The organism is Streptomyces sp. SD15, from assembly GCF_054462255.1.
This window is the reverse complement of the sequence record NZ_JBTLMO010000002.1, coordinates 284,592-341,718: the sequence shown is the minus strand read 5'-3', so window position 1 is coordinate 341,718 and position 57,127 is coordinate 284,592. Positions and strand designations below refer to the sequence as shown.

At 71.1% G+C, this 57,127-nt stretch carries 50 protein-coding genes and 1 tRNA gene (1 of these 51 running past the window's edge); 21 read left to right on the top strand and 30 right to left on the bottom strand.

The window, feature by feature from the left end:
* Nucleotides 1–70 precede the first annotated feature (70 nt).
* Nucleotides 71–1,138, bottom strand: a complete 1,068-nt coding sequence (locus tag ACX28W_RS03505; RefSeq protein ID WP_458997256.1) for an RNA ligase (ATP) — start codon at nt 1,136–1,138, stop codon at nt 71–73.
* A gap of 149 nt (nt 1,139–1,287) precedes the next feature.
* On the opposite strand from ACX28W_RS03505, the gene ACX28W_RS03500 reads away from it, so the two are divergent.
* On the top strand, nt 1,288–2,037 hold the full coding sequence (locus ACX28W_RS03500) for a hypothetical protein (RefSeq protein ID WP_458997255.1): 750 nt from the start codon (nt 1,288–1,290) through the stop codon (nt 2,035–2,037).
* Here ACX28W_RS03500 and ACX28W_RS03495 read toward each other — a convergent pair.
* Both ACX28W_RS03495 and ACX28W_RS03490 read right to left on the bottom strand, forming a co-directional pair.
* Nucleotides 2,034–2,768 carry a 3-keto-5-aminohexanoate cleavage protein gene (locus tag ACX28W_RS03495; protein WP_458997254.1) on the bottom strand — a complete coding sequence of 245 codons (735 nt, stop codon included), beginning with the start codon at nt 2,766–2,768 and terminating at the stop codon, nt 2,034–2,036. The two genes, ACX28W_RS03500 and ACX28W_RS03495, sit on opposite strands and share 4 nt — an antisense overlap.
* Before the next feature lie 148 nt (nt 2,769–2,916).
* On the bottom strand, nt 2,917–3,519 hold the full coding sequence (locus tag ACX28W_RS03490; RefSeq protein ID WP_458997253.1) for a hypothetical protein: 603 nt from the start codon (nt 3,517–3,519) through the stop codon (nt 2,917–2,919).
* A 350-nt stretch (nt 3,520–3,869) separates the two neighbouring features.
* On the opposite strand from ACX28W_RS03490, the gene ACX28W_RS03485 reads away from it, so the two are divergent.
* On the top strand, nt 3,870–6,671 hold the full coding sequence (locus ACX28W_RS03485; protein ID WP_458997252.1) for a penicillin acylase family protein: 2,802 nt from the start codon (nt 3,870–3,872) through the stop codon (nt 6,669–6,671).
* A 121-nt stretch (nt 6,672–6,792) separates the two neighbouring features.
* On the opposite strand, the gene ACX28W_RS03480 is transcribed toward ACX28W_RS03485, so the two are convergent.
* Nucleotides 6,793–8,058 carry an exo-beta-N-acetylmuramidase NamZ family protein gene (locus tag ACX28W_RS03480; RefSeq protein WP_458997251.1) on the bottom strand — a complete coding sequence of 422 codons (1,266 nt, stop codon included), beginning with the start codon at nt 8,056–8,058 and terminating at the stop codon, nt 6,793–6,795.
* A 460-nt stretch (nt 8,059–8,518) separates the two neighbouring features.
* Here ACX28W_RS03480 and ACX28W_RS03475 point away from each other — a divergent pair, with 460 nt between their 5' ends.
* From ACX28W_RS03475 to ACX28W_RS03465, 3 genes are read left to right on the top strand one after another with little or no spacing between them, the layout of a single operon-like run.
* Nucleotides 8,519–9,283, top strand: coding sequence for an SDR family oxidoreductase (locus tag ACX28W_RS03475; RefSeq protein WP_458997250.1), 765 nt, complete (start codon nt 8,519–8,521; stop codon nt 9,281–9,283).
* Entirely contained in the window at nt 9,280–10,941 is a 1,662-nt protein-coding gene (locus ACX28W_RS03470; RefSeq protein WP_458997249.1) for a class I adenylate-forming enzyme family protein, read from the top strand. Before ACX28W_RS03475 ends, ACX28W_RS03470 begins: the two co-directional genes overlap by 4 nt.
* Before the next feature lie 52 nt (nt 10,942–10,993).
* A complete protein-coding gene (locus ACX28W_RS03465; RefSeq protein ID WP_458997248.1) occupies nt 10,994–11,587 on the top strand; it encodes a TetR/AcrR family transcriptional regulator in 594 nt (197 codons plus the stop codon).
* Between the two features lie 240 nt (nt 11,588–11,827).
* Here ACX28W_RS03465 and ACX28W_RS03460 read toward each other — a convergent pair whose 3' ends face one another.
* The 7 genes from ACX28W_RS03460 to ACX28W_RS03430 form a co-directional block, all read right to left on the bottom strand.
* Nucleotides 11,828–13,078 (bottom strand): acyl-CoA dehydrogenase family protein, encoded by a 1,251-nt coding sequence (locus tag ACX28W_RS03460; RefSeq protein ID WP_458997247.1) that lies wholly within the window; start codon nt 13,076–13,078, stop codon nt 11,828–11,830.
* Between the two features lie 6 nt (nt 13,079–13,084).
* Nucleotides 13,085–14,119 carry a phosphotransferase family protein gene (locus tag ACX28W_RS03455; protein ID WP_458997246.1) on the bottom strand — a complete coding sequence of 345 codons (1,035 nt, stop codon included), beginning with the start codon at nt 14,117–14,119 and terminating at the stop codon, nt 13,085–13,087.
* Nucleotides 14,120–14,477: 358 nt separating this feature from the next.
* A complete protein-coding gene (locus ACX28W_RS03450) occupies nt 14,478–14,774 on the bottom strand; it encodes a hypothetical protein (RefSeq protein WP_458997245.1) in 297 nt (98 codons plus the stop codon).
* A 97-nt stretch (nt 14,775–14,871) separates the two neighbouring features.
* Nucleotides 14,872–15,198 carry a DUF202 domain-containing protein gene (locus tag ACX28W_RS03445; protein WP_458997244.1) on the bottom strand — a complete coding sequence of 109 codons (327 nt, stop codon included), beginning with the start codon at nt 15,196–15,198 and terminating at the stop codon, nt 14,872–14,874.
* Nucleotides 15,195–15,587: a YidH family protein gene (locus ACX28W_RS03440; protein WP_458997243.1), complete on the bottom strand. Its 393-nt coding sequence runs from the start codon at nt 15,585–15,587 to the stop codon at nt 15,195–15,197. Before ACX28W_RS03440 ends, ACX28W_RS03445 begins: the two co-directional genes overlap by 4 nt.
* A 155-nt stretch (nt 15,588–15,742) precedes the next feature.
* Complete coding sequence (locus ACX28W_RS03435) at nt 15,743–16,267, bottom strand: NUDIX hydrolase (RefSeq protein WP_458997242.1); 525 nt, start codon at nt 16,265–16,267, stop codon at nt 15,743–15,745.
* Nucleotides 16,268–16,333: 66 nt separating this feature from the next.
* A complete protein-coding gene (locus ACX28W_RS03430; protein WP_458997241.1) occupies nt 16,334–17,230 on the bottom strand; it encodes a DMT family transporter in 897 nt (298 codons plus the stop codon).
* A gap of 288 nt (nt 17,231–17,518) precedes the next feature.
* Here ACX28W_RS03430 and ACX28W_RS03425 point away from each other — a divergent pair, with 288 nt between their 5' ends.
* From ACX28W_RS03425 to ACX28W_RS03405, 5 genes are all read left to right on the top strand, one after another.
* Nucleotides 17,519–19,174, top strand: coding sequence for an FAD-binding dehydrogenase (locus ACX28W_RS03425; protein ID WP_458997240.1), 1,656 nt, complete (start codon nt 17,519–17,521; stop codon nt 19,172–19,174).
* Nucleotides 19,175–19,424: 250 nt separating this feature from the next.
* Nucleotides 19,425–20,375 (top strand): hypothetical protein, encoded by a 951-nt coding sequence (locus ACX28W_RS03420; protein ID WP_458997239.1) that lies wholly within the window; start codon nt 19,425–19,427, stop codon nt 20,373–20,375.
* A gap of 62 nt (nt 20,376–20,437) precedes the next feature.
* A complete protein-coding gene (locus ACX28W_RS03415; RefSeq protein WP_458997238.1) occupies nt 20,438–22,015 on the top strand; it encodes an APC family permease in 1,578 nt (525 codons plus the stop codon).
* Between the two features lie 339 nt (nt 22,016–22,354).
* Nucleotides 22,355–23,122 (top strand): molybdopterin-dependent oxidoreductase, encoded by a 768-nt coding sequence (locus ACX28W_RS03410; protein WP_458997237.1) that lies wholly within the window; start codon nt 22,355–22,357, stop codon nt 23,120–23,122.
* The gene (locus ACX28W_RS03405) at nt 23,106–23,768 is read left to right on the top strand and encodes a cytochrome b/b6 domain-containing protein (protein WP_458997236.1); all 663 of its coding nucleotides are present in this window, start codon (nt 23,106–23,108) and stop codon (nt 23,766–23,768) included. Before ACX28W_RS03410 ends, ACX28W_RS03405 begins: the two co-directional genes overlap by 17 nt.
* 104 nt (nt 23,769–23,872) lie before the next feature.
* Here ACX28W_RS03405 and ACX28W_RS03400 read toward each other — a convergent pair whose 3' ends face one another.
* The 4 genes from ACX28W_RS03400 to ACX28W_RS03385 are packed head-to-tail and all read right to left on the bottom strand — an operon-like array spanning nt 23,873 to nt 27,669.
* Complete coding sequence (locus ACX28W_RS03400) at nt 23,873–24,898, bottom strand: L-idonate 5-dehydrogenase (RefSeq protein ID WP_458997235.1); 1,026 nt, start codon at nt 24,896–24,898, stop codon at nt 23,873–23,875.
* Nucleotides 24,899–24,922: 24 nt separating this feature from the next.
* Nucleotides 24,923–25,681, bottom strand: a complete 759-nt coding sequence (locus tag ACX28W_RS03395; RefSeq protein ID WP_458997234.1) for an SDR family oxidoreductase — start codon at nt 25,679–25,681, stop codon at nt 24,923–24,925.
* Nucleotides 25,682–25,706: 25 nt separating this feature from the next.
* Nucleotides 25,707–27,104, bottom strand: a complete 1,398-nt coding sequence (locus ACX28W_RS03390; protein WP_458997233.1) for a GntT/GntP/DsdX family permease — start codon at nt 27,102–27,104, stop codon at nt 25,707–25,709.
* A 46-nt stretch (nt 27,105–27,150) separates the two neighbouring features.
* Nucleotides 27,151–27,669: a gluconokinase gene (locus ACX28W_RS03385; RefSeq protein ID WP_458997232.1), complete on the bottom strand. Its 519-nt coding sequence runs from the start codon at nt 27,667–27,669 to the stop codon at nt 27,151–27,153.
* Between the two features lie 130 nt (nt 27,670–27,799).
* Between ACX28W_RS03385 and ACX28W_RS03380 the strand changes: the two genes are divergently transcribed.
* On the top strand, nt 27,800–28,501 hold the full coding sequence (locus ACX28W_RS03380) for a FadR/GntR family transcriptional regulator (protein ID WP_458997231.1): 702 nt from the start codon (nt 27,800–27,802) through the stop codon (nt 28,499–28,501).
* A 253-nt stretch (nt 28,502–28,754) separates the two neighbouring features.
* Here ACX28W_RS03380 and ACX28W_RS03375 read toward each other — a convergent pair whose 3' ends face one another.
* The 4 genes from ACX28W_RS03375 to ACX28W_RS03360 form a co-directional block, all read right to left on the bottom strand.
* Nucleotides 28,755–29,129 carry a YchJ family protein gene (locus ACX28W_RS03375; RefSeq protein ID WP_458997230.1) on the bottom strand — a complete coding sequence of 125 codons (375 nt, stop codon included), beginning with the start codon at nt 29,127–29,129 and terminating at the stop codon, nt 28,755–28,757.
* Nucleotides 29,130–29,154: 25 nt separating this feature from the next.
* Nucleotides 29,155–30,534 (bottom strand): M1 family metallopeptidase, encoded by a 1,380-nt coding sequence (locus tag ACX28W_RS03370; protein ID WP_458997229.1) that lies wholly within the window; start codon nt 30,532–30,534, stop codon nt 29,155–29,157.
* A gap of 74 nt (nt 30,535–30,608) precedes the next feature.
* A complete protein-coding gene (locus ACX28W_RS03365) occupies nt 30,609–34,484 on the bottom strand; it encodes a Pls/PosA family non-ribosomal peptide synthetase (protein WP_458997228.1) in 3,876 nt (1,291 codons plus the stop codon).
* 463 nt (nt 34,485–34,947) lie between these two features.
* Nucleotides 34,948–35,035, bottom strand: a tRNA-Leu gene (locus ACX28W_RS03360).
* 189 nt (nt 35,036–35,224) lie between these two features.
* On the opposite strand from ACX28W_RS03360, the gene ACX28W_RS03355 reads away from it, so the two are divergent.
* The 3 genes from ACX28W_RS03355 (at nt 35,225) to ACX28W_RS03345 (ending at nt 37,989) form a co-directional block, all read left to right on the top strand.
* Nucleotides 35,225–36,550 (top strand): M20/M25/M40 family metallo-hydrolase, encoded by a 1,326-nt coding sequence (locus ACX28W_RS03355; protein ID WP_458997227.1) that lies wholly within the window; start codon nt 35,225–35,227, stop codon nt 36,548–36,550.
* 146 nt (nt 36,551–36,696) lie between these two features.
* Entirely contained in the window at nt 36,697–36,930 is a 234-nt protein-coding gene (gene chpH, locus ACX28W_RS03350; protein ID WP_362071006.1) for a chaplin ChpH, read from the top strand.
* A 159-nt stretch (nt 36,931–37,089) separates the two neighbouring features.
* On the top strand, nt 37,090–37,989 hold the full coding sequence (locus ACX28W_RS03345; RefSeq protein ID WP_458997226.1) for a chaplin: 900 nt from the start codon (nt 37,090–37,092) through the stop codon (nt 37,987–37,989).
* Nucleotides 37,990–38,076: 87 nt separating this feature from the next.
* Here ACX28W_RS03345 and ACX28W_RS03340 read toward each other — a convergent pair whose 3' ends face one another.
* Nucleotides 38,077–38,265 (bottom strand): DUF5703 family protein, encoded by a 189-nt coding sequence (locus tag ACX28W_RS03340; protein ID WP_362071002.1) that lies wholly within the window; start codon nt 38,263–38,265, stop codon nt 38,077–38,079.
* A 47-nt stretch (nt 38,266–38,312) separates the two neighbouring features.
* Between ACX28W_RS03340 and ACX28W_RS03335 the strand changes: the two genes are divergently transcribed.
* On the top strand, nt 38,313–39,056 hold the full coding sequence (locus tag ACX28W_RS03335) for a hypothetical protein (protein WP_458997225.1): 744 nt from the start codon (nt 38,313–38,315) through the stop codon (nt 39,054–39,056).
* Nucleotides 39,057–39,128: 72 nt separating this feature from the next.
* On the opposite strand, the gene ACX28W_RS03330 is transcribed toward ACX28W_RS03335, so the two are convergent.
* On the bottom strand, nt 39,129–41,552 hold the full coding sequence (locus ACX28W_RS03330) for a helix-hairpin-helix domain-containing protein (protein ID WP_458997224.1): 2,424 nt from the start codon (nt 41,550–41,552) through the stop codon (nt 39,129–39,131).
* Nucleotides 41,549–42,532, bottom strand: coding sequence for an aldo/keto reductase (locus ACX28W_RS03325; protein WP_458997223.1), 984 nt, complete (start codon nt 42,530–42,532; stop codon nt 41,549–41,551). The genes ACX28W_RS03330 and ACX28W_RS03325 overlap by 4 nt, the downstream gene beginning before the upstream one ends.
* 151 nt (nt 42,533–42,683) lie before the next feature.
* On the opposite strand from ACX28W_RS03325, the gene ACX28W_RS03320 reads away from it, so the two are divergent.
* Complete coding sequence (locus tag ACX28W_RS03320) at nt 42,684–43,739, top strand: LLM class F420-dependent oxidoreductase (RefSeq protein WP_458997222.1); 1,056 nt, start codon at nt 42,684–42,686, stop codon at nt 43,737–43,739.
* A gap of 226 nt (nt 43,740–43,965) precedes the next feature.
* Nucleotides 43,966–44,754, top strand: a complete 789-nt coding sequence (locus tag ACX28W_RS03315; protein ID WP_458997221.1) for a ferritin-like domain-containing protein — start codon at nt 43,966–43,968, stop codon at nt 44,752–44,754.
* 44 nt (nt 44,755–44,798) lie between these two features.
* Here the strand turns inward: ACX28W_RS03315 and corA are convergent, their stop codons facing one another.
* Entirely contained in the window at nt 44,799–45,797 is a 999-nt protein-coding gene (gene corA, locus ACX28W_RS03310) for a magnesium/cobalt transporter CorA (protein WP_458997220.1), read from the bottom strand.
* 98 nt (nt 45,798–45,895) lie between these two features.
* Between corA and ACX28W_RS03305 the strand changes: the two genes are divergently transcribed.
* The 4 genes from ACX28W_RS03305 (at nt 45,896) to mshC (ending at nt 49,467) form a co-directional block, all read left to right on the top strand.
* On the top strand, nt 45,896–46,582 hold the full coding sequence (locus ACX28W_RS03305; protein WP_458997219.1) for a histidine phosphatase family protein: 687 nt from the start codon (nt 45,896–45,898) through the stop codon (nt 46,580–46,582).
* A gap of 121 nt (nt 46,583–46,703) precedes the next feature.
* Nucleotides 46,704–47,294, top strand: a complete 591-nt coding sequence (locus ACX28W_RS03300; RefSeq protein ID WP_458997218.1) for a DUF3090 domain-containing protein — start codon at nt 46,704–46,706, stop codon at nt 47,292–47,294.
* Nucleotides 47,258–48,076, top strand: coding sequence for an SCO1664 family protein (locus ACX28W_RS03295; RefSeq protein WP_458997217.1), 819 nt, complete (start codon nt 47,258–47,260; stop codon nt 48,074–48,076). The genes ACX28W_RS03300 and ACX28W_RS03295 overlap by 37 nt, the downstream gene beginning before the upstream one ends.
* A gap of 161 nt (nt 48,077–48,237) precedes the next feature.
* The gene (mshC, locus tag ACX28W_RS03290) at nt 48,238–49,467 is read left to right on the top strand and encodes a cysteine--1-D-myo-inosityl 2-amino-2-deoxy-alpha-D-glucopyranoside ligase (RefSeq protein WP_458997216.1); all 1,230 of its coding nucleotides are present in this window, start codon (nt 48,238–48,240) and stop codon (nt 49,465–49,467) included.
* A gap of 239 nt (nt 49,468–49,706) precedes the next feature.
* On the opposite strand, the gene ACX28W_RS03285 is transcribed toward mshC, so the two are convergent.
* From ACX28W_RS03285 to ACX28W_RS03255, 7 genes are all read right to left on the bottom strand, one after another.
* Nucleotides 49,707–50,819, bottom strand: a complete 1,113-nt coding sequence (locus tag ACX28W_RS03285) for a PAC2 family protein (RefSeq protein WP_458997215.1) — start codon at nt 50,817–50,819, stop codon at nt 49,707–49,709.
* 158 nt (nt 50,820–50,977) lie between these two features.
* Nucleotides 50,978–51,649, bottom strand: a complete 672-nt coding sequence (locus tag ACX28W_RS03280) for a FadR/GntR family transcriptional regulator (RefSeq protein WP_458997214.1) — start codon at nt 51,647–51,649, stop codon at nt 50,978–50,980.
* 101 nt (nt 51,650–51,750) lie between these two features.
* Nucleotides 51,751–53,052 (bottom strand): amidohydrolase, encoded by a 1,302-nt coding sequence (locus tag ACX28W_RS03275; protein ID WP_458997213.1) that lies wholly within the window; start codon nt 53,050–53,052, stop codon nt 51,751–51,753.
* Nucleotides 53,049–53,810, bottom strand: a complete 762-nt coding sequence (locus ACX28W_RS03270) for a nucleoside phosphorylase (protein ID WP_458997212.1) — start codon at nt 53,808–53,810, stop codon at nt 53,049–53,051. The genes ACX28W_RS03275 and ACX28W_RS03270 overlap by 4 nt, the downstream gene beginning before the upstream one ends.
* Nucleotides 53,807–54,673, bottom strand: coding sequence for an ABC transporter permease (locus ACX28W_RS03265; protein WP_362071037.1), 867 nt, complete (start codon nt 54,671–54,673; stop codon nt 53,807–53,809). Before ACX28W_RS03265 ends, ACX28W_RS03270 begins: the two co-directional genes overlap by 4 nt.
* Nucleotides 54,673–55,758, bottom strand: a complete 1,086-nt coding sequence (locus ACX28W_RS03260) for an ABC transporter permease (protein WP_458997211.1) — start codon at nt 55,756–55,758, stop codon at nt 54,673–54,675. The genes ACX28W_RS03265 and ACX28W_RS03260 overlap by 1 nt, the downstream gene beginning before the upstream one ends.
* A gap of 1 nt (nt 55,759) precedes the next feature.
* Nucleotides 55,760–57,127: the 3' portion of an ABC transporter ATP-binding protein gene (locus ACX28W_RS03255; RefSeq protein ID WP_458997210.1), read on the bottom strand. The gene runs 198 nt beyond the window's last position; 1,368 of the gene's 1,566 nt are visible here — the last part of the coding sequence; its start codon lies beyond the right edge, outside the window; the stop codon is at nt 55,760–55,762.

Sequence of the window (57,127 nt, the reverse complement as noted above, 5' to 3'; positions counted from 1 at the left end):
CGACTCGACGGTTCGACTACGCGTACCCCGTCGCCGTCCGGCTGACTGCACGTACTGCTTCTCCGTCCGTCTACTCGTACTCCGTGCCGCCCTTGCGCGTCAGATACGCCGGGCTGACCGCCTTCGCGATGGCCCGGCCGCCGGTCACCGGGCTGTAGCGCTCGGTGGCCGGCCGGATCACCACGCCCTCGCGCAGATGCAGCTCCCGCCCGGACACGGTCTCCCGCCCCGAGGTCACCTCCAGGACGCGATCGATGTCGTACGGCCCCTCGTACAGCCGGGGCACCAGCGGGAGTTCGCCGTCCAGCAGCGCCGCCGCGTCCAGCCAGCGGACCGTGCCGTCGATCTCCGCGGACACGTCGAACACGGCATAGCCGAGGCTCTCGCGGCGGCCGTCGGCGCCGTACGACAGGTCCTGTACGCCTGCCCCGTACACCTCCCCGAAGATGCCGACCCGGCGCGCTCCGAGCCGCTCGGCGAGCCGGGCCGCGGCTGCCGCGACCCCGTGGCCGTGGACCGCGCGCCAGTACAGATTGCGCGGATCCTCGGTGAGGGAGAGGGACTTGGCGCCGAAGCCCTTGGAGGAGACGTGCACACGGTCCTCGTCCGCGAGGTACGTCAGCAGACAGGCCGAGCCGTGCAGCTTCTCCGTCAGGACGACGGGCTCGCCCGGTGCGAAGATGTCCGGGTACCGCTGGATGTTCTCGATGTCGACCCAGGACAGCAGATCGGGCGCGGACTCGACGTCGCCGTCCATGGTGGGCGGGATCGGCGGAACCCACTTGACGACGCCGAGCGCCTCGGCGAAGTCGGTGCCGTCCGCCGCGGCCCGCGCCAGGTCGACGTCCGCCAGCGCCTTCGGACGGCACACGAGCCCCTGCGACAGCTCACCGCGCAGCCGTACGGCCTTGACCCGGTCCGACGCGCTGCCCGCGAGACGTCCGGTCAGGCCGAGTTCCTCGATCAGCTCGGCCGGGAGCACGGACTGCTCCGGGATGTAGACGGCGTGCTCGCCGGTGCGGTAGGCGCCCTTGGCGACGACGGCTCGGTACAGGCCGACCTGGGCCAGTTCGAGCGCGTCGGCGTTCGGATGCTCGTGGATGGTCAGCACTTCGGCGGTGACGCGCAGCGTCGACATCGGGACTCCTCAAGTACCTCAGCTGGGTTTCATCGCCCCCAACTGTCCGGAGCGGAAAGGGGTGGAGCGAGCGGATTTGCGGCTGGTACCGTCGGGCTCTTCGGCCGGCGCGACGCCCGTCGACCGGAGTACCGACAGGATCACCTCTCATGTCCCCTTCCCCTGTCCCTTCCTCGTCGTCGCCTGTGGACGCGACCCGCGCGCGACTGGACGCGGCGGTCGCCCGGGTGGAGTCCGTCTTCGCCGGGATGCGTGTCGTCTCCGAGGAACCCGCCTGCTCGCACTGCTACACGGCGGACGAGCTCGCGCTGCTGCGCACGCCCGACGCGGTCCTGCCGGACGACCTCGTGCTGCACTTCTTCCACGAGTCGCCGGGGTTGATCGACAATCTTGACGAGGTGGTACGGCGACTGCTGCCGCAGTTCGCCGCGTACCTCGCCGCCGGCCGGTTCAGCGGCATGGGCTTCGCGCAGACCGGACTGGGGCGGGTCGACTGGCGCGGCTGGCCGCGCGGACAGGCCGAGGCGATCGAGGAGTTCATCGAGGCCTGGTGGCTCGACTTCCTGCGCGACGACTCGTCGCCGCACGTCGTGACCGACGTACTGGAGGTCGCCTCCGACATGGCCGGGACGGTGACGCCGCTGCTGGCACTCTGGGCCGCTGAACCCCGGGGCGGGCGTGCGGACGCGCTGCTGGAGCGGTTCGTCGAGTCCCGCGGCGACGAGCTTCTCCAGGACGACCCGACCGTGCTGGGCTTCTGGTGCGACCGTCAGGACCTCATCGCCGAACTCCAGCAGTGGCTCGTCGACCATGCCGTGGACCGCCTCACCGCGTACGGCACCGACGACGACACCATCCTCGAGCTGTTCCTCCTCACCCTGCCCCGCGCCTCCCGCTAGGGCCTGTTGTCGGACTCCTGTCGGCCGTACTGAACGAGCCCCTCCGCCACCAACTCGGCGTTGGACACCGCCCGCTCCCCGTCCGGCAGGACCAACGTGTCCTCCAGGCCGATCCGGGTCGCAAGCCCCAACCGTCCCGCGATTCTCAGGACCGGCCAGGTGCCGCCCTCCTCGCCGTGCAGCAGGACGGGGCGGCCGTGAGCGGCGCCGAGGTCCGCGAGGAGGGACCGGGCGGACTTCTCGGCCGTCTCCGGGGAGGTGTCCCTCACCTCGGCCAGCACCCGCAGCACGCGCGGCCCGAGCGGAGACGTCGCGAACCGGGCGGCGCCGTCCGTGCCGGACCAGATGCCCGCCTCCACGCCTATCCCGCGCTCGAGGAGCGCCGTCGCGACCTCCTCGGCGCCGGGCTCGTGCCAGTTGACCGAGGCGTGGTCGGGCAGCACGGTCCAGGAACGAACCCGCTCCACCCGGGCGGCGGGATCGGGCTCGGCCCAGGCGCCGGTGGTCACGCCGACGGGGACACCCACCCGTGCCCGTATCGCTTCGAGCGTCGCCGCGACCGCCCTCGGCGACAACGTGTCATGGCCACAGGGCGACTTGGGATGGACATGGATGTCCGACGCCCCGGCCGCGACGGCCCGGGCTGCGGACTCGGCCATCGCCCCCGGAGACATCGGCACGACCGCACCGTCACCGGTCCCCCGGGCTCCGTTCAAACAGACTTGCACCATGCCTCGATAGTGCCGGACACCACTGACAATCCCGGTGGGTGCAACGCCCCGACCGGGGCGCGGGGAACTGCGCGCCCAGCCACGAACAACCCGCGGCCGACGACTCACCCGCAGTTCCCGTTCCCAGCCGCTCAACCCAGCGGAGCGCTCACGCCGACACCAGCAGCCGTCCGCGCCTGGCCTCCGCCAGGGCCTCGGGTGTCAGAACGGGCCGCGGCACGACAATTCCGCAGCCTGTGCAGACCGGGCCCGAGGACGGTTCGTGGGCCAGGTCGTACTTCCAAGTGAGGCGCTCACCGGCGCACACCGGGCAGCTCGCGCCCGGCTCGCGCTCCAATGCGGCGATCAGCCGGCGCAGTACCTCGGCCAATGATTCGTGGGGGTGGATCCGCGGGTCGTCGCACCACGCGACGCCGAAACCGCCCCAGGTCAGCCGGTGCCAGTCGTCCACGCTGCCCGGCCTGCGCAGCCCGTCGTGCTTCTCCTTCTTGCGGCGCTGCGCGAACTCGACCTCGTAGGCGAGCCAGACGGACCGGGCCTCCTCCAACTCCTCCAGTGCGGCCACGAGCCGCGCCGGATCGGGGGAGCGGTCCTCGGGGCCGAACCCGGCCCGGGAACTCAGATGGTCCCAGGTCGCCCGATGTCCGTAAGGGGCGAACCGCTCAAGGCACTTGCGCAGTGAATAGCGCCGCAGTGCCAGATCGCACCTCGGATCGCGCACCTGTCTCGCCAGACTCCGAAAACCGGCCATCGCCCTGCACCTCCGTCACACCTGCACCTGTACTTCGGTCACTTCGGCGTCGTCGTACGGACGTCGCCGAGTAGACGTATCGACACGCGATTCGGCTCCATCCAATTTCCGATGAGCGCCATAAGCGACTCTCCGAACTCCCCCCGGCCTACCTCCCCTCGCTGTCAGAGACCTGTTGAAACGGCTGTGGGATGGGATCGCCGGGCGTCAGCGGCCCGCACAGTCCGGCGATCCCTTAAGGCGATGAACTGAACAGCCCAGTGATCGTTGAAAAGTTGACGCATGTTCATCTTCAAACTCGGGGATAACCGGCGGTAACGTCCGGCCCACCCCCGTCGGGAGGATCCGCCATGCCACGGCGCACCCCACGTATCGCCCTCGACAGACTGAGAACTCCCCGAAGATTCCCCAAGTTCCTGGGCGCCGCATCCATCTGCGTCCTCATAGCCGGCTTGCTCTCCCCGCTGACCCAGGCGGCGGCCGCCGACACCACGGCCACGTCGGCCACGCTCGCCGCGAACGACTACTGCGGCGGCCAGTGTTCGGACATCCTCCCGGCCGGCCAGAACGGCAATGCCACCCTCGCCCAGATCCTCCTCAACCAGGCCTTCGGCTCCCAGCCCGCGCACGCCGAGGACCAGCTCGGCCCCTACGCCAACCTGGCCTCGGGCTACTCCACGCTCACCGACGCCAAGATCAACGATTTCTTCAGGGACGCGTCGTTCGGAGTCCCGGCCGACCAGGTGGAGTCGACCACGAACCCCGGTGGCCGTACCGACGTGACGATCGTCCGCGACAAGAAGACCGGCGTTCCGCACATCACCGGCACCACCCGCTACGGCACCGAGTACGGCGCCGGGTACGCCGCCGCCCAGGACCGGCTGTGGCTGATGGACGTCTTCCGGCACGTCGGACGCGGCCAGCTGACCCCCTTCGCCGGTGGGGCCGCCTCCAACCAGGGCCTCGAGCAGGAGTTCTGGCGCACCGCGCCCTACACCGAGGCCGATCTGCAGGCCCAGATCGACAACGCCACCTCCAACAACGGCGCCCGCGGTCAGCAGGCCCTCGCCGACGCCAAGGCCTACATCGACGGCATCAACGCCTACATCGACGCCTCCGACAGCGGCCGCTACTTCCCCGGCGAGTACGTCCTGACCGGCTGGAAGGACTCCATCACCAACGCCGGCACCATCCAGCACTTCAAGCTCACCGACCTGGTCGCGCTGGCCTCCGTCATCGGCGCGCTCTTCGGCTCCGGAGGCGGCGGCGAGGTCAACAACGCCATCTCGCTGCTCGCCGCCCAGTCCAAGTACGGCGTGGCCGAAGGCACCAAGGTCTGGGAGTCGTTCCGGGAGCGCAACGACCCCGAGGCGGTGCTCACCGTCCACAACGGCGAGAGCTTCCCGTACGCCTCGAAGCCCGACACCGCACAGGGGCAGGCGCTGCCCGACGCCGGCTCGGTGGCCCAGGAGCAGCTGGTCTACGACCGCACCGGCAGCGCGGCCACCACCAGTGCCACCAGCGCTTCGACCACGGCGGCCACCGCCTCCCTCAGCTCGGCCAAGCGCGGCATGTCCAACGCCCTCGTGGTGAGTGGCAAGGCCACCGCAAGCGGCCACCCGATCGCTGTCTTCGGCCCGCAAACCGGCTACTTCGCGCCACAGTTGCTGCTGCTCCAGGAGATCCAGGGCCCGGGCATCAGCGCCCGCGGCGCCTCCTTCGCGGGCTTGAGCATGTACGTCGAACTCGGCCGCGGCCAGGACTACGCGTGGAGCGCCACGACCTCCGGCCAGGACATCATCGACACCTATGCCGTCGAGCTGTGCCAGGACGACTACCACTACCTCTACCACGGCACCTGCACGGCCATGGAGAAGATCGAGCAGACCAACGCCTGGAAGCCGACCACCGCCGACGGCACCGCGGCGGGCTCCTACCGGATGCAGGTCTATCGGACCAAGTACGGCCCGGTGGAGTACCGCGCGACGGTCGGCGGCAAGAAGGTCGCGTACACCACGCTGCGCTCCTCCTACATGCACGAGGCCGACTCGATCATCGGGTTCCAGATGCTCAACGACCCGGACTACGTGAAGAGTCCGGGGACCTTCCAGAGCGCGGTGCAGCACATCAACTACACCTTCAACTGGTTCTACGCCGACTCCACGCACACCGCGTACTACAACAGCGGCGACAACCCGGTGCGCGCCACCGGCATCGACGCCGAGTTCCCGGTCTGGGCGCAGGCCGCGTACGAGTGGCAGAACTGGGACCCGGCCACGAACACCGCCTCCTACACGCCGCCCGCCGCCCACCCCAACTCCATCGACCAGGACTACTACATCTCCTGGAACAACAAGCAGGCCAAGGACTACACCGCTTCCTCCTGGGGCAACGGCTCCGTCCACCGCGGCAACCTCCTGGAGGACCGCGTGAAGAAACTGGTCGCCGCGGGCGGGGTGACCAGAGCGTCGCTCACCAAGGCGATGGCCGACGCAGCGGTGGCCGATCTACGGGCCGAGGACGTGCTGCCGAAGCTGCTGAAGGTCATCAACAGTTCGACGGTCACGGACACCACGGCCGCGGCGGCGGTCAGCAAGCTCTCCGCGTGGGTGACGGCCGGTGCAAAGCGGACGGAGACCTCGGCGGGCTCCAAGGCCTACGCCAACGCCGATGCGATCCGCATCCTGGACGCCTGGTGGCCGCTGCTGGTGAAGGCCGAGTTCGAACCGGGCCTCGGCGCCGACCTGTACACCGCCATCTCCACCAACCTCCCCATCGACGAGTCGCCGTCGGCCGCGCACGGCCCGACCGGCGCACACGCCGGTAGCTCCTTCCAGTACGGCTGGTGGAGCTATGTCGACAAGGACATCCGGTCGGTGCTGGGGGAGTCGGTGCAGGGCGGTCTGGCGCAGAAGTACTGCGGAGGCGGCAGTCTCAGCGCCTGCCGGGACATCCTGATCGGCACGCTCAAGGAGGCGGCGGGCAAGACCGCCGCGCAGGTCTATCCCGGCGACGACCAGTGCGCGGCGGGCAACCAGTGGTGCGCCGACTCGGTCGTCCAGCGGACGCTCGGCGGCATCAAGCACTACAACATCAGCTGGCAGAACCGGCCGACCTACCAGCAGGTGGTGGAGTTCACGTCGCACCGGTAAGGGTGAGGGTGCCTACGTGCCCACGGTTGTTGGCCAACAGGCGTTGCATCTACGCTTGTTGGCCAACACCAGCTGTGGGCGCATCAGCCTACCGGGGCAGAGGATTGGCCATACGCCTGGCTCATCCGTAGCGGAGGTATGCCTTCCGTGTCCGCCGGAAGGCACTCAACTCGTCCTGCCAGGCCGCCACGATCTCATCGGTCGTCGCCCCCGCGTCGATCATCGTGCGTACGCTCGTGGAGCCGGTCAGTTTGTCGATCCAGTTGTCGGAGCGCCAAGCGAAACCGCTCCACACCTTCTTGGCGGTCACCAGCAGCGCGACGCCGGTGCGGACAGGGTCGTACGCGGCCCGGTCGTGCACATGGATCTGGACGCCGCCGATCGTCTTGCCCTGGAACTTGGAGAAGGTGGGGGCGAAGTACGCCTCCCTGAACTGCACGCCGGGCAGCCCGAGTCGATTGACCGCATCGGCCCACCGCCGATCGATCCCCTCCGCGCCGAGCAGTTCGAACGGGCGGGTCGTGCCGCGTCCCTCCGACAGGTTCGTCCCCTCGAAGAGGCCGGTCCCGGAGTACACCAGGGCGGTGTCCGCCGTTGGCATGTTCGGGCTCGGTGGCACCCAGGGGAGGCCGGAGGCGTCGTGGAAGTCCGACCGTTTCCAGCCCGTCATCAGTACGGTGTCCAGCGCCACCGGCGTCTTCAGGAACTCCCCGTTGAACAGCTGCGCCAGCTCCGCGACCGTCATGCCGTGCGCCTGCGCGATGGGCTGCCGTCCGACGAACGTCGCGAACTCCTTGTGCAGAACCGGCCCTTGGGCCGCCCGCCCGGTCACCGGGTTCGGCCGGTCGAGGACCACGAAGTGCTTGCCCGCGAGTTGCGCGGCCTCCATGCAGTCGTACAGCGTCCAGATGTACGTGTAGAAGCGCGCGCCCACGTCCTGGATGTCGAAGACGACGGTGTCCACGCCCGAGGCCGTGAAGATGTCGGCAAGCGGCTGACCGCTCTTCAAGTACGTGTCGTAGACGGGCAGTCCGGTCGCGGGGTCGTCGTGGCGGCCCTCGGAGCCGCCCGCCTGCGCGGTGCCGCGGAAGCCGTGTTCCGGGCCGAAGACGGCGATCAGGTCCACGCGGTCGTCGGCGTGCATGACGTCGACGATGTGGCGTACTCCCCCACTCTCGGCTCCGCTCGAGCGGGAGGGGCCCCCACTGGTGACGCCGGTGGGGTTCGTGACGACGCCGATCCGCCGGCCGCGGAGGGTGGCGTAGCCGGTTGCTTGGAGGTGCTCGAAGCCGGTGCGGAGGGGCTGGCCGGGGGCTGCGGTGGCAGGGGTGGCCGCGAGGCCCGCTGCGGCGGTGGCTGTGAGCAGGGCTCGTCGGGACAGACGCATGGGGACCTCCGTGATGGCGGAAGGTTGGCTCAGGCACGCTAGGGCCTGTCCGGCGGATCATGCCGGAGGCGCGGGGTCTGGTGCGCCGATCTGCGGCGTTGTCGTCGGTTGCCGACTCCCCCAAGTTCTCGGCTTCGCTCGAACAGGGGGGACCCCCATCGCGTCGACGCCCTCCTCCGCCTTGCAGCTCGACGCACCAGACCCCGCTCACCTGCGCTGACAAGGTGCCGCTGCTTCCCTCCGACCTGATCCGCCGGACAGGCCCTAAGCGCTCCCGCAGAGGATCGTAAGCAGCAATGGCCGTCTGTCGCTTGTCGCGCCCACGTGGTGGCGCCGCATATGCAGCCGCATCCGTACCGGCCCTGCGCCCCTTACCGGAGGGGTCGCCCCTTCCCTCTCAACATACCGACTGGTTAGTCTGGCGTCGCAGAGCCGATTCGCGTCGCGTCGAAGGAGACCGATGGTGGAAGCCGTGCAGGATGCGGGAGTGGTCGTCACCGGAGCGGGGGGCGGCATCGGGGCCGCGCTGGCCCGCCGTTTCGCCGCCGAGGGCGCCAGGGTCGTCGTCAACGACCTGGACGCCGCCAAGGCCAAGGCGGTGGCCGACGAGATCGGTGGCATCGCGGTCCCGGGTGACGCGTCCGCGATCGTCGCCGAGGCCCGGGATGCGCTCCGTGGCACGGTGGACGTCTACTGCGCCAACGCGGGCGTCGCCTCGGGCGGCAGCGAGGCGGCCGACGCAAAGGTCTGGGCGCTCGCCTGGGACGTCAACGTGATGGCGCACGTCCGCGCGGCCGAGGAGCTCCTGCCGGCCTGGCTGGAGCGCGGCAGCGGCCGGTTCATCTCCACGGTCTCCGCCGCCGGACTGCTCACCATGATCGGCGCCGCGCCCTACAGCGTCACCAAGCACGGCGCGTACGCCTTCGCCGAGTGGCTCTCACTGACGTACCGCCACCGCGGCCTGAAGGTCCACGCGATCTGTCCGCAGGGCGTGCGCACCGACATGCTCGACGCCACCGGCAGCGCGGGCGACCTCGTCCTCCAGCCGACCGCCATCGAGCCCGGGGCCGTCGCGGACGCCCTCTTCGCGGGGATCGAGGAGGACCGCTTCCTGATCCTGCCGCACCCCGAGGTCGCCGGGTACTACCAGGTGCGGGCCACCGACCCGGACCGCTGGCTGACCAACATGAACCACATCCAGCAGAAGTGGGAGGCGGGCCGGTGACCACCTACGCCGACCGGCCCTGGGTGGCCCTCCTCGACGACGCCCAGAGCGGCCCCGTGAGTCCTGCCGGCTCCCTGGTCCACGCCCTGCGCGGGGCCGTGGCGGACACCCCGGGCCGCACCGCCCTCGCCTACTTCGACGGGCGGCTGACCTACCGCGAGGTGGACGAACTCAGCGACTCCGTCGCCGGGCACCTCGCCGCCCGCGGCCTGGAGCGCGGCGACCGGGTCGCGATCCTGCTGCAGAACTCCCCGCACTTCGTGCTCGCGCTGCTCGGCGCCTGGAAGGCGGGCGCGACGGTCGTGCCGGTCAACCCGATGTACAAATCGGGCGAGGTCCGCCATGTACTCCACGACGCGGAAGTGAGCGCCCTGGTGTGCTCCGACCGCGCGTGGGAGTCGTATCTGCGCGAGACGGCGGCCGACTCGCCCGTACGCATCGCACTCACCGCCTGTGAGTTGGATCTCCAAACCCGCAACGACGCGCGCGTGCTGGGCTTCGAGCGGCTGCCGCAGGCCGCGGACGCCGACGATCTGGTGACGGTGGCCAGGCAGGGACACAAGGCCCCTGAGGGGCGTGACGTCGGCCCGTCCGACATCGCCCTGATCAGCTACACCTCCGGGACGAGCGGCACCCCCAAGGGGGCCACCAACACCCACGGCAACATCATGTACAACGCCGAGCGGCAGCGGACGGGCCTGGGGCTGTCCGAGGCGCCCGTCTACTTCGCGATGGCGCCCCTGTTCCACATCACCGGGATGGTCTGCCAGCTCGCCGCGTGCCTGAACAGCGCGGGCACGCTCGTCCTCGCGTACCGCTTCGAGGCGGGGGTCGTCCTCGACGCGTTCGCCGAGCACCGGCCCGTGTACACGGTCGGCCCCTCGACCGCCTTCATGGCCCTGGCGGCCCACCCCTCCGTCACCCCCGACCACTTCTCGTCCTTCGTGAACATCTCCTCCGGCGGCGCACCGCTGCCGCCCGCGCTGGTGGAGAAGTTCCGGGCCGGTTACGGGCCCTACATCCGCAATGGCTACGGGCTCACCGAGTGCACCGCGCCCTGCGCCTCCGTGCCGCCGGGCCGGGAGGCTCCCGTCGACCCGGTCTCGGGGACGCTGGCCGTCGGCGTACCGGGCCCCGACACGGTCGTACGCATCGTCGACGACCTCGGCCGGGACGTGCCGTTCGGGGAGCAGGGCGAGATCCTGGTACGAGGCCCGCAGATCGTGCCCGGCTACTGGCGCCGCCCCGAAGCCACCGCCGAGACCTTCCCGGACGGCGAGCTGCGCACCGGCGACATCGGATTCATGGACCCCCAGGGCTGGCTCTACGTGGTCGACCGCAAGAAGGACATGATCAACGCGTCCGGCTTCAAGGTGTGGCCGCGCGAGGTCGAGGACGTGCTCTACACGCACCCCTCGGTCCGTGAGGCGGCCGTCGTCGGGATCCCCGACGGCTACCGCGGGGAGACCGTGAAGGCCTACATCAGCCTGCGTCCGGGCGCCGAAGAGGACCCCGACGCGCTCGCCGCGTACTGCAAGGAGAGACTGGCCGCTTACAAATATCCGCGGCAGGTGGAGATCCTGCCCGACTTGCCGAAGACGGCGAGTGGGAAGATCCTCCGTCGGGAACTGCGTTCCCGGCCGCACGACTCTCAGTAGACGACGCTTGTCACTCGACTCGCTCGACAACCTCGGAAGGCAGGTGGCGGCAGTGCCCAGGACGACGGACGGAGACGGTACGCCCGTCCCGCAGCGGCTTCTGGCCGCCGCCACCCGGCTCTTCGCCGAGCGGGGATACGACCGCACATCGGTACAGGAGATCGTCGAGGCGGCGGGTGTCACCAAGGGTGCGCTCTACCACTACTTCGGCTCCAAGGACGACCTCCTGCACGAGGTGTACGCGCGCGTGCTGCGCATTCAGCAGGAGCGCCTGGACGCCTTCGCGGACTCCGACGCGCCCGTCGAGGAGCGGCTGCGGGGTGCCGCCGCGGACGTCGTCGTCACCACGATCGACAACCTCGACGACGCGGCGATCTTCTTCCGCTCCATGCACCATCTCAGTCCCGAGAAGGACAAGCAGGTGCGTGCCGAGCGGCGTCGCTACCACGAGCGGTTCCGCGCGCTCGTCGAGGAGGGCCAGCAGAAGGGCGTCTTCTCCACGGCCACCCCCGCCGACCTGGTCGTCGACTACCACTTCGGCTCCGTGCACCACCTGTCGACCTGGTACCGACCGGACGGCCCGCTCACCCCGCAAGAGGTAGCCGACCACCTCGCGGACCTCCTGCTCCGCGCCCTGCGCCCGTAGCCCCGGGCCAGGCACAGAGTTTTTCGCCCCCGCCGCCCCTACCCGTCCCATCCCGTTCCTGGGGGCTCCGCCCCCAGACCCCCGCCAGGTATCCCAGCCTGTCCGGCGTTTGAGGACGAGGCCGTTCAGGCCGAAGCGGGGGTCTGGGGGCGGCAGCCCCCAGGGGACGGGACGGGTAGGGGCGGCGGGGGCGAACAACAGACCGCGCCGGCCCGGCCGCCTCCCCGCCACCCCGGAGGGTCACACGTACTTCTTGATCTCCCGCCGAGCCAACGACCGCTGGTGCACCTCGTCCGGACCGTCCGCGAGCTTCAACGTCCGCGCACTCGCCCAGAGCTCGGCCAGCGGAAAGTCCTGACTGACACCCCCCGCCCCGTGCAGCTGGACCGCCTTGTCGAGGATGTCGACAACCGTACGGGGCGTGGCGATCTTGATGGCCTGGATCTCGGTGTGGGCGCCCCTGTTGCCTACCGTGTCCATCATCCAGGCGGTCTTCAGAACCAGCAGACGAAGCTGTTCGACGGCTACGCGCGCGTCGGCGATCCAGTTCTGGACCACGCCCTGCTGGGCCAGCGGCTTGCCGAAGGCCGTACGGGACACAGCCCGCCGGCACATCAGCTCGATCGCCCGCTCGGCCATCCCGATCAGCCGCATGCAGTGGTGGATACGGCCGGGGCCGAGCCGCGCCTGGGCGATGCCGAAGCCGCCGCCCTCCTCGCCGATCAGATTGCTGACGGGGACGCGTACGTGGTCGAAGACGACCTCCGCGTGCCCGCCGTGAGAGTGGTCCTCGTAGCCGTACACCTGCATGGCCCGCCGGACTTCGACGCCCGGGGTGTCGCGCGGGACGAGCACCATCGACTGCTGGCGGCGGATGTCCGCGCCCTCCGGGTCCGTCTTGCCCATCACGATGAAGATCTTGCAGTCGGGGTTCATCGCCCCCGAGATGTACCACTTGCGGCCGGTGATGACGTACTCTCCCCCACTCTCGGCTCCGCTCGAGCGGGAGGTGCCCCCACCGTCGCGCTCGATGAGCGTGGTGATGTTCGTGGCGTCGGAAGAGGCCACCTCCGGCTCGGTCATGGCGAACGCGGAGCGGATCTCACCGGCGAGCAGCGGCTCCAGCCACTGCTTCTTCTGCTGCTCGTCGCCGAACTGCGTGAGCACCTCCATGTTGCCGGTGTCCGGCGCGGCGCAGTTCAGCGCGGTGGGCGCCAACTGCGGGCTGCGGCCGGTGATTTCGGCGAGCGGCGCGTACTGGAGGTTGGTGAGCCCGGCCCCGTACTCGGAATCGGGAAGGAAGAGGTTCCACAGTCCCTGCCTGCGGGCCTCGGCCTTCAACTCCCCGACCACGGCGGGTGTGTCCCACGGAGAGGCCAGCTGCGCGCGCTGCTCCTCGGCGACCGCCTCCGCCGGATAGACGTACTCGTCCATGAAGGCGAGCAGCTTCCCGCGCAGTTCCTCCGTGCGCGCGTCGAATGCGAAGTCCATGCTCGATCAGCCTTCCTGGGAGCCTTCGTGAAGAGTGGTCAGACCGTGCTCGATGAAGAAGGGGACCAGTTCACCGATGCGGTCGAAGCCCGCGCCGACCGTCTGGCCGAGCGTGTAGCGGTAGTGGATGCCCTCCAGGATCACGGCGAGCTTGAACCAGGCGAACGCCGTGTACCAGGCGACGTCGGACACGTCGCGCCCCGAGCGCGCGGCGTATCGCCCGACGATCTCGGCCGGGTCCGGGTGACCGGCGGCCGAGGCGGTCGTGCTGATGGGGGAGTCGGGAAGATCCAGAGGTGCGCTGTACATCACCAGGAGCCCCAGGTCGGTGAGCGGATCGCCGAGCGTGGACATCTCCCAGTCCAGGATCGCCTTGATCCGGTCGTCGTCGCCGATCAGCACGTTGTCCAGCCGATAGTCGCCGTGCACGACGGTGGGCGCGGGGGAGTGCGGCAACGCGCGCCCGAGCGCCGCGTGCAGTTCGTCGATCCCGGCCAGTTCGCGGTTGCGGGACGCGTCCAACTGCTTGCCCCAGCGGCGCAGTTGCCGGTCGAGGAAGCCCTCCGGGCGCCCGAAGTCCGCGAGGCCGACTTCGGCGGGATCCACGGCGTGCAGTTCGACGAGCGTGTCGACGAGCCCGAGCACCGCGTCCCGGGTGCGCGCCGGGCCGAGCGGGGCGAGCTGCTCGGCCGTGCGATAGGGGACGCCTGTGACGAACTCCATCACGTAGAAGGGCGAGCCGAGGACCGACTCGTCCTCGCACAGCAGTACCGGGCGCGGTACCGGGACGGCCGTCGGATGCAGCGCGCTGATCACCCGGTGTTCGCGCTTCATGTCGTGCGCGGTGGCCAGTACATGCCCCAGCGGAGGCCGTCGTACGACCCATCTCGTGGTGCCGTCCGTCACCGCGTACGTGAGGTTCGACCGTCCGCCCTCGATCAGCCGGCCGGTCAGGGGGCCGTGCACCAGGCCGGGCCGCTCACCGTCGAGCAGGCCGCGCAGCCGGTCGAGATCGAGACCTGGCGGGTGGTCGGGGCTCATCGTTTCTCCTTCGCGCACGGAAGCAGGACGTCACCATGATGCCGACCAGTCGGTATGTCGTCCAGGGCGTGCGCGAAACGTGATCGGGGTCTCTCCTCCGGGGAGAGACCCCGAGCGGTCGACCGCCGATGTCCAGGGCCTGTCCGGCGGATCATGCCGGAGACGCGGGGTCCGGTACGCCGATCTGCGGCGTTGTCGTCGGTTGCCGACTCCCCCAAGTTCTCGGCTTCGCTCGAACAGGGGGGACCCTCATCGCGTCGACGCCCTCCTCCGCCTTGCAGCTCGACGCACCGGACCCCGCTCGCCTGCGCCGACAAGGCGTCGCCGCTTCCCTCTGACCTGATCCGCCGGACAGGCTCTAGTGGTCGTCCCAGTGGCCCTCGTGCGCGGCGTGCCGGTGGCCGTCGTGCAGATAGTCGACGTGGTCGCCGTGCTCGACCGCGGGGTGTCCACAGTCCGCACCGTGCTGGTGGGCGTGCGCGTCGTGCGCCCTATGGCCACTCGGCTCGCACTCGTCCCAGTGTCCGGAGTGTTCCCGGTGCAGATGGCCGTCGTGTGCGTAGTCGACGTGGTCCCCGTGCGGCACCTCCGCGTGCCCGCAGCCCGGGCCGTGGGTGTGCTGATGGGCCGTGTGTTCCAGATGGAGGGTGGTCATGGTGCTCACCTTCGTCAGTGGCGTGGATGACGCCTCAGGTTAGCGGCAGAAACTACCCAATATCGACCTATTTCGACCTGTCGGTCAGGTGGAGTGCTCAGAACACCAGCGCCACCGCGCACACCGCGAGGGCGACCGTGCACAGGGTCGCCGCCGTCGCGTGCCGTGGCGCGAGCGCGGGTGGGCCGTCGGAGCCGGACGCCGCGAGCACCTGAATGCGACGGTGGGCGATCGTCAGGAATCCCAGCCAGAGCCCGCAGCACAGGGCGCAGGCCACGACCCCGGTCGCCGAGGGGCCGCCGTGCAGGGCCGCCTTCGCCGCGAGCACGGCGGCGACGGTGCTCGCCAGGGTCGTACGCCGCCACGCGAGCCGCGTACGCTCCGGTTGCAGCCCCGGGTCGCGCTCCGGGGCGGGCGCCGTCACGCTTCCCAGCCGACGAGAACGACCACGACCATCGCGAGGGCCACGACCGCCACGGCGATGCTCAGCAGCGCGGGGAAACGCGACACCGGCAGGTCTTCCCCTCTGCGCATCGCCCGCTCGCACGCCACCCAGTGATTGACGGCGCGCAGCGAGCAGAGCACGCCCGCCCCCAGCAGGGCCAGCGCGAGACCGACCCGCCACGCCCAGCGCAGATCCGGCAGGAACTGATCCACGGCGAAGCCCCCGCCGATCAGCGCCAGCGCGGTGCGCAGCCACGCCAGGAAGGTCCGCTCGTTCGCCAGCGAGAACCGGTAGTCGGGCGTCCCGCCCTCCTCCCGAACCCTCTGGGGCGCAAACCACAGCCGGACGTTCCGTACGAGTTCGATCACGCCCAGGACCCTATCGGGGAGTGTTGTCGGTGCAGGTGGTTACGGTTCCGGACCGTATCCCTCGGACCAGGCATCACGCCCCGCCCGGGCCGTCCGCCCGGGCCGTCCGCCCGGGCTCGGGCGTCGGTCGCCGCGTTCGGAGGGGCTCGGCCCACTCAGCCCACGCGGCCCGTCGCGCGATAGTCCTTCAGCCGCTGATACGCGGCCAGACCGTCCGGCACCCACGTCCAGTCCGTCAGGCGTCGCTCCACCTCCTCCACGGCGAGGAAGTCGTGCCAGGCGACCTCCTCCACCTGTGGGCTCACCGGGAGGTCGCAGCGCACCTCGTAGACGGCCGACCACCAGGTCTGGCCGGCGCCGTTGTCGTAGAGGAACTTGAAGAGAGGGACGGGCCGGGGGAGGCCGGAGACACCGAGTTCCTCCTCGGCCTCGCGCAGGGCCGCGGTGTCGTAGGACTCGCCCGCGCCCACGACCCCGCCCACGAACATGTCGTACAGGGAGGGAAAGACGAGCTTCGTGGGTGTGCGGCGGTGGACGAAGAGCCGGCCCTCGGCATCCCGGGCCTGGATGAACACGCACCGGTGGCGAAGACCACGCGCGTACACCTCTCCGCGCGGGGACTGCCCGATGACCACGTCGTTCTCGTCCACGATGTCGAGGATCTCGTCAGCGGCACTCATGGTCATATCCAAGCAGCCCCGGGAATCCGGCACCGCCCACAGCGCCTGCGCCTGCGCCGGGCGTCCTCAATGCGGCTGGAGATCGACCGCCTGCTCCTTCTTCGCGGTGCCGGGCGGCATCGCGGGGTGCAGGCCGAGCAGCACGATTCCCGCCACGACCGCCGCGAGCCCCGCCGCCTCCCAGGCCAGCGCGCCCGGGTCCATGCGCAGCCGGTCCCCGAGGAACCCGACCCCGCAGATGATCCCGGCCAGCGGCTGCGCCGCGGTGAGCGCGGGCAGCGACATCCGCAGCGGTGCCGTCTCGAAGGCGCTCTGCACCAGCACCAGCCCCGTCACACCGAGCACCAGCACCCCGTACGGCTGCCAGCCGGTGAGCAGCTCGCCCCAGCCGCCGTCGCCGAATCGCTCGCTGCTGACCCGGGTGAGCGCGTCCTGCACGCCGTACAGCAGGCCCGCGGCCAGCGAGAGCAGCACCGGCGTGGCGCTCAGCCGGGACGACTGCTTCGCGTAGGCGGTCAGCAGCAGCGCGAGCCCCACCATGATTCCGATGATCAGCCAGTGCCGCAGCGGATCGGTGACATCGTCGCCGCCCTCCGGCCGGCCCGCGACGATGAACGCCGTGACCCCGCCGGCGAGCAGCAGGAGCCCGGCCCAGCCCTGGCGGCCCAGCGGCTGCTTGGTCTGGTGGCGGGAGAGCGCGAGCGCGAACAGCAGGTTCGTCGCGAGGAGCGGTTCCACCAGGGAGAGCTCGCCCTTGCCCAGGGCGATCGCGCCGAGCGCCATGCCGCACACCATCAGCCCGATGCCGCCCAGCCACCGGGGCACCCGGATGAGGTCGAGCAGCAGGCGGGGGGAGAGGAAGTCGCTCAGCGGGGCGTGCGAGGCGGCGTTCTGCTGGAGTACGAAGCCGAAGCCCAGGCAACAGGCCGCGCTCACCGAGAGGACCAGAACGAGAACCGACACGCTGTGTACCTCAATACGTCGGGGACAGAACGGGCCGCGGGTACGTATCCCGCCGACTGTAGTGCCACGAACCGGGGCCCGCAGGGGAGTACCCGCAACGGGGCGGTTGACTCGGTCACTCCTCTTGCCGAAGGATCTGACCGATCAGTAACAACGGCTGGTCGACCGGCGCCCATGCCTGATCCACCAGTACCGATGTCTTGACTACCACTGTCTCATCAACACGTGACAATGCCGACGACTCGTGACGAAGCCGACATGAGCCGCCGGATGGCGAGAGGACGGCCGATGGCCTACGACGCAGATGTGATCGTGATCGGAGCGGGTCTCGCGGGGCTCGCCGCGACCGCGGAACTCGTGGACGCCGGCCGCAAGGTGATCCTCCTCGACCAGGAGCCGGAGCAGTCGATCGGCGGCCAGGCGCACTGGTCCTTCGGTGGCCTCTTCTTCGTGGACTCGCCCGAGCAGCGCCGGATGCGGATCAAGGACAGCCACGCGCTCGCCCTCCAGGACTGGATGGGTACGGCCGCCTTCGACCGCCCCGAGGATCACTGGCCGCGCCGCTGGGCCGAGGCGTATGTGGACTTCGCGGCCGGCGAGAAGCGGTCCTGGCTGCACCGGCAGGGCGTCCGCTTCTTCCCGGTGGTCGGCTGGGCCGAGCGCGGCGGCTACGACGCCAACGGGCACGGGAACTCCGTGCCGCGCTTCCACATCACCTGGGGGACCGGGCCCGGTCTGGTCGCCCCCTTCGAGCGGCGGGTGCGGGCGGGCGTCGCGCGCGGTCTGGTCCAGCTCAAGTTCCGTCACCGCGTCACCGGTCTGTCCCGCAGCGCGGGCGCCGTCGACACCGTCACGGGCGAGATCCTGGAGCCGTCCGGCATAGCGCGTGGTCAGGCCAGCAGCCGCACGGTCGCCGGCGCGTTCGAGCTCAAGGCCCAGGCGGTGATCGTCACGTCGGGCGGTATCGGCGGCAACCACGATCTCGTCCGCGCCAACTGGCCCGAGCGGCTGGGCACTCCGCCCGAGAAGATGATCTCCGGCGTCCCCGCGCACGTCGACGGAAAGATGCTCGCGATCACCGAGGAGGCGGGCGCCCGCCTCATCAACCGCGACCGCATGTGGCACTACACCGAGGGCATCCAGAACTGGAACCCCATCTGGGAGAACCACGGCATCCGCGTCCTGCCCGGCCCGTCCTCGCTCTGGCTGGACGCCCGCGGCAACCGGCTGCCGGTGCCGCTCTTTCCCGGCTTCGACACCCTCGGCACGCTCGAGCACATCATGAAGACCGGCTACGACTACACGTGGTTCGTGCTCGACCAGAAGATCATCGGCAAGGAGTTCGCGCTCTCCGGATCGGAGCAGAATCCGGACCTGACGGGCAAGTCGATCAAGGATGTGATCGGGCGGGCGCGCGCCGATGTGCCAGGGCCGGTCAAGGCGTTCATGGACAACGGCGCGGACTTCGTCGTCGAGAAGGACCTGACCGCGCTCGTCCGCGGCATGAACGCGCTCTCCAAGGAGCCGCTGATCGACGAGGCCGCGCTGCGCCGCGAGATCGTCGCGCGCGACCGGGAGATCGCCAACCCCTTCACCAAGGACCTCCAGGTGACGGCGATCCGCGGCGCCCGCAACTACCTCGGCGACAAGCTGATCCGTACGGCGACCCCGCACCGCATCCTCGACCCCAAGGCCGGCCCGCTGATCGCCGTCCGCCTCCACATCCTCACCCGCAAGACCCTCGGCGGTCTGGAGACCGACCTCTCCTCGCGCGTCCTGACCGAGGGCGGCGACCCGCTGGCGGGGCTGTACGCGGCGGGGGAGGCCGCCGGATTCGGCGGCGGCGGGGTCCACGGCTACCGCTCCCTCGAAGGTACGTTCCTGGGCGGCTGCCTGTTCTCCGGCCGCACGGCGGGCCGCTCGGCGGCCAAGGCCGTGAGCTGACCCCCGCGGGCGGATTCCTGGGTCGGGCTGGTGCGGGGCGCAGGCGTTCCTTCGGGTGAGTCGTTCCCGGGCGTGGCCGGTCTCCCGGATCGGCCGTCCGGGACACGGCGGGGTGCTTGATCAACTCCGGTGCCGACAGGGCAAGTTGGTGGGTGCGGAGCGTCGGATGCCACTTGACTAAAACCCTCAGCCAAGGGTTTGCTGTGCGTGATCACCCACTGACTAGCCGCGTCTGTGAGGAAGCCCCGCGGTGTCGCCACCCCCGCCTTCCCTCGGCCGCGGTCGCAAGCGCGCGGCCCAGGTCTTCGACGCCGCCCTCGACGACGCCGAACTCGTCGCCGCGCGCGCCTCGTTGGCCCAGGGGCGGTGGACCGCGGTCCGCGCGCTGCTCGCCGCGACCGGCGACGACTGGGACCGTCGCGGACACCGCGTCACCGTCCTCGCGCAGGAGCCCGCCGCCCTCGCCTGGGCCCGCGACTGGCAGCTCGCCGAACCCGAGTCGGCCGACGCCGCCGCGCTGCTCGCCTGTGCCACCGTCCAGCGCGCCCTGAACGGTAAGGATCGCCCGGAGCGGGCCCGTGAGGCCTGCCACGCCGCGGCCGCGCTCGCACCCGCCGACCCCACGCCCTGGCTCGGCCTGCTGATCCTGGAGCGCTCCCTCGGCAGCGAGGACGACGTGGTCAGACTCTTCGACGAGGTGCGCCACCGCTACCCCGACCACCACCACGCCCACCACCTGATGGTCGCCCGGCTCGCCGAGCGCCGCGCGCAGGCGGGGCAGGACCCGCTGCACGAGGTCTACGACTTCGCGAACTGGGCGGCCGAACAGGCGCCCGCCGACTCGCCGTTGGCCATTCTCCCCGTCGTAGCGCACGCGGAGCGCTACCGCGTGCTCGCCACCATCGGCAGCGAGCCCGCCGATCCGGTCGCCTCCGGGCACTGGGTCGGGCGCCGGGCCCGGCAGGTGATGAAGGCCGCGTTCGACTGGTGGCTGGAGTGGGAGCGCGAGGACCACCCGCGCCGTCACCTCGACCTCAACTTCCTCGCCCACGCCAAGTTCTGCGAGGGCCGGGGCGCCGAGGCCGCCGCCCTGTTCCACCGCATCGGCCCGCACGCCACCCCGGTGCCGTGGTCGTACCCGGACCGCGACCCGTACAAAGCCTTCCGTGCCGCACGCGCCAGCGTGCTCGGCGCGGCGTGAACTACCTCCCGAGAACCCCGAGAACCGGACCACCACCGGCCATCCGAAAGGACAACCCCGCGATGACGACGGGCAGTTCGAGCACATCGAGCACATCGGGCAGTGCGAGCACGGGTAGACCCGCTGTCGCCGAGGGCGGCGGCATCAGCACCTTCAAGGGGCAGGACCGCGCCCTGCACGCCAATCGGCTGGGCACGGGGGGCCTGCTCCTGTCCGTCCTCGCGGCGACCGCCCCTCTCATGGTGGTCGCGGGTGTCATGCCCACGGCATTCGCGGTGATGGGCATCGTCGGGGAGCCGCTGATCTTCGTCATCCTCGGCGTGGTGCTCGTGCTCTTCAGCATCGGGTACGCCGAGATGAGCCGCCACGTCCACAACGCGGGCGCCTTCTACGCATACGTCGCCCGCGGTCTCGGCGGCACCGCGGGCGCGGGCGCCGCCGGGGTCGCGCTCGTCGCCTACAGCGCGCTGCAGGTCGGCATCTACGGCATCCTCGGCTTCGAGGTGTCCGGGCTGTTCGCCACGTACCTCGAAATCGAAGTCGCCTGGTGGATACCGGCGTTGGTCGCCGTGCTCGTGGTCGGCGCGCTCGCCTGGCTGAAGATCGACGTCAACGCGCGGGTGCTCGGCGTCCTGCTGGTCATCGAGGTGGCGCTCGTCGTCATCTTCGACATCGCGGCCGTCGCCGACCCCGCCAAGGAGGGCCTGTCGCTGCACGCCTTCAACCCCGACACGCTCACCGGGGCGGGCGTCGGCACCGCGCTGTGCTTCTGCATCGCCGCCTTCACCGGCTTCGAGCAGGCGCCGGTGTACGCCGAGGAGACCAGCCGCCCGCACATCCTCGTACCGCGTGTGATGTTCCTGGCGATCGGCTTCGTCGCCGTCTTCTTCGCGGTCAGCTCCTGGGCGCTGACGGTCGCCGCGGGACCCTCCGGGATCGTCGGGGCCGCGCAGGAGCAGAGCGCCGGACTGCTGTTCTTCCTCACCGAGTCGCGCCTCGGCGGTACCTTCACGGACGTTCTGCACGTCCTCTTCGTGACCGGCATGTTCGCGGCGGTGCTCAGCTTCCACAACGTCGTGGCGCGGTACGCGTTCGCCATGGGCCGCGAAGGACTGCTGCCCCCTGTCTTCGGCCGGACCACCGGCACGAGCGGCGCCCCCGGCACGGGCTCGCTCCTGCAGACCGCCGTTTCCGTGATTGTGCTGGTCGCCTTCGCGGTGACCGACGACAAGCCGGTCGGCGATCCGACGGCGCCCGTGCTGCACCTGTTCACGTGGGCCGGCAATGTCGGAGCGCTCGGCGTCATCCTGCTCATGGCGGCGGCCTCGCTCTCGGTCATCGTGTTCTTCGCCCGCCGCGGAGCCGCACGGGCCCAGGCCTGGCGGCTGGCCACCTCGGCGATCGCCGGCGTCGCGCTCCTCGTGATCGCGGGCTACACGGTCAAGGACTTCGACATCCTGGTCGGGGCCGGTCCGGACTCCGCGCTGAGCTGGGTACTGCCCGCCATCGTCGCGGCCGCCCTGGTCATCGGCGTGATCCAGGGCCTGGTACTGCGCTCCCGCAAGCCCGAGACACATGCCCGGATCGGACTCGGCAACGAGGCGTTCCAGCTGGACAAGGCCGCGGAGTCCGCGTCCTGACTGAGAACCCGGCCTGAGAACCGGGTAAGAAGTGGTGACAGAAATCTGACGAGTACCCGCTGCCGCTGGCCTGAAGGGGGTCGCGGGTGCTCGTATGGATGAGTGAACCCTGAAAAGCCCGCAGAGCAGGGACCGAAACGTCCCCGGGCGCACACCCCGGAAGCCCCCGCGACACAGGATCCGCAAGCCCCCGGGGCCCGTGTGCCCAAAGCCCCGGAACAGCCCGAAGCCCAGCGGGCGCGGACACCGGAAGGCCCTGCGGCACCGGAGTCGCAAGCCCCGCAGGCGCGCACACCGCAAGCCCCACAGGCACGTGGGCCCAAGGGCCCGGTGGCCCGGGTGCCGCACACCCCCGACGCACGGGAGCCCGAACGCCCCGCGGCGCGGGAGCCCGAACACCCCGAACACCCCGAAGAGCGTGGCGCGCCGGTCGGCCGCCGGCTCCTGCTCGGCACGCTCGGACTCGGCGCGCTCGGCGTGCTGGCCGCGCCCACGCTCCAACGCGGCCTCGAGTCCCTCTTCGCCGACGACCCCACGGGGCTGACCGACCTGCTCCCCAACGGCGGCGGCTTCCGCTACTACTCCGTGACCGCGTCGGTCCCGCACAAGGGCCCGGCGAACTACCGCCTCACCATCGACGGCCTGGTCGACCACCCCCGCAGCTACACCCTGGCCGACCTCCAGGCACTGCCCCAGACCCGGCTCGTGCACGACGTCCAGTGCGTCACCGGCTGGCGGGTGCCGAGCACGCCCTTCGAGGGGGTGCGGCTGTCCCACCTCCTCGACGCCGCGGGAGTACGCTCCACCGCCGGCGCGATCCGGTTCACCTGCTTCGACGGGGCCTACACGGAGAGCCTCACGCTGCGGCAGGCCCGCCGCTCCGACGTGCTGGTGGCGCTCCGTATGCAGGACAAGGACCTCGGCCACAACCACGGCGGCCCCGTCCGCCTCTACGTCGCCCCGATGTACTTCTACAAGTCCGCCAAGTGGCTCTCCGGCATCACCGTCACCGAGGACGTCCGTCCCGGATACTGGGAGAAGCGGGGCTACGACGTGGACGCGTGGGTGGGCCGCTCGAACGGACGTGACGATGCACCCACGAGTTGACGACACCCCGGCCACCCCGGGCGTCGCGGCGCACACGGCGCACACGGCGCACTCCTCGCGCGTGCCGCGCTTCAGCCGCGCGGAGCGCTGGGTGCACCGGGTGACGGCCCTGCTGATGGGCGTGTGTGTGGCGACCGCGGCGTGCCTGTACCTCCCCCTGTTCGCCGAGCTCGTCGGCCGCCGCGCGCTCGTGGTCAGGGTCCACGAGTGGGCGGGCCTGCTGCTTCCGGTGCCGGTCCTGGCGGGACTGGTCTCCCGCGCCTTCCGAGCGGACCTCGGTCGCCTGAACCGCTGGGGCCCGCACGACCGTGCGTGGCTGCGGGCGGTCCTACGCCGGGACCGGCGCCGCGCGTCGCGTCCCGCGGCCAAGTTCAACGCCGGCCAGAAGACCTACGCCGCCTGGATCGCCGGCGCGACGCTGGTCATGCTCGCCACGGGCCTGTTGATGTGGTTCACCCATCTCACCCCGCTGATGTGGCGCACCTCCGCGACCTTCGTCCACGACTGGCTCGCCCTGACGATCGGCATCGTCCTCGCGGGCCACATCGGCATGGCCCTGGGCGACCCGGAGGCCCGCCGGGGCCTGCGCACGGGTTCGGTGAGCCGGGAGTGGGCGGAACGGGAGCATCCCCTCTGGCGCCCCTGAGGGCCGCCCCTGAGGGCCGCCCCTGAGGGCCGCCCCTGAAGGCCGCCCCTAAAAGTAAGGGGGAGCCCCCGGCCTGGGAGCTCCCCTTCATCGCGCCGACACGGTCACCCGTCGAAGTCCAGCAGCACCTTGCAAGAACGGCTCCGGTCCGCCGCCAGAGCGAACGCCGACTCCGCCGCCCCGAGCGGCACCACCGCGCTGATCAGCGCATCGAAGCGGGGCTCGGCGGCGAGCAGCAGCAGCGCCTCGTCGAACTCCGCGCCGAAGCGGAACGCGCCCCTCAGCTCGATCTCCCGGCTCACCACCAGATTCCCCGCGAACGGGCTCTGCCCCGGCGGCAGCATGCCGAGCTGGACGACGACCCCGCCGCGCCGCACGAGGCGGAGGCAGGTGTCGAGGCCCGCGGCGACACCGGACGCCTCGATGGCCACGTCGACCTCCGAGGGCCACCCGGAGTCGTCGGGATCGTCGGCCCGTACGACCGAGTCCGCGCCGGCCGAGACGGCGTACGAGAGCGCCTGCGGCAGCAGGTCGGTGACGGTCACCCGCGCCGCGCCCGCGGCCTTGGCGGCGGCCACCACGAGGCAGCCGATGGGCCCGGCCCCCGTCACCAGAACGTGCCGGTCCTTCACGTCACCGGCCCGCCGGACGGCGTGCAGCGCGACCGACAGTGGTTCGGCGAGCGCGGCTCGCCGGAGCTCGAGCCCCTGCGGAACCGCCCTCAACTGCTCGGCGGGGACGACTACTTGGGACGCGAACCCGCCCTGTACATGCGGCATGCGGGCCGCGCTGCCGAGGTAGCGCGTGTCCCGGCACACGTTCGCACGCCCGTCGACGCACTCGGGGCACACCCCGCACGGAGTCGCCGGGTGCACCGCGACGGCCGTACCCGGGAGCGGACCTGAGGCCCCGTCACCGTACGAGACCACCGTCCCCACCACTTCGTGGCCCAGCACCATCGGCTCCCGCAGTCGGAAGTCCCCGACACCGCCGTGCCGCCAGTAGTGCAGATCGGACCCGCACACCCCGCCGTACCGGACGGCGACCAGCGCCTCCCCGGGCCCGACGGACGGGACCGGCAGTTCGTCGACCCGCAGATCGTCCTGCCCGTGGATCACACAGCCGAGCATCGCCAAGTCCCCTTCGCCGCACCTTCACAGCACACTGGTCATACCGCCGTCGACGTACAGCACCTGCCCGCTGACGAAGTCCGCGGCGGGTGAGGCGAGGAAGAGCACCCCGCCCACCAGGTCGTCCGTACGGCCCCAGCGCCCGGCCGGGGTGCGTCGCCGCACCCAGGCGCTGAACTCCTCGTCGTCCACGAGGGGCTTGGTCAGCTCGGTCTCGATGTAGCCGGGGCCGAGCCCGTTGACCTGCACTCCGTGCGGACCCCAGTCCGCGCACATGCCCTTGGTGAGCATCTTGAGCGCGCCCTTGGTGGCCGCGTACGGGGCGATGCCCGGACGGACGACCTCGCTCTGGAGAGAGCAGATGTTGATGATCTTGCCGTGACCGCGCTCGGTCATCCCTCGCGCGGCCTCGCGGCCGACCAGGAACGCGCTCGTCAGGTTGGTGTTCAGGATCCGGTGCCAGTCCGAGTCCGTGAACTCCAGGAGCGGGGCCCGCAGCTGCATGCCCGCGTTGTTGACGAGGATGTCGAGCGGGCCCACCCGATCCTCGACATCAGCTATCCCGGCGGCGACCGAGGGACCGTCAGTGACGTCGAATATCGCCGTGTGGACGTCGCCGGGCAGTTCGGAGGCGGCCTGCTTGAGGCGTTCTCCGTCGCGCCCGTTGAGGACCACGGTGCAGCCGGCCTCCGCCAGCCCGCGGGCGAGCGCGAGCCCGATGCCGCGGCTGGAGCCGGTGACCAGGGCCGTACGGCCGCTGATGTCGAAGAGAGGGTGAGCCATCGTCGTCTTCCTCGTCCTCGTACTTCTAAATGACCAGCGACAGCAGGAGCACCAGTCCGCCTGCCACCACCGAGATGATCGTCTCCATCACCGACCAGGTCTTGATGGTCTGGCCGACGCTCAGGCCGAAGTACTCCTTGACCAGCCAGAAACCGGCGTCGTTGACATGGCTGAAGAAGAGCGAGCCCGCGCCGATCGCCAGCACCAGGAGGGAGGTGTGCACGTCCGACATGTCGGCCGCGAGGGGCGCGACCAGTCCGGCCGCGGAGATGGTGGCGACGGTCGCGGAACCGGTCGCGAGCCGGATGGCCACCGCGATCAGCCAGGCGAGCAGCAGTGCGGGAATCGACCAGTCCTTGGAGATCTCCAGGATCATCTGGCCCACACCGGAGTCGATCAGCGTCTGCTTGAAGCCGCCGCCCGCGCCCACAATCAGCAGGATTCCGGCGATCGGCGCGAGGGACTTCTCGACGGTCGTGGAGATCCGGTCCTTGGTGAAGCCGGCCGCGCGGCCCAGGGTGAACATGCCCATGATGACCGCGGCGAGCAGTGCGATCAGCGGCGAGCCGACGACGTCGAAGACACGCTGCACCATGTGCGTCGGGTCGTCCACGATGATGTCGACCAGGGCCTTGGACAGCATCAGCACGACGGGCAGCATCACGGTGGCGATGGTGACGCCGAAGCCGGGGCGCTTCTCCAGGTCCTCGGAGGCGCGGGTCGGGATCATCTTGTCCGGCGCCGGGACGTCCACCCAGCGGGCCGCGTACTTCGAGAACAGCGGGCCGGCGATGATCACCGTCGGGATGGCGACCAGGACACCGAGGGCCAGCGTGAGACCGAGGTTGGCCTTGACCGCGTCGATCGCGACCAGCGGGCCGGGGTGCGGCGGGATCAGGCCGTGCATCACGGACAGACCGGCCAGCGCCGGGATGCCGATGCGCATCAGGGAGTAGTTGCCGCGCTTGGCCACCATCAGCACGACCGGGATGAGGAGCACGATGCCGACTTCGAAGAAGAGCGGCAGACCGATCACGGAGGCGATCAGCACCATCGCCCACGGCATGGCGCGCCCGCCCGCCTTGGCGAGGATGGTGTCCACGATCTGGTCGGCGCCGCCGGAGTCGGCGAGCAGCTTGCCGAGGATCGCGCCAAGGGCGATCAGGACACCCACACCGGCAACGGTCGAGCCGAGCCCGGCCGTGAAGCTGAGGATGACCTTGTCGATCGGTGCCCCGGCGAAGGCACCGAGCGCCAGCGAGCCGATGGTCAGGGCCAGGAAGGCGTGCAGCTTGAACTGGGTGATCAGCAGGACGATGACGGCGATGCCCGCCAGGACGGCGATACCCAGCTGAGCATGGCCCGCCGAGGTGATCGGCTCGACGGCGTCCGCTGCCAGCATCTCGACGCTGAGTCTGGTCACGGTGGTTTCCTTGCTTGAGAAACGTACGAGGGGAAGGAAAAAAGAGTTACTGCGAGAGCTGGCCGAGCCCCTGGAGCGCGGCCACGGCCCGTTCGGTGATCTCCGTGGGGTCGCCGGAGACGTCCACGGAGACACCCGCCTCGTCCGCTTCCAGCGGCTGGAGGGTGGCGAACTGGGAGTCCAGGAGTGCCGTCGGCATGAAGTGCCCCTGGCGGTGCGACATCCTGTCCTCGATCAGCGCGCGGTCACCGGTCAGATGGACGAAGACGGCTCCGGGCGCCTCGGCCCGCAGTCGGTCGCGATAGCTGCGCTTGAGCGCCGAGCTGCTGACCACTCCACCGAGCCCGGAGCGGCTGTGCGCCCAGCGGCCGATGGCGTCCAGCCAGGGCCACCGGTCGTCGTCGGACAGCGGTGTCCCGGCCGTCATCTTGTCGATGTTGGCCTGGGGGTGGAAGTCATCGCCCTCGGCGTACGGAACGCCGAGTCGGGCCGCAAGCAGGGGGCCGATGGTGGTCTTGCCGGTGCCTGCCACGCCCATGACCACGACGACATGGGGGGTACTCATTACTGCCTCGCTGTCTTCGTCGACATCTGATGTCGACGACACTGAAACCCATTAGGTACGACGAATTCAAGAGTCTGTGACATATAAGTCTGACTTTTTGTTCTCGCTGGGAGCCTCGTACGCTGACTCCATGAGCACACGGGGCCGGGGCCTGCACGGACATGTACTGGAATGCCTCGGGCCGGCGATCACGGCGGGTGAGTACCCGCCGGGGAGCGTGCTGCGTACGGACGAGCTCGCGCAGCGCTTCGAGGTGTCACGCTCCGTCATGCGCGAGGCGGTCCGGGTGCTGGAGTCCATGCACCTGGTCGAGTCCCGCCGCCGGGTCGGAGTGACGGTCCGCCCCAAGGCGGAGTGGAATGTGTACGACCCTCAGGTCATCCGGTGGCGACTGGCCGGCGCCGACCGGCCCCACCAGCTGCGTTCGCTCACCGTGCTGCGTTCCGCCGTCGAACCGATCGCCGCGGGGCTGGCCGCCCGGAACGCCACCGCCGAGCAGTGCGCCGAGCTCACCGAGTGCGCCCTGGGCATGGTCGCCAACTCACGTGGCCATCAACTGCAGGCGTATCTCGTCCACGACGTCGCCTTCCACCGGGTGATCCTCAACGCCTCGGGCAACGAGATGTTCGCCCGCCTCGGCGACGTGGTCACCGAGGTCCTGGCGGGCCGTACCCACCACGAGGTCATGTTCGAGGACCCCGACCCCGCCGCCGTCACCCTGCACGTACAGGTCGCGGAGGCCGTCCGCGAGGGCGACGCCACCCGCGCCGAGGAGCTCACCCGCGAGATCACGGTCGGCGCGCTCCAGGAGCTGGACATCCTCGCGCCCTGACGGTTAGGACCTGTCCGGTCGATCACGGCGGAGACGCGGGGTGGCAGTGACACCAGCCGCTCCGCGGCGGGCGCACATCTGCGGCGTTGTCGTCGGTTGCCGACTCCCCCAAGTTCTCGGCTTCGCTCGAACAGGGGGGACCCCCATCGCGTCGACGCCCTCCTCCGCCTTGCAGCTGCACGCACCCCACCCCGCTCACCGGCACCGAACGGGGCCCCGCCGCTTTCCTCCACCGTGATCGACCGGACAGGTCCTACTCGACGAAGTCCCCGTCCACGTACACCCACGCCCCGTCGACCCGCTCGAACCGGCTCCGCTCGTGCAGCGAGCCGCCCCGGTAGGAGGCCTGGAAGGTCACGGTCCCCACGGAGTGGAAGGCCGACCCCTGGCTCGCAGCGAGGATCTCCAGGCCGGTCCACCGCATCTCCGGGTCGAACTCCACCCGCGGCGGCCGCGTCCTCGGATGCCAGGTCCGCAGCAGATAGCCCTCGTCCCGCTGCACGAAGGCGCTGTAGCGCGACCGCATCAGAAGCTCGGCGGTCGGCGCGGCGGCGGCACCGCGGTGAAACCGTCCACAGCACTCGGCGTACGGCGCGGGCAGCCCGCACGGGCAGTTACGACTGGTCATGATCGCCATTCTGTCTGCACCCTGCCTAGGCCGAGTCGGCGTTCGTCGGCGGGTATGTCGGCCGGGCCGGAACCGCCACCGACGGCTGGGGCGGCGGCGGCAGCGCCGAGTCGTACAACCACGCCGCGAACAGATCGTCCAACGGCTCCGCCGCGTAGCGCGCCGCATGCGCGGTGAACGCCGCCGTGGTGACGGCGCCGCCCCGGTGCAGGGCGGCCCAGCCGCGCAGCATACGGAAGAAGCCGACGTCGCCCATCGCGCAGCGCACCGCGTGCACGGTGAGCCCGCCGCGCTCGTACAGCCGGTCGTCGAACATCAGCTTGCGGCCCGGGTCGGCCAGGACGAGATCCTGCGGCTGAGCGGACAGCTTCCGGTGCGCGAGGGCGGCAAGCTGCTGCGCCGTACGACCGCCCGAACGCTCCGACCACAGCCACTCGGCGTACTTCGCGAACCCCTCGTTCAGCCAGATGTGCCGCCAGTCCGCGATGGACACGCTGTTGCCGAACCACTGGTGCGCCAGCTCGTGCGCGACCAGCCGCTCCGAACCCCGCGACCCGTCCACATGGTTGGCGCCGAACAACGACAACCCCTGTGCCTCGACGGGGACATCGAGCTCCTCCTCCGTCACCACCACCGCGTACTCGCCGAACGGATACGGCCCGAATATCTCCTCGAACAGTTCCATCATCGCGGGCTGCCGCGCGAAGTCCCGGGAGAATTCCCCGAGTAGATGCACCGGCAGATGCCCGGACTGCGGTACGCCACCGAGACCGGGATCGCCGAGCAGCACCGTCTGGTACTTCCCGATCGACAGCCCGACCAGATAGCTCGACGTCGGCGCCGCCTGCTCGTACACCCACGTCGTCGTCGAAGCCTTCGTCGTGCGGGTCAGCAGCCGGCCGCCCGCCACCACCGAGTACGAGGACGGTGTGGTGATCGAGATCTGGTACGACGCCTTGTCGGCGGGCCGGTCGTTGCACGGGTACCAGGAGGGCGCGCCGACCGGCTGGCTCGCCACCAGCGCCCCGTCCTCCAGCTCCTCCCAGCCGATCCCGCCCCAGGGGCTGTTGACCGGCTTGGGGTTGCCCGCCCAGTGCACCTCCACGGTGAAGGCGGCCCCGGCCCGGATCGGCTTCGCCGGGTGGATGCGCAGCTTGCCGCCCCGGTGCGTGTAGTGCGGTGCCTTGCCGTCGACGCGGACCCGGCCGATCCGGAAGTCGGCCAGGTTCAGCTGGAACTCGGCGAGCGGACCACGGCCCGCTATGGCGTTGAGCCGCGCCGTCCCGGACAGCCGGTTCGGGCCGGGGCGGTAGTCCAGCGCGAGCTCGTACCGGTGCACCCGGTAGCGGGGATCGCCGTTGGCCGGGAAGTACGGGTCCGATCCCACTGTCTGCTGAACGCTCACTGCTGCGTCTGCTCCCTGCGCTGTGCTCGTACGACGTGCCGGTGCCTCGTCCCCGGACGCCGTACGGGCCGCGCCTAGGAACGCCATGCTTCGATCGGGTTGCCCAGCCAGCGGGTGTCGTCGGGAACGGATTCGGCCGCCATGACGAGCGACGCGGGTCCCAGCGTGCTGCGCGCCCCGACCGTGCTGCCGGGAAGGACGATTCCGCCCGGGCCCAGAGTGGCGCCCTCACGGAGGACAACAGTATCCGTCCGCAAGATCCGGTCGTGGAAGAGGTGAGTCTGCAGGACACAGCCCCGATTCACGGTGGAAGCATCGCCGAGGGAGACCAGGTCCGTCTCCGGCAGCCAGTAGCTCTCGACCCAGGCGCCCTTGCCGATCCGCGCGCCGAGCCCGCGCAGCCACGCCGTCATCAGCGGCGTACCGGGCACGGATCCGGCCAGCCACGGCACGGCCACCACCTCGACGAACGTGTCCGCCAGCTCGTTGCGCCACACGAACCCGCTCCACAGCGGGTGCTCACCGGCCCGGTGCCGGCCCACGAGCAGCCACTTCGCCACGATGGACAGCAGGCACGCGACCGCGCCCACGCCGAGCAGCACGACCCCGCCGAGCAGGGCCGCCCAGGCGCCCAGCGCACTGAACGCGGCCACGGTCAGCACCGCCAGCGCCGCCGAGCAGAACACCGGGGCGATCCGGCACAGCTCCACCAGACCCCGTGCCCACAGCAGCCGGGCGGGCGGGTCGTACGTACGGCTCTGATCGCCGTCCTGGGTCGAACGCGGCAGCTTCACCGGCGGCAGCCCCAGATACGAGCTGCCCTTCTTGGCCTTCTTCGGCGTCGCCGACAACACCCCGACCAGACCGCCGTCCGGCACGCTGCGGCCCGGCGCGGTCATCCCGGAGTTGCCCAGGAACGCCCGCCGCCCGATCTCGGCCCGCCCGATCTTCACCCAGCCGCCGCCGAGCTCGTACGGCGCGGTCAGGGTGTCGTCCGCGAGGAACGCGCCCTCGCCGACCGTGGTGAGGCTCGGCAACGCCAGCACGGTGGACACCTCCGCCCCCCGCCCGATCTTCATGCCGAGCAGCCGCAGCCACACCGGCGTGATCAGCCCGGCGTACAGCGGGAACAGCGTCTCGCGGGAGCGGTCCATCAGCTGCGTGACGGTCCAGGCCTGCCAGCCGATCCGGCTGTGCGTCGGATACGTGCCCGCCCGCAGGCCCAGGCTGAGCAGTCGTACGGCGATCAGAAGCAGCAGCGCGTACGCCAGCCCGAAGGCCAGCGTCGCCGGGACCAGCGCGACCGCGGCACCGCGCAGCGCCTCGCCCAGCCCGGCGTCCGCGCCGATGAACACGTGCGCCACCAGGAGCGCGGCCACGCCCGCCAGCAGGGGCAGCGCGGTCAGCGCGAAGCCCGTCGCGCCGTACATCGCGCGCCAGTACGCCCCACGCCGCGGCTGCTCCTTGGGCCAGGCCCGCTTCGCCTTGCCGAGCTTCACGGCGGGCGCTCCGGACCAGCGCTGCCCGGTGGGAATCTGCCCGGCGACGGCGGAACCCGGGGCCACCTCGGCCCGCTTGCCGACCCGCGCTCCCGGGAAGAGCATGCTGCGCGTCCCGACCACCGCACCGGCGCCCACCTTGACCGGGCCGATCTCCAGCCGGTCACCGTCCAGCCAGTGCCCCGACAGGTCCACCTCGGACTCGACGGCGGCACCCCGGCCCAGCTTCAGCATGCCGGTCACCGGCGGCAGCGAGTGCAGATCCACGTCGGCGCCGACCTTGGCGCCCAGGGCACGCGCGTACCGCTCCAGCCAGGATCCGGTCAGCGAGGTCGCGCCGCTGAACTCGACCAGCCGCTCGGCGGTCCACAGCCGCAGATGCACGCTCCCACCGCGCGGGTAGCGGCCCGCCTTCACGCCCCGCAGCAGCAGCCGCGCCCCGCCCGCGGCGATCGCGAGCCGACCCGGCGGGCTGAACAGCACCACGGCCCCGGCGGCGACGAGCCACCACGACGCCGTCGGCGCCCACGGAAACGGCCCGAACCAGTGCAGTACGTTCCCGAGCGCGGCCAGCGCCACGGTCCAGCGCAGGCCCAGCAGCGTGAACAGGGGGATCAGGAGGAGGAGCTGGATCGCCTTGGCCCGCACGGGCACCGGCGCGATGGTCCGCTCGGCGCCGTCGTCCTGTGCGGACTTCTCCAGGTGCCGGGCCAGCTTGCGCAGGACGGGCTGCTGATAGATGTCGAGCACGGCGGCGCTGGGGTAGCGGGTGCGCAGCTTCGTCGTGAGCTGGGCGGCGGCCAGACTGCTGCCGCCGATCGCGAAGAAGTCGTCGGACGCGCTGCCGACCGGAATGCCGAGCACCTCGCTCCACTGCTCGGCGAGCCAGGCCTCGGTGCCGTACAGCTGCTCCTTCGCACCGCCGCTCTCCAGGCCCTCCAGCGGCCAGGGCAGGGCGTTGCGGTCGACCTTGCCCGACGTCCGGGTCGGCAGATCCTCGACCGGGGCGAGCAGCGGGACCAGGGCGGCGGGCAGCTCGGCGCGCAGCTTCTCGACGGCACTCGCGTGGTCCCAGCCGTCCTGGGTGACGAGGTAGCCGACGAGCAGCTGATTGCCGCTGCGGGCGGTCCGGACCGCGGCGGCGGCGCCCGCCACGCCGGGCAGCGCTTGCAGCGCCGCGTCCACTTCCCCCAGCTCGATCCGGCGCCCGCCGAGTTTGATCTGCTCGTCGGCCCGCCCGAGGAAGATCAGTCCCTCGGGGTCCGCCTTGACCAGGTCGCCGCTTCGGTACGCCCGCTCCCAGCCGAGCGACTCCAGCGGCGCGTACTTCTCCGCGTCCTTCTCGGCGTCGAGATACCGGGCGAGCCCGACCCCGCCGATCACGAGCTGGCCGCTGTCGCCCATCGCGACCGGCTGCCCGGCCTCATCGACCACGGCCAGCTCCCAGCCGTTCAGCGGCAGCCCGATCCGAATCGGCTCCGCGCCGGTCATCAGGGAGGCGCAGGCGACCACGGTGGCCTCGGTGGGCCCGTAGGTGTTCCACACCTCGCGCCCCTCGGTGACGAGCCGCTGGACCAGCTCGGGCGGGCAGGCCTCACCGCCGAAGATCAGCAGACGTACGTCGTTGAGGGTCTCGGGCTCCCAGAGCGCGGCGAGCGTGGGCACGGTCGAGACCACGCTGATCTCCTGCTCGACCAGCCAGGGCCCGAGGTCGGCACCACTCCTGACCTGCGACCGCGGCACGGGTACGAGGCAGGCCCCGTACCGCCAGGCCAGCCACATCTCCTCGCAGGAGGCATCGAACGCGACGGACAGGCCCGCCATGACCCTGTCACCCGGACCGATCGGGTCCTCGGTCAGGAACAGCTCGGCCTCGGCGTCCACGAACGCGGCGGCGCTGCGGTGACTGACGGCCACACCCTTGGGCTTGCCGGTGGACCCGGAGGTGAAGATGATCCACGCGTCGTGCTCGATGCCGGGGCGCGCGGCGGGAACGTCCGAGGCGCCGGTGAGGGTCAGCTGGTGCTCGGCCCCGATGACGGCCCGCACCTCCGCCTCCCCGAAGACCAGTTCGGCCCGCTCGTCCGGGTCCTCGGCGTCCACCGGCACATAGGCGGCTCCGGCGGCCAGTACGGCGAGGATGGCGACGTACAGCTCATTGGTACCGGACGGGACCCGCACGCCCACCCGGTCGCCGAGGCCCACCCCGGCGGCGCTCAGCCGCCGTCGCAGTGTCTCGACCTCGGCGGCCAGGGCGCGGTACGTGAGGGCGCGGTGGCCGTCGTCGAGGGCGGGCTCGTCGGGGTACGCCCGAACGGTGGCGTCGAGGATGTCGACCAGCGTGCGCGGCGAGGCGGCGATGGAGGCGGAGAAGCGCGCCGTGTCGCCGAACTCCGCGCGCACCTCCTCGTCGAACAGCGCGAGTGCGGGGCCTTGCTCGAGGGCTGCCATCGGGTCCTCACGTGTCGTTTCCCGGAACTTCCCGGGCACCGACGGGCCCACAGGTATGCCTGGGGATCTTCCGTCAGTTCCAACCAAGCGTGAAATTTTAGTACGACGCTAGCCGCTGACCTGCGCCGCAGCCACGCGAGGCGACCTTTGGGGCGCACCGGAACCACTGATTCCGGGGCTCTGACGTGCGGGTACGTCATCCTGACGAGATCTGCCCCACACCTGCCCGTAACACGTCGAACACGGCGAGCGAGGGCTTGAACTCCCCACTCGGGCGCCGGGCCACTGGTCACCGCGCGCCACGGAGGGGCGTGCCCGGAACGTGCCGATGGTCGGCGCCGGCTCCGGGTCGCCGCGGAGCATGGAGTCGGTCGGGCGCTACGGGCTCAGCCCGCTGACCTTCGCCACCGGCCTGCCGGGCGCCAGGAAAGCAAAGAGACCCCTGATGAACAGGGGTCTCAGCTGGTGTCCGAGGGGGGACTTGAACCCCCACGCCCGATAAAGGGCACTAGCACCTCAAGCTAGCGCGTCTGCCATTCCGCCACCCGGACAAGGTGTCTGTCGCGCGGGGTTTCCCTCGCGGCGACAGAGGAAACATTACCAGGCTTTCGAGGGCCTCTGATCACGCCCTGTCGCCGCGTGAACGGCGTGTGACGGGCCGGGTCCGGCCTTGGGGTGGGGCGGGGGTCGGAGGGAGGATGAGGAAGGAACCACCAGCAGTGACAGTGGGAGGAAGCAGCGTGAGCGAATCGAACACGGCCAGTAGCGTCTCTGGCGAGGACGAGGTCGTGGACCTCTGTCGCGAGCTGATCCAGATCGACACCAGCAACTACGGGGACCACTCCGGGCCGGGTGAGCGCAGGGCCGCGGAGTACGTGGCCGAGAAGCTTGCCGAGGTGGGGCTCGAACCGCAGATCTTCGAGTCGCACCGTGGCCGCGCCTCCGCGGTGGCCCGTATCGAGGGCGTGGACCGCTCGCGGCCCGCGCTGCTCATCCACGGCCACACGGACGTCGTACCGGCCAATGCGGCCGACTGGACCCACCACCCCTTCTCCGGCGAGATCGCGGACGGGATGGTGTGGGGCCGCGGCGCGGTCGACATGAAGGACATGGACGCCATGACGCTGGCGGTCGTGCGGGACCGGCTGCGGAGCGGGCGCAAGCCGCCCCGGGACATCGTCCTCGCCTTCCTCGCGGACGAGGAGGCGGGCGGTACGTGGGGGGCGCGGCACCTGGTCGACAAGCACCCGGACCTCTTCGAGGGCGTCACGGAGGCGATCGGCGAGGTCGGAGGGTTCTCCTTCACGGTCAACGAGAAGCTGCGGCTGTATCTCGTCGAGACCGCCCAGAAGGGCATGCACTGGATGAAACTGACCGTGGACGGCACCGCCGGTCACGGTTCGATGATCCACAAGGACAACGCGATCACCGAGCTGTCCGAGGCCGTCGGGCGGCTCGGGCGGCACAAGTTCCCGGTGCGTGTGACCAAGACGCTGCGGCACTTCCTCGACGAGCTGGGCGACGCCCTCGGCACCGAGCTCGACCCGGAGAACATGGACGAGACGCTCGCCAAGCTCGGCGGCATCGCCAAGCTCATCGGCGCCTCCCTGCAGAACACCGCCAATCCGACCCAGCTGGGCGCGGGTTACAAGGTCAATGTCATTCCGGGGCAGGCGACGGCGCATGTCGACGGCCGTTATCTGCCGGGGTACGAGGAGGAGTTCCTCGCCGACCTGGACCGGATTCTCGGCCCGAAGGTGAAGCGCGAGGACGTGCACGCCGACAAGGCGCTGGAGACCACCTTCGACGGCGCCCTCGTCGACGCCATGCAGACCGCGCTGTCCGCAGAGGATCCGATCGCCCGCGCCGTGCCGTACATGCTCTCGGCCGGCACTGACGCCAAGTCCTTCGCCGACCTCGGCATCCGCTGCTTCGGCTTCGCCCCACTGAAGCTGCCGCCGGAGCTGGACTTCGCGGGCATGTTCCACGGCGTCGACGAGCGGGTGCCGGTCGATGCCCTGAAATTCGGCGTACGGGTGCTCGACCGTTTCATCGAGGCGTCATGACGTGTTGACGTCGGTATTCGCCCGCGCGTACGGAGATCACCCGGGAAGGGTGAATGCGACCATAAGCTCGTAGCTCTAACAGTTCCTCCTCGTTACAGGTGATGTGATCCGCTACTTGGGATCGCATTTGCCAACTAGGAGGAATAATGATCAAGAAGATCGTCGCTGCTGCTGCTGCCACTGGTGGTCTGGTTCTCGCGGGTGCCGGCCTGGCCGTCGCCGACTCGGGTGCCCAGGGTGCCGCGGTGCACTCCCCGGGCGTCGTCTCCGGCAACGTCGTCCAGGTGCCTGTGCACGTCCCGGTGAACGTCTGCGGCAACACGATCTCGGTGATCGGGCTGCTGAACCCCGCCTTCGGCAACACCTGCATCAACGACTGATGTTGTGCCTCACCCCATGAGGGTCTGAGTCGGTCGGCCCCGGAGTGCACACCATGCGCTCCGGGGCCGACCGACTTTCGGCGCACGCGCCAGTCGGGTGCGTGCGCGTTCCGGATGGTCCAAGCCCAGGACTTCAGGGCTCAAGGCAGGGATACAGCTATGCGACAGGTCACCCGCAAGGGCCTGATGACCGTGGCGGCCGCGACCGGCGTACTCGCCGCGACCGGGGGCTACGCACACGCCGACTCGGGTGCGAACGGCTCCAGTTCGGACTCGCCCGGCGTGCTGTCGGGCAACACGGTGCAGGCACCGGTGCACGCGCCGGTGAACGTCTGCGGCAACACCGTGAACGTCGTCGGGGCGCTCAACCCGGCGATCGGCAACAAGTGCGTCAACCACGACGGCGGCCGCTCCTCCGGGGGCGGATACGGCGGCGGACACGAGGGTGGGGGCTCCCACTCGGGCGGCGGCGCGCAGGCCGGTGGACACGCTGGGGGTTCGCCGGGCGTCGGCTCCGGGAACCACGTACAGGTCCCGATCGACGTGCCGGTCAATGTCTGCGGCAACAGCGTCAACGTGGGCGGGATCGGCAATCCGGCGACGGGCAACTCGTGCGGGAACGGTGCCGGTGGGTCGGATGGGTCGGATGGGTCCGGTGGTGGTCACCCCGCCACTCCGCCCGGCGGCGGCCACCAGACGCCCCCTCCGGGCGGGCCGGGCAACCCGGGCCACCCCGGGCAGCCGGGGCAGCCGGGGCAGCCGGGGCAGCCGGGCAACCCCGGTACGCCGGGCAATCCGGGTACGCCGGGCAATCCGGGTACGCCGGGCAATCCGGGTACGCCGGGCAACCCGGGTACGCCGGGTCACCCCGGTCACCCGGGCACGTTGCCCGCCTCGCACGTCAACCACCCTGGGACGCAGTCCGTCAGCCAGCCCAGGAGCTCCGCGCAGCTCGCCGCGACCGGCAGTGAGCTGCCGCTCGGCGCAGTGATCCCGGCGGGCGTGGGCGCGCTGCTCGCGGGCGCCGTGCTCTACCGCCGGGCACGGTCGGCGGCGTAAACAGGCACGAGGCGTCAACGGGTACGACAAGAGCGAACGGAGCGGGCCCCGCACTGGCGGGGCCCGCTCCGTTTCAGCCGCTTTCGCTCACCACGTGGCGCGCACCTGGCGGATGATCCGTCGGCGCAACCGCACCCTGCGGCTGCCGTCGGGGTGCAGGCTCAGGCGGTCCAACTCCCAGTGTCCGTACTCCGCATGGTCCGTCAGCAGGCGTGTCGTGTCCTTGCGGGAGACCCCGCGTGGCACGTACACGTCGACAAATTCGTATTCCGGCATCGCATCTATTGTGCGGGCACAGGCCCGGTACGGATAGCGTCTGCACTATGTCTGATGCTGTGCAGCCCACCGCTGCCGAGGTACGCGCCGCCGCCGAGGCTGTAAAGACCGCACTCGATCGCCACCTGGCCGCGGTCGAGCGCAGGTCGGGCGACGACGACCCGGCCGTCTACGAGGCGTTCAACGAGCTGGCCGCCGCGGCCGAGGAGTACGACGAGCTGCTCTACGACCGCTACGACGAGGTCACGCCCTTCGAGATCCCCGGTACCGACGACACCCTGCCGCCGTACACGGGCCCCGAGGAGCCGAACGCGCTGAGCGTGCTGATCCGCCGGGACTACGCGGTGGTGGAGCCGCAGCGGCTGCTGGCGCAGGCCCAGCGGGTGGAGGCCGTGGAGGAGGACGGGGCCACCGCGGCCGCCGGCTTCGACGCGGCGGCCGGTACCGTCCACGGGGCGCTCGGCGTCCTGTTCGGCGAGTTCGAACCCGACGAGATCGCCTCCCGGCACAAGGAGTTCGGCCTGGAGGAGGGGGACTCCACGCTCTGGGTCACGGCCGCGGACGAACCGGCCGACCCTGGTGAGTGGCTGGAGAGCCCCTTCGAATCGATCGATCCGCAGCGCGTCGTCTGCCGTTTCGACGTGAGCGCGGTCTTCGACGATGAGTCGGACGACGACGAGATCGAGGACGAGATCGAGGACGAGGACGAGGACGAGACCGAGGACGACCTCGGCCCGGACGGCGAACTGGACGACGACGGCGATCTGGAGCCGTTGGACGCCGATCGCTGAGCGTGTGCTGCAGGGGGTGGCGGTCACCGGGGGTTCGGTGGCCGCCACCTCCATGTGTACGGCGGCGGGGGATCAGCCCGCTGCCGGGACCTGCGCCTTGAGAAGGGCGGGCAGGCGCGTGGTGCGCGGCTTCTGGGGGACCTCGGCCACCGCCCGCTGCAGGGCCTGCTCCACCCCGTGCACCACGGACAGATGGCGCTCGGCGCGGCCGAAGGCCGTGTAGACCCATGGCCTGGTCAGGGCCCCCGCGGCGTCGCCGGGGAGCACCACGACCGCGGCGGGCCAGCGCAGGCCGACCGCCTGGTGCGCCGTGAGCGCCCAGCCGTGCCGCACGGACTGCTCCACCCGCTCCTTCGGTACGACCACGGCGGCGCCGGAGCACTCCAGGTGCAGCCCGTCCGCGTCGGCCTTCACCACCTGGCCCGGCACCGTACGACCCGGAACGGGGGAGTACGCGATCCGGTCGCCGGGGTCGAAGCCGCCGAAGCGGCCGGGGCCGGGGTTGAGCCGCTCCTTGAGCGCGGTGTTCAGCGCGCGCGTGCCGACCGCCCCACCGTGCCCCGGAGTGATCACCTGTGTCTGCTCGGCCGGGATGCCGATCGCGCGCGGCACCGAGTCCACGACCAGCTGCACGGTGCGGTGCACCGCCTCACCGGCGTCGCGCACCGGGACGATCACGACCTCCTTGCCGGGCGCCTCGACCTGCTGGAGCTCACCGATCCCGACCCCGGAGACCAGCTCGCCGATGGGCCCGGGGTCCGGCGTCCGCGAGGCCACCTGCGGGCAGACCCGCGCCGCGAGCAGATCCGCGAACACGCGTCCCGGGCCGGCCGACCACAGCACCCCGGGATCCCCGCTCAGCACCAGCCGCGAGCCGTCCGGGAGCGATTCGGCGAGCACGGCCGCCGTCTCGACGTCCAGCTGCGGCGCGTCCAGGACGACGAGGAGGTCCAGGTCGAGGGTGCCGTCCGGGTCCCGGCCCGGGCCCTCGGCGCCGGACAGGAGCCCCGCCACGGTGCAGACACCGGTGCCCGTCCCCTCTTCGGTGCTGTCCGGCAGGTCGTACCGGGCCATCTGGACCGTGAAGAGGTCGCGGCCGCCCGGAGTGTGCGCGGCGGCCCAGCCACGCAGGCCGAGACCGCGAGCGGCGTACAGCAGTGCCGCCGCTTCGGCCTGGGACGCGTCTCCGCCGGTGTGGAGGACCAGGCCGTGGCCCGCGACCGCGCGGATCAGCTCCGCCGCGGAGCGGGCGGCCGATGCGGCGGCCCGCTCCCAGTCGGCGGCGGAACCGTCCTCCTTCGGCACGGAGTTCATCACCCGGGCCAGTCCGTCGGCGAGGCTCTCCTCGGCCAGGGCGTACCGCTCCAGGCCGACGAGGATGCGGACCGGGCGCTCCTCCTCGCCCTCCTCGGCGCTGGCCTGCGCCGGGGCCGCCGTGTCGAGCGCGTCCTGGAAGACCAGGGCCTCGCCCTCCGCGAGGGTGCTCTGCACGGCCGCGTCCGGGTCCGGCACCGCGCGCTGGGAGAGCGCGGCGGTGAGCGCCGAAGCGTCGAGGGCGGTGTGCCCGGCGACGGCCGCCTGCTCGAGGAGCCATACGGTCAGCGCCCGGCCGCGCCGCTCGTCGTCCGGGCCGCACTCCGCGCCGAGCAGCGCCCGGGCGAACCCGTCGGCCTGCTCGGGCCGCACCCCGGCGACCCGCAGCAACTGCCAGGGGTCCTCGCGCAGCTGTTCACCGGCGCCCTCGCCCAGGGCCGCGACGACCTGCGGCGCGAGCGCGTCGGGCGCGCCGCCCTCGGTCAGCACGCCGCGTACGCCCTCGACAGCTTCCGCCGCGACGCTCGACGTCGCGATGCCCGACCCCGCGACGCCCGACGCCACGCCGCCGAACCCCGCAACGGCCGACCCTGCAACGGCCGACCCCGCGCCGCTCGTCGCGGCTCCGTCCGGGACTGCGCCGCTCGACGCCGCTCCGCCCGGGAGCGCCGGCATGGGCTGCGCGCGCCGTGCGCGCTCCGGAGCGGCCGCGCGCGGCGCTGCCTCGGGCTCGCGGAATGCGCCGGCCACAGATGCCGCGGGCTTCTCGCCGCTCTCCACGGCCCGCACCGCCGCGAGCAGATCCGCGGCCTTCCCGCTGAGCTTGGCCCCGGCCGCGACCGGCCCCTGCTTCTCGGCCTTCCGCCGCTCGATCCGCTCCCGCTCCAGGCGCTGGGCCGCCAGTTCGGCCTCGGCCTCCGACAACTGGGCGGCGCCTGCGGTGCCGGTGCCGTCAGCCGTGCCGGCCGAGGCGGCGCTGTCCGTGTCGCCCTCGACCGTGGCTCCCTCGGCGTCCGTGGCCTCTCCGGCCGTGGCCGATCCCTGGGGCCCCTCGGACCCGGCGGCCTCGGGCTTCGCCGCCGCGCCGCCCTCGGAGTCGCCCGCGTCGGCGACCTGCGGGGCGCCGGCCGCGCCCGGCGCCCCCGGCTCCGCTTCGTCCGTGGTCTCGGGCTCCGTGCTCACAGCGTGCTCCAGTCGTGATCGGGATAGTGGTGCACCGGCGCCGACACATCGTCGAGCGCCCGGCAGATCTCGTCAGGAAGACTAAGGGTCTCCACTGACAACGCGGCCGTGAGCTGCTGCGCGTTGCGCGCGCCGACGATCGGGGCGGCCACACCGGGCCGGTCGCGAACCCAGGCGAGCGCGACCTGCAGCGGCGTGACCGCGAGACCGTCCGCCGCGGTCGTCACCGCGTCCACGATGCCGCTCGCCGCGTCGTCCAGGTACGGCGCGACGAAGGGCGCGAGGTGCTCCGAGCCGCCCCGCGAGTCGGACGGCGTCCCGCCGCGGTACTTGCCGGTGAGCACGCCCCGCCCGAGCGGGGAGGAGGGCAGCAGGCCGACACCCAGGTCGAGGGCGGCGGGGAGTACCTCCCGCTCGACACCGCGCTGGAGCAGGGAGTACTCCATCTGCGTACTGGCGAGCCGGGTCCGTGCCCCGGGTGCCGCGAGCTGCCAGGTCGCCGCCTTGGCGAGCTGCCAGCCGCAGAAGTTGGAGACCCCGGCGTATCGCGCGCGACCGCTGCTGACCGCGAGGTCGAGCGCCTGGAGGGTCTCGTCCAGCGGGGTGGCCGGATCGAAGGCGTGGATGTGCCACAGATCCACGTAGTCCGTGCCGAGGCGCTGGAGCGAGGCGTCGAGCGCCGACAGGAGATGCCCGCGCGAGCCGTCGAACCGCCGGTCCGGGTCGGGCACGCTGCCCGCCTTGGTGGAGATGACCAGGTCGCGGCGCGGCACGAGCCCCTCTATGAGCTGTCCGAGCACATACTCGGCCTCCCCGTCCCCGTACACATCCGCGGTGTCGACGAGGTTCCCGCCCGCTTCCCAGAACACCTTCAACAGGTCCGCGGCGTCATGTTCGTCGGTACCCCGCCCCCACGTGAGGGTGCCGAGTCCGATCCGGGACACACGCAGGCCGGTACGGCCGAGATGCCTCTGCTCCATGGACGCCGAGATTACTGGCCAGAACTCGCCTCGTGGGGGCCCTGTGGACAACCGGGATCACCCGAGGCCGAACCGGTCCCTGCCATGGCGCCCACCAGCGCGCTAGGGTTCCGGCACAAGGGACGTTACTGATCGGTAAGGGGAATCGGCCATGCAGCTCGGGATCAACCTCGGCTACTGGGGCGCGGGAATGGACGCGGACAATCTCGCCGTCGCCAAGGAGGCCGACCGACTGGGATACGCCGTCTGCTGGGCCGCCGAGGCCTACGGCTCCGACGCGGCCACCGTACTCACCTGGGTCGCCGCCCAGACCGAGCGTATCGATGTCGGCTCGGCCATCTTCCAGATCCCGGCGCGCCAGCCGGCGATGACCGCGATGACCGCCGCGACCCTCGACTCGCTGTCGGGCGGCCGCTTCCGCCTCGGCCTCGGTGTCTCCGGGCCGCAGGTCTCCGAGGGTTGGTACGGCGTCAAGTTCGACAAGCCGCTGGCCCGCACCCGCGAGTACGTCGCGATCGTGCGGAAGGCCATGACGCGGGAGCGCCTCTCGTACGAGGGTGAGCACTGGACGCTGCCGCTGCCGGGCGGCCCGGGCAAGCCACTGAAGCTGACCGTGCACCCGGAGCGTGAGCACATCCCGCTGTATGTCGCCGCGATCGGCCCCAAGAACCTGGAGCAGACCGGCGAGATCGCCGACGGCGCGCTGCTGATCTTCCCCTCGGCCGACCACCTCGAGGACACCGCGATCAAGTACCTGCGCGCGGGCCGCGAGAAGGCGGGCAAGACGATGGAGGGCTTCGACGTGTGCCCGACGCTGCCGCTCGCCCTCGGCGACGACAAGGACGTGCCGGCGCTGGCCGACATGTTCCGGCCGTACACCGCGCTGTATGTCGGCGGCATGGGCAGCCGCAAGCAGAACTTCTACAACCAGCTCGCCCAGCGCATGGGATACGAGAAGGAGGCCGCCGAGATCCAGGACAAGTACCTGTCCGGCGACAAGGAGGGCGCGGCCGCCGCCATTCCGCACGCGCTGATCGACCAGACCACGCTGCTCGGCTCCGTGGACCGCATCGCCGACCGCATGAAGGCGTACGCGGCGGCGGGGGTCAACACACTCACGCTGGCGCCCGCGGGCTTCACGCTGGACGACCGGATCGCCTCGCTCCGGGCCGGTTGCGACGCGTTGGAGCGTGCTGGTTTGGCGTAACCGCGGCGGATCGCTTCGCGGAAGAATTCTGCGGCCGTGGTGGGGGCTCGGGGGTCTTCCCCGCCACGGCCGTCACGGGGAACAACGCGCAAAAGCCCCCTCGGTTACGCGCTTGGACCTCCCTCGTCGTCGTTCGTTTGGCGGATTTGTCCGACACATCGGTTGCCGTGCTCCTGGCATCCCATTTGACTCGTTTTCTGCTGAACCCTGCAGAGAGGTGCGAGTGATGCTTTCGGCCAAGAGTCTGTTTCAGGAGATCCTCGACAACGACGAGTCGTTCCGGCTCTTCTGCTCCATCGCCGCCAGTGGGGAATCGCAAGGGGGCTGGGAGAACGCGCGCATCGCCGCACTTGTCCCACAGAGCGAGCGCGAGCTGGCGCCGAAGATCGTCCGGCACGGCGCCGACGAGGACAAACACGGGCGGCTCTTCAACGCCCTCATGAAGAAGCGTGGACTGCGCCCCGTCGAGGTCCCGGCCGACACCGACTACACGATGCTCCTGGAACGGCACGGCATCGGCCTCGCGCACGAGAAGCTCAAGGGCGACCAGCCGCTCACCGTGCAGGACATCGTCACGTATTTCGCCCACAGCAGGGTCACCGAACAGCGCGCCTCCGAGCAGATGGAGCTGCTGCACAAGCACTTCGCCGACCACCCCGACCTCGGCCGCGCGGTGAAGATGATCTCCCAGGACGAGGTCAACCACCTCGCCTACTGCCACGAGGAACTGCTGCGCTTCGCGCGCGCCGGACACGCCCGTGCCATCCAGCGGACGCTGCGCGAGTGCGCGCACGCCGAGATCCGCATCTACCGTGACGTCAGTCTCGCCGTGATGGCCCACATGGGACGCATCCTCGGCTGGCCGACGACCAAGGCGGCCGCTCTCGCCGCGGGCATCCACCTTGTCTACGCCTACGAGCGGGCGGTGGGCTGGCGCCGGATGGTCTCGCTGACGATGCCCGAGCGGCGCGACGCGATGGGCGGGCCCGCGACGTCGGCGCCCGAGTTCGCGTGATCCGCGGCCGGGAGCCTCGGTGGTCACGCGCGCGTGTGGCGTGATTACAGCCAGCCCCGCCGCTTGAAGAGCCGGTACAGCAGGATCTCCAGCGCGACCATCAACAGCAGCACCGCCGGATACGACCACACCCAGTGCAGCTCCGGCATGTGGTCGAAGTTCATGCCGTAGATCCCCGCGATCATCGTGGGGACCGCGGCCATGGCCGCCCACGCGGAGATCTTCCGCATGTCGTCGTTCTGTCGCACGCTCGTCTGTGCGAGATGCGCCGAGAGGATGTCCGAGACGAGGCGGTCCAGGCCCTCCACCGACTCGTTCACGCGCGTCAGATGGTCATTGACGTCGCGGAAGAAGGGCTGTGCCTTGGCGGTCACGAACGGTACCCCGGCGCCGGCGCCACCCGGGTTCGAGAGCCGGCTCAACGGAACGGCCAGGGGGACCGTCGCCCGGCGGAACTTCAGGATCTGCCGCTTGAACGTGTAGATCCTGGACGCGGTGTGCCGCGTACCCCCGACGGTCGGTGAGAAGACCTCCGCCTCCAGCACCTCCAGGTCGGTCGCCAGCTCGGTGGCCACTTCCAGGTACTGGTCGACCGTGGCGTCGGCGATCGAGTAGAGGACCGTCGTCGGCCCGTGACGGAGCTTCTCGGGATCGGCCTCCAGGCGGTGTCGCACGGGCGCGAGCGGCGAGCCCCGGCCGTGCCGGACGGTCACCACGAAGGCGTCGCCGATGAAGATCATGACCTCGCCGGTGGAGACCATGTCGCTGTCGGGCTCGTAGAAGACCGGCTTGAGGACCAGGAACAGCGAGTCGTCGTACACCTCCAGCTTGGGCCGCTGATGCGCCTTGAGGGCGTCCTCGACCGCGAGCGGGTGCAGCCCGAACTCCGCCGTGACGAGGTCGAACTCCTGCTCCGTCGGCTCGTGCAGCCCGATCCACACGAACGCGTCTCCCTCGGCGCGCGCCGTGTCCAGGGCGTCGGAGAGGTCCTCGGGACCCTCCGTCCGGCTCCCGTGACGGTAGATGGCGCAGTCGACGATCACGGAGAGTATTCTCCCGCCGCCCGGCCCGTGCCGCACTCCGGCCGCCGTTGTCCACAGGCCCGGCCTGCTCCACGCGGCGTCCCTTTACGCTGGGTCGCATGCCCACCCTGATTCTCGTACGACACGGACGTTCGACCGCCAACACCGCTGGGCTGCTCGCCGGCTGGACGCCCGGTGTCGCCCTCGACGAGCGCGGCGCCCAGCAGGCCGCGGCCCTGCCCGAGCGACTCGCCGCGCTGCCGATCTCCGAGGTCGTCACCAGCCCCCTGCAGCGCTGCCAGGAGACCGTGCAGCCGCTGCTCGACGCACGGCCCGAACTGCGGGTGCACACCGACGAGCGCATCGGGGAGGCCCACTACGGCGACTGGTCGGGGCGCAAGCTCGCCGAGCTGACGGACGAGCCGCTCATGGAGGTCGTACAGGCGCATCCCTCCGCGGCCGCGTTCCCCGGCGGCGAGTCGATGCGGGCCATGCAGACACGGGCCGCCGAGGCGGTGCGCGAGTGGAACGCGCGCGTGGAGCGCGATCACGGCGGTGACGCCGTGTACCTCATGTGCTCGCACGGCGACATCATCAAGTCCCTCGTCGCGGACGCACTCGGACTTCACCTCGACCTCTTCCAGCGGATCTCTGTCGAACCGTGTTCGATCACCGCGATCCGTTACACACGACTGCGCCCCTTCCTCGTACGCCTCGGGGACACCGGCGACCTCGCCTCCCTGGCGCCGCGCGAGGAGCCCCCGAGCGGCGACGCCCCGGTCGGGGGTGGTGCGGGCGCACCGTGATCGTCGGCCGCAGTAGGGTGAAGCGGTCGAAGCAGCACAGCAGTTGTCAGCAAGTTGTCAGCAGCCGATGCGGGCCGACGCAGTCAGCCGGTCCACATGCCGATTCCAATGGAGACAGGACGTGTCCCGTCAGGTGTTCCTCTACGACCCCCCGGACCGTTTCGTGGCCGGTACGGTCGGGTTGCCCGGGCGCCGTACCTTCTTCCTGCAGGCCTCCTCAGGCCCCCGGGTGACCAGCGTCGCCCTGGAGAAGACCCAGGTCGCCGCCCTCGCCGAGCGCATGGACGAGCTTCTCGACGAGGTCGTACGGCGGACCGGCGGCAATGCTCCCGTCCCCGCCATGGCCCCGACGGAGGTGTCCGACACCGCACCCCTCGAGTCCCCCGTCGAGGAGGAGTTCCGGGTCGGCACCATGGCGCTGGCCTGGGACGGTGACGAACAGCGCATGATCGTCGAGGCGCAGGCCCTCGTGGAGCTCGACGCCGACTCCGACGAGGACCTCGCGGAGGCCGAGGAAAGGTTGCTTCAGGACGAGGAGAACGGTCCGCCGATGCTCCGCGTCCGGCTCACCGGCGCGCAGGCCCGGGCCTTCGCCAAGCGCGCCCTCGACGTGGTCAACGCGGGCCGGCCGCCCTGCCCGCTGTGCAGCCTCCCGCTCGACCCGGAAGGACACGTATGCCCGCGCCAGAACGGATACCGCCGCGGAGCGTGACCACGGCCGAGCTGCTCGCCAAGGGCGAGCTGAAGGTGCGCGGACGGATCCGCGAGGCCTCGAACGCGGTGCTGTACTGCTCCGTGACCTACGAGGGCCGGGACGCGTTCTGCGTCTACAAGCCGATCGCCGGGGAGCGGCCGCTGTGGGACTTCCCTGACGGCACGCTGGCGCAGCGCGAGGTCGCCGCGTACGCGGTCTCCGAGGCGACCGGATGGGGGCTCGTGCCGGCCACCGTGTTGCGCGACGGGCCGTACGGCGAGGGCATGTGCCAACTCTGGATCGAGGCCTCCCCGGAAGCCGAGCTGCTCGCCCTGGTGGACCGCGAGGAGCCGGAGGAGGGCTGGAAGGCCATCGGCTTCGCCGAGGTCGGCGAGGGCGAGACGGCGCTGCTCGTGCACGCCGACGATGTCCGGCTGCGGCGGCTCGCCGTGCTCGACGCCGTGATCAACAACGCCGACCGCAAGGGCGGGCATCTGCTGCCCGCCGGTGAGGGGCGGCTGTACGGGATCGACCACGGGGTCACCTTCAACGCCGAGAACAAGCTGCGCACGCTGCTGTGGGGCTGGGCGGGGGAGTCGCTGCCACCGGAGGCGGTCGAGGTGCTCACGTCCCTGCGGGACGGCCTGGCGTCGGGTGCGCCGCTCGCCACCCGCTTGGCCGAACTCATCACCGCAGCCGAGATCGACGCGACGCGCGCGCGTGTCGACGCGATGCTCACCTCGGGGAAGCATCCGGAGCCGAGCGGCGAGTGGCCGGCGATTCCCTGGCCGCCGGTGTGAGCAACGTCGCAGCCGGCAAGCATGCCCGCAGCCGCGGTCGCGTCCCTGGGCGCGCCCATGCCGGTGGATGCACACGGCGTTGCCTGGCGCAAGAGCGCCTTCCCGGACATCAGGCCTGGTCCGGTTCGTATACGGAACTTCCGTCCGGTTAGGCTCATGACATGCATGCCTGGCCCGCTTCTGAGGTCCCCGCCCTGCCTGGTGAGGGCCGCGACCTCCGGATCCACGACACCGCGACCGGCGGTCTCGTCACACTCGACCCCGGTCCCGTCGCCCGTATCTACGTCTGCGGCATCACGCCGTACGACGCGACCCATATGGGTCACGCGGCGACCTACAACGCGTTCGACCTCGTTCAGCGCGTGTGGCTCGACACCAAGCGGCAGGTTCACTACGTCCAGAACGTGACCGACGTCGACGACCCGCTCCTGGAGCGGGCGGAGCGCGACGGCGTCGACTGGGTGGGACTCGCCGAGAAGGAGACCGCCCTCTTCCGTGAGGACATGACCGCGCTGCGGATGCTCCCGCCGCGGCACTACATAGGCGCCGTCGAGGCGATACCCGGGATCGTCCCGCTCGTCGAGCGGCTGCGGGACGCCGGGGCCGCGTACGAACTCGAAGGGGATGTCTACTTCTCCGTCGAGGCCGACCCCAACTTCGGCAAGGTGTCCAACCTGGACGCCGCCGCGATGCGCCTGCTGTCCGCAGAGCGGGGCGGCGACCCGGACCGGCAGGGCAAGAAGAACCCGCTCGACCCGATGCTCTGGATGGCCGCCCGCGACGGTGAGCCGAGCTGGGACGGCGGTTCACTGGGCCGCGGCCGGCCCGGCTGGCACATCGAGTGCGTGGCCATCGCCCTCGACCACCTCGGGATGGGCTTCGACGTCCAGGGCGGCGGCTCCGACCTCGCCTTCCCGCACCACGAGATGGGCGCCTCCCACGCCCAGGTGCTGACCGGCGAGTTCCCGATGGCCAAGGCCTATGTGCACGCCGGCATGGTCGCGTTGCACGGCGAGAAGATGTCGAAGTCCAAGGGCAATCTCGTCTTTGTGTCCAAGCTCCGGCGCGACGGGGTCGACCCGGCCGCCATCCGGCTCGCGCTCCTCGCGCACCACTACCGCGCCGACTGGGAGTGGACGGACACCGTCCTCGAAGAGGCCCTCGCGCGGCTGGAGAACTGGCGCTCCGCCGTGTCGCGGCCCGACGGCCCGTCCGCCGACGCGCTCGTCCAGGAGATCCGCGACGCCCTCGCGAACGACCTGGACGCGCCGACGGCGCTCGCCGCGGTCGACCGCTGGGCGGCGCTCGCACACGAGCGGGGCGGCACGGACGAGGGCGCCCCCGGCGTCGTGTCGCGTGCCGTGGACGCCCTGCTGGGCGTTGCCCTGTAGTAGCCCGAACGTAGGCCCTTCGTAGGCCTTCACGGGCCTCCATGGGCCTTCGTACGCAAGGGGCGCCGCGCGGTCCCACCGCCCGGCGCCTCTTCGTTCAGAGCCGTCGCTTGTTCACGACATCGCGCGCAGTTCCCTTCGGTGGGTGAGCATCTGCCAGGGCCGCAGCGACGACTGAGGGGCGGTGCGCGTCGTGCGCACCGCCCCTCGATCGTTGTCAGTCGTCACCCGTCGGCGGCTCAGTCCTCCGAGGAGTCCGCGGGACCGCCGTCCTCGGCGTCGGTGTCCGGTTTGGCGTCCGGCGCTGCGTCCGTACCGGTGTCCGGCGCCGTATTCTGTCCGGTCTCTGGTGCCGTGCCCGTCTCGGTGTCGGTCTCCGGCCGCTGCGACTTAGGCGGCCGGGTGCGACCGCCGGGACCGCTGGAGCCGCCGGGACCGCCCGGACCGTCGCGGAGGTACGAGGCGGAGTCCCCGCTCTCCGTGGCGTGGCCCCCGGCCGTCGCCGGACCGCTGCCGTCCCGCCGCCGCAGATACCGCTCGAACTCGCGCGCGATCGCCTCGCCCGACGCCTCCGGCAGCTCCGCGGTGTCCCGGGCCTCCTCCAGCGACTGCACGTACTCGGCGACCTCGCTGTCCTCGGCGGCCAGCTGGTCCACGCCCAACTGCCAGGCCCGCGCGTCCTCGGGCAGCTCGCCCAGCGGAATGCGCAGGTCGATCAGGTCCTCCAGGCGGTTGAGGAGGGCCAGCGTCGCCTTCGGGTTCGGTGGCTGCGAGACATAGTGCGGTACGGCCGCCCACAGCGACACCGCCGGTACCCCCGCGTGCGTGCACGCCTCCTGGAGGATGCCGACGATGCCCGTGGGACCCTCGTACTTGGTCTCCTCCAGGTCCATGGTGCGGGCCAGGTCCGGATCGGACGTGACCCCGCTGACCGGCACCGGACGGGTGTGCGGGGTGTCGCCGAGCAGCGCGCCCAGGATCACCACCAGCTCGACGCCCAGTTCGTGCGCGAAGCCGAGCAACTCGTTGCAGAACGAGCGCCACCGCATCGACGGCTCGATCCCCCGGACCAGCACCAGGTCACGCGGCTTCTCGCCGCCGACCCGGACCACTGACAACCTTGTCGTCGGCCATGTGATCTTGCGGACACCGCCGTCCATCCACACTGTGGGGCGGTTCACCTGGAAGTCGTAGTAGTCCTCGGCGTCCAGCGCCGCGAACACCTCGCCCTTCCACTCCCTGTCCAAGTGCGCGACCGCGGTGGAGGCGGCGTCGCCGGCGTCGTTCCAGCCCTCGAACGCGGCCACCATGACCGGGTCGATCAGCTCGGGAACCCCCTCGAGCTCGATCACCCAGCGCCTCCTTCCGACGTGCCCTCTCGTACGCCCCAACCTTACGGCGTGCCGAGGGGGCCTCCGCAGCCCCCTTGCACGGGGGAGTGAACGGATCACTGCCCCGTTCGCCACCCCGAAACACCCCCCAGTCGTCCGAGCTGTCCTCGGTCAATCGGTCACAAGGTGCTGCGCAGCCACTGCTCCACGCTCGCGATGTGGACGGTCGCCCACGAACGGGCCGCCTCCGCGTCCCGGTCCCGCAGCGCGGACAGGATCGCCCGGTGCTCGTGCAGGGTGCGGCTGACCGCGTCCTCCTGGGTCAGGCCGCGCCAGATGCGGGCCCGGGTCGTGGGTCCGGAGAGGCCGTCGAGCAGCGAGCACAGCACCGAGTTCCCGGAGCTCTGCACGATCCCGCGGTGGAACTCCAGGTCAGAGGCGACGAGTTCCTCCACCGAGGGGGCGGAGCCCAGCGCGTCCAGCTGGGCGGTCAGTGCGTCGAGTTGCTGTTCGCCGATGCTCGCGGCGGCCATCGCCGTCGCCGCGGGTTCCAGGATCCGGCGCACCGCGAGGAATTCGAGCACGGTGTCGTCGCGGTGGAAGTCGACGACGAAACTCAGCGCTTCCAGGAGGAGTTGGGGGTCCAGACTGGTGACGTACGTGCCGTCGCCCTGCCGCACGTCCAGGATGCGGATCAGGGAGAGAGCGCGCACCGCCTCCCGCAGGGAGTTGCGCGACAGCCCCAGGTCGGCGGCGAGCTCGCTCTCCTTGGGAAGCCGGTCGCCGGGCCGCAGCGTGCCGGAGACGATCATGCCCTTGATCTTCTCGATCGCCTCGTCGGTAACTGCCATGGCGGACCTCCCTGTTCACCCCGAATGCCGCCCAGACATCCGATGTATCGGCCCATTATGTGGGGCCGGCGGACTGACGCGCCCCGCTGTCCACTGCCGGATCAGGCGAGAGCCTCCAGCTCGGCGAGGGCGGCGGCCTCGTCGAGCGTCGTGAGCGTCCGGTCCCGCATCAGGATCCGGCCGTCGACGACCGTGTCCCGTACGTCCGCCGAGTGCGCGGCATACGCGAGCGTGGACCACGGGTCGTGCACCGGCCGCAGATGCGGCGCGTTCAGGTCCAGCACGATCAGATCGGCGCGCTTGCCCGGTTCCAGGGAGCCCAGGTGGTCGCCGAGGCCCAGCGCGCGGGCGCCCTCGACGGTGGCCATCCGGACGGCCTGTTCGGCGCCGACCGCGGTCGGGTCGCCGTCCGCCTTGTGGACCAGGGCCGCCTGCCGCACCGCCCCCAGCATGTCCAGCGTGTTGGAGCTGACCGCGCCGTCCGTGCCGAGCCCCACCGTCACGCCCGCGCTGAGCAGCCGCGGAACCGGCGCGATGCCGCAGCCGAGCTTCAGATTGGAGACCGGACAGTGCGCGACCGACGTCCCGGTGCGCGCCAGGGCCGCGATCTCGGGACCCGTCAGATCCACGGCGTGGGCGAGCAGCAGATCGGGGCCGAGCAGTCCGAGCGAGTCGAGCAGTTCCACCGGCCGCTTGCCGTGGCGGACCTCCACGGTGGCGACCTCGGTCGCGTTCTCCGCGGCGTGGATGTGCAGCAGTGCGCCGAACTCCCGTGCCAGCGCGGCGATTTCGGTGAGCTGCTGGGGCGCGAGCGTGTAGGTCGAGTGGGCGAAGAGGACGGGACGGGTGCCGGGCCGCGCCGACACGCGATCGGCCAGGTCGCGGCGGGCCCACGCCATCCGGTCCTCGTAGGCGATACCGTCCGCCGGGTCCGGTACGTCCATGAAGGTCGGCCCCGTGTGCAGCCGCCAGCCCGCCTCACGCGCGACCCGCTCGGCCGCCTCGTGGTACCAGTACATGTCCAGCGCCGAGGTCACCCCCGCCCGTAGGCTCTCGGCGATCGCGACCCGCATCCCCGCGGCGACGTTCTTCGGGGACAGCAGTTCGGCCTCCCAACGCAGCACCCGCTCCAGGAAGCCCTGCAGCGTGACGTCGTCGGCGCGGCCGCGCAGCAGCGTCATCGCCAGGTGGGTGTGGGTGTTGACGAGGCCGGGCAGGACCAGACAGCCCGTCGCGTCGAGGGTCTCGGCGGCGTCGTACCGCGCGCGCAGCTCCTCGGCGGGCCCGACTTCCCGGATCTCGCCGTCGCGGACGGCGACCGCGCCGGACCGTACGAAGGTGCCCGCCTCGTCGACGGTGAGGACGTCCCCGCCGTACACCAGCAGATCGGCGTGCTCACTCACGAGACATCCTCCGCGTACTCCTCGGCCAGAATCCGCAGCGCCTCCAGCGACACCACCGCGCCGCGCTCCACACCCGCCGCGACGACCTCGCGGTGCGGGTCGTAGCCGCCGGTGCTCTCCTCGTCGACCAGCTCGTCCGCGTTCGCGCCGTCGATCACGAGCACGCCGCCCGCGACGAGGCCGCGCAGCGAGGCGGTGACCAGCAGGGCGGACAGCTCCATCTCGATCGCCGCGAGACCCGCGCCGTCGTAGGAGGTGAGCGGAATCAGGCCCGGCTGGAAGGCCGCCCGGGTCCAGACCAGTCCCCGGTGGTGCGGGGCACCCGCCGCGCGGGCCGCGCGCTGGAGGGCGAACACGGCCTCGGGGGAGGAGACAGCCGGGTACTCCGGCGGCAGCAGCTGCTGGGTCACGCCGTCGTCCCGTACGGCCGCCTCCGCGATGACGAGATCGCCGTCCCCGATGCCGGGGCGCATCGCGCCGGCCGTACCGAACCGCAGGAAGGCCGTGACGCCCGCCTCTGCCAGCTCCTGGAAGAGCAGGATCGCGCCCGGCGCGCCGACCCCGTGCGAGGCGACGGTGACCGGCAGGCCCTTCCAACTTCCGCTGAACACACGGTATTCGCGGTGGTACGACACCTCCTCGGCGCCGTCGAGCAGCGCGGCGACGGCCGCGGCGCGCGCCGGGTCGCCGACCACCACGGCGGACGGCGGCAGGCCGGTGCGGGGTATTCGGGTGATGGGCAGCAGGTCCTGTGTCATGAGGTGACTCCAGCGGGGCGGGTACGGCGACGGCGGCGGGCCGTCGTCAGGAAGAGGGCGCCGAGCGTGACGACGTACGGCGCGGCGTCGGTCGCCTGCTGCGGCAGGCCGAGGCCCTGCAGCCGGAAGCCCGCTGCCTCGGCGAGGCCGAACAGCAGCGCGGCGAGCAGGACGCCGAGGGGCAGGGCACGGCCGAGCATCACGGCGACGACGGCGATCCAGCCACGGCCCGCCGTCATGTTCTCCGAGAACAACGTGACGTTCCCGAGGGCGAGTTGGGCGCCGGCGAGTCCGCACAGCACACCCGAGACGAGCACGGCCGCGTACTGGTACTTGGCCGGGCTGACGCCGAGCGTGGCCGCGGCCCGGGGTGCCTCGCCGACCCCGCGCAGCCGCAGTCCCCACACGTGCCGCGAGAGCAGCAGCGCGGCGACGCCGACCGCCGCCCAGGCCAGATAGGCGAGCGGCGAGAAGCCACCGACCAACGGCAGTCCGGCCAGTGACGGGTCGTCAAAAGTGCCCTGCACGCCGAAGATCGTACGCAGCAGGAAGCTGGTCAGGCCCACAGCGAGGAGGTTCATCGCGATGCCCAGAACCACCGCGTCCCCGCGCAGGGTGATGGCGCCGACGGCGAGGACGAGCGAGTACGCGGCGGCGGCGAGCGCGGCCGCGAGGACGCCGAGCCACGGGCTGCCGGTGAACCAGCTCGTGGTCACGGCCGTGAAGCAGCCCATCAGCATCATGCCTTCGAGGCCGATGTTGAAGACGCCCGCGCGCTCGCACAGCGCGCCGCCGAGCGCGGCCAGCAGGATGGGAGTGAGCGCGCGCAGCGCGGACATGAGGAGATCGGAGTCGAAGAACATCAGACGGCCGCCGCCTTCTTCCTGAACCACCTGTGGGGAAAGCGCAGTCGGGCCGCGAGGAACACGATGACGATGGCCTGGAGCACCTGCGTCAGCTCGCGCGGCACCTCGGTCGTGCGCTCCATGGACAGCCCGCCGACCTGGAGCACGGCGAAGAAGAACGACGCCAGCACCGTGCCCAGCGGGGCCGCGGCCGCCAGCAGCGCGGCGGTCAACCCCGTCCAGGTGTAGCCGGGCGCGGTCAGCGCGCCGTCCACGAAGCGGTACGGAAAGCTCAGCACGCCGATTGCACCGACGAGCCCGGCGAGCGCGCCCGAGGTCGCCATGAGCCGCAACGTCAGCCCCTTGCGCTCGACGCCCGCGTACGCGGCGAAACGGGAGTTGAGGCCGGTCATCCGGATCTCGTACCCGATCGCCGTGCGCCGGTCGGTGAACCAGTACGCGGCCGCCGCGAGCGCGACCAGCAGCAGCCCGACCGTCACGGTCGAGGAGCCGAAGGCCGGCAGCGCGACGCCGTCCGGCAGTCGCCGTGTCTGGGGGAGGCTGGAGCCCGGCTCGTTGAGCGGATAGCGGGCCAGGTAGGAGGCGAGCGACGCCGCCGGATAGCTGAGCAGCAGGCTGCTCACCAGCAGCGGTACGCCGAAGCGGTTCTCGCACAGCGCGGCCAGGGCGGCGTACCCGGCGCCCGCCGCCATGCCCGCGAGCAGCGCGAGGGCGACGGAGAGCGGTGCGGGCAGCGGTGTGTACAGGCCGGTGACCACGGCGGCCATCCCGCCGAGCACCATCTGCCCGTCCCCGCCGAGGTTGATGAGCCCGGCCCGCAGGGGAATGGCCAGCGCGAGGGCGAGGCCCAGCACGCTGGTCGTGGTGGTCAAGGTCGAGCCGATGCCGTCGGCGCCGAGCGAGCCGCTGAGGACGGCGCCGTACGCGGTGACCGGATCGGCGCCCGTGCCGACCAGGAAGAGCGCGCCGATCAGGACTCCGGCGAGGACGGAGAAGGCGACGGGGGAGCGGAGGGCTCCGGTTGTTCGGGCAAGCACAGCTGCTCGGGCCGTGGCAGGGCCCTTGATGTCTGTCTCGGGCATGTCAGTCTCCGACCTCCACCGACGCGTCCGACGTGTCCGACGTGTCCGGGGCCTCTTCGGGGGCCGAACCGCCCGCCATCGCGAGCCCCAACGCCTGTTCGTCGGCCTCGTCCTTCGTGTACGTGGCCGTGACCCGGCCCTCGTACATCACCAGCACGCGGTCCGCGAGCCCACGGATCTCGCTGAGTTCGGCCGAGACGAGCAGGACGGCGTGCCCCGCGTCGCGGTAGGCGACGAGCTCGTCATGGATCGTCTGGATCGCACCGATGTCGACGCCGCGCGTCGGCTGCTCCACCAGCAACAAGGGTGCCTCATGGGCGAGTTCACGGCCGATCAGCAGCTTCTGCAGATTGCCGCCGGAGAGCGCGGAGGCGGGCACCTCGGGCGTGGCCGCCTTGATGCCGAAGCGCTCGACGAGCCGCCGGGCGTGGGCGCGTACGGCCGCGGGTGGCAACATCCCCCGGGCCGAGAGGGACGTACGGTGATGACCCATCGCCAGGTTGTCCGCCACGGACGCGGCGGGCGCGGTGCCGACCGCGTGCCGGTCCTCGGGGACGTACGCGAGGCCCTGCGCGCGCCGTTCGGTCGCCGAGGCGTGCGTGATGTCGTGGCCGCGCAGCGCGACCCGCCCGGCCGTGACCGGCCGTAGCCCGGCCAGCGCCTCGATCAGCTCGCTCTGGCCGTTGCCCGCGACGCCCGCGATGCCGACGATCTCGCCCGCGCGGACGGTGAGCCGGACATCCCGTACGGCGTCCGTGTCGAGGTCCGTCACGTCCAGCACCACGTCACCGGGGGTGCCCGGGGCGTGTAGGCGGTCCAGTTCGACCGCGCGGCCCGTCATCGCGGCGGCGATCTCGTCGGCGGTCGTGTCGGCGGTGCGCAGCCGGGTCACGACGCGTCCGTCCCGCAGTACCGTCACGTTGTCGCTGCCTTCGAGGACCTCGCGCAGCTTGTGCGTGACGAGGATCACCGTACGGCCCTGCGTGGTCAGCGACTTGAGCACCGCGAACAGGGCGTCGGCCTCGGCGGGCGTGAGCACCGCGGTCGGCTCGTCGAGGATGAGCGTACGGGCGCCGCGGTGCAGCAGCTTCAGGATCTCCACCCGCTGCCGCAACCCGACCGGCAGGTCGCCGACCCGGGCGTCCGGGTCGACGGCGAGACCGTGCTCCGCGGCGAGTTCGCGCACGCGGCGGCGGGCCGCCGCCCGGTCGACCAGACCGAAGCGGCGGGGTTCCGCGGCGTACACGACATTCTCGGCGACCGTCAGCGAGTCGAACAGCTTGAAGCTCTGGTGCACCATGCCGAGCCCGGCGGCCATGGCGTCACCGGGGTCGCCGAAGGACACCTCGCGCCCGTCCACCCGGACGCT

What these genes read in the sequence shown, in the direction of transcription:
- ACX28W_RS03505 (WP_458997256.1), bottom strand. Translation starts at nt 1,138, where the DNA reads ATGTCGACGCTGCGCGTCACCGCCGAAGTGCTGACCATCCACGAGCAT.
- ACX28W_RS03500 (WP_458997255.1), top strand. Translation starts at nt 1,288, where the DNA reads ATGTCCCCTTCCCCTGTCCCTTCCTCGTCGTCGCCTGTGGACGCGACC.
- ACX28W_RS03495 (WP_458997254.1), bottom strand. Translation starts at nt 2,768, where the DNA reads ATGGTGCAAGTCTGTTTGAACGGAGCCCGGGGGACCGGTGACGGTGCG.
- ACX28W_RS03490 (WP_458997253.1), bottom strand. Translation starts at nt 3,519, where the DNA reads ATGGCCGGTTTTCGGAGTCTGGCGAGACAGGTGCGCGATCCGAGGTGC.
- ACX28W_RS03485 (WP_458997252.1), top strand. Translation starts at nt 3,870, where the DNA reads ATGCCACGGCGCACCCCACGTATCGCCCTCGACAGACTGAGAACTCCC.
- ACX28W_RS03480 (WP_458997251.1), bottom strand. Translation starts at nt 8,058, where the DNA reads ATGCGTCTGTCCCGACGAGCCCTGCTCACAGCCACCGCCGCAGCGGGC.
- ACX28W_RS03475 (WP_458997250.1), top strand. Translation starts at nt 8,519, where the DNA reads ATGGTGGAAGCCGTGCAGGATGCGGGAGTGGTCGTCACCGGAGCGGGG.
- ACX28W_RS03460 (WP_458997247.1), bottom strand. Translation starts at nt 13,078, where the DNA reads ATGGACTTCGCATTCGACGCGCGCACGGAGGAACTGCGCGGGAAGCTG.
- ACX28W_RS03455 (WP_458997246.1), bottom strand. Translation starts at nt 14,119, where the DNA reads ATGAGCCCCGACCACCCGCCAGGTCTCGATCTCGACCGGCTGCGCGGC.
- ACX28W_RS03450 (WP_458997245.1), bottom strand. Translation starts at nt 14,774, where the DNA reads ATGACCACCCTCCATCTGGAACACACGGCCCATCAGCACACCCACGGC.
- ACX28W_RS03435 (WP_458997242.1), bottom strand. Translation starts at nt 16,267, where the DNA reads ATGAGTGCCGCTGACGAGATCCTCGACATCGTGGACGAGAACGACGTG.
- ACX28W_RS03425 (WP_458997240.1), top strand. Translation starts at nt 17,519, where the DNA reads ATGGCCTACGACGCAGATGTGATCGTGATCGGAGCGGGTCTCGCGGGG.
- ACX28W_RS03415 (WP_458997238.1), top strand. Translation starts at nt 20,438, where the DNA reads ATGACGACGGGCAGTTCGAGCACATCGAGCACATCGGGCAGTGCGAGC.
- ACX28W_RS03405 (WP_458997236.1), top strand. Translation starts at nt 23,106, where the DNA reads ATGCACCCACGAGTTGACGACACCCCGGCCACCCCGGGCGTCGCGGCG.
- ACX28W_RS03400 (WP_458997235.1), bottom strand. Translation starts at nt 24,898, where the DNA reads ATGCTCGGCTGTGTGATCCACGGGCAGGACGATCTGCGGGTCGACGAA.
- ACX28W_RS03395 (WP_458997234.1), bottom strand. Translation starts at nt 25,681, where the DNA reads ATGGCTCACCCTCTCTTCGACATCAGCGGCCGTACGGCCCTGGTCACC.
- ACX28W_RS03385 (WP_458997232.1), bottom strand. Translation starts at nt 27,669, where the DNA reads ATGAGTACCCCCCATGTCGTCGTGGTCATGGGCGTGGCAGGCACCGGC.
- ACX28W_RS03380 (WP_458997231.1), top strand. Translation starts at nt 27,800, where the DNA reads ATGAGCACACGGGGCCGGGGCCTGCACGGACATGTACTGGAATGCCTC.
- ACX28W_RS03375 (WP_458997230.1), bottom strand. Translation starts at nt 29,129, where the DNA reads ATGACCAGTCGTAACTGCCCGTGCGGGCTGCCCGCGCCGTACGCCGAG.
- ACX28W_RS03365 (WP_458997228.1), bottom strand. Translation starts at nt 34,484, where the DNA reads ATGGCAGCCCTCGAGCAAGGCCCCGCACTCGCGCTGTTCGACGAGGAG.
- chpH (WP_362071006.1), top strand. Translation starts at nt 36,697, where the DNA reads ATGATCAAGAAGATCGTCGCTGCTGCTGCTGCCACTGGTGGTCTGGTT.
- ACX28W_RS03345 (WP_458997226.1), top strand. Translation starts at nt 37,090, where the DNA reads ATGCGACAGGTCACCCGCAAGGGCCTGATGACCGTGGCGGCCGCGACC.
- ACX28W_RS03340 (WP_362071002.1), bottom strand. Translation starts at nt 38,265, where the DNA reads ATGCCGGAATACGAATTTGTCGACGTGTACGTGCCACGCGGGGTCTCC.
- ACX28W_RS03335 (WP_458997225.1), top strand. Translation starts at nt 38,313, where the DNA reads ATGTCTGATGCTGTGCAGCCCACCGCTGCCGAGGTACGCGCCGCCGCC.
- ACX28W_RS03325 (WP_458997223.1), bottom strand. Translation starts at nt 42,532, where the DNA reads ATGGAGCAGAGGCATCTCGGCCGTACCGGCCTGCGTGTGTCCCGGATC.
- ACX28W_RS03320 (WP_458997222.1), top strand. Translation starts at nt 42,684, where the DNA reads ATGCAGCTCGGGATCAACCTCGGCTACTGGGGCGCGGGAATGGACGCG.
- ACX28W_RS03315 (WP_458997221.1), top strand. Translation starts at nt 43,966, where the DNA reads ATGCTTTCGGCCAAGAGTCTGTTTCAGGAGATCCTCGACAACGACGAG.
- ACX28W_RS03305 (WP_458997219.1), top strand. Translation starts at nt 45,896, where the DNA reads ATGCCCACCCTGATTCTCGTACGACACGGACGTTCGACCGCCAACACC.
- ACX28W_RS03295 (WP_458997217.1), top strand. Translation starts at nt 47,258, where the DNA reads ATGCCCGCGCCAGAACGGATACCGCCGCGGAGCGTGACCACGGCCGAG.
- mshC (WP_458997216.1), top strand. Translation starts at nt 48,238, where the DNA reads ATGCATGCCTGGCCCGCTTCTGAGGTCCCCGCCCTGCCTGGTGAGGGC.
- ACX28W_RS03280 (WP_458997214.1), bottom strand. Translation starts at nt 51,649, where the DNA reads ATGGCAGTTACCGACGAGGCGATCGAGAAGATCAAGGGCATGATCGTC.
- ACX28W_RS03270 (WP_458997212.1), bottom strand. Translation starts at nt 53,810, where the DNA reads ATGACACAGGACCTGCTGCCCATCACCCGAATACCCCGCACCGGCCTG.
- ACX28W_RS03265 (WP_362071037.1), bottom strand. Translation starts at nt 54,673, where the DNA reads ATGTTCTTCGACTCCGATCTCCTCATGTCCGCGCTGCGCGCGCTCACT.
- ACX28W_RS03260 (WP_458997211.1), bottom strand. Translation starts at nt 55,758, where the DNA reads ATGCCCGAGACAGACATCAAGGGCCCTGCCACGGCCCGAGCAGCTGTG.